Source organism: Amycolatopsis decaplanina DSM 44594 (genome assembly GCF_000342005.1).
In the GTDB taxonomy this organism is placed as follows: Bacteria; Actinomycetota; Actinomycetes; order Mycobacteriales; family Pseudonocardiaceae; genus Amycolatopsis; species Amycolatopsis decaplanina.
In genome coordinates this window covers 1-57,671 of the sequence record NZ_AOHO01000068.1, presented here as the reverse complement: position 1 = coordinate 57,671, position 57,671 = coordinate 1, and the positions used below count along the sequence as shown (strand labels likewise).

Annotated in this window: 37 protein-coding genes and 2 pseudogenes (1 of these 39 running past the window's edge); 14 read left to right on the top strand and 25 right to left on the bottom strand. The window is 66.6% G+C overall.

The window, feature by feature from the left end:
• Positions 1-1,158 carry the 3' portion of a helix-turn-helix domain-containing protein gene (locus tag H074_RS25600; RefSeq protein ID WP_007032970.1) on the top strand. 123 nt of this gene lie to the left of the window's left edge, so 1,158 of the gene's 1,281 nt are visible here — the last part of the coding sequence; its start codon lies beyond the left edge, outside the window; its stop codon occupies positions 1,156-1,158.
• 38 nt (positions 1,159-1,196) lie between these two features.
• Here H074_RS25600 and H074_RS40785 read toward each other — a convergent pair whose 3' ends face one another.
• The 3 genes from H074_RS40785 to H074_RS25590 all read right to left on the bottom strand — a co-directional run bounded on the left by H074_RS40785 (position 1,197) and on the right by H074_RS25590 (position 2,810).
• Positions 1,197-1,394, bottom strand: coding sequence for an Lsr2 dimerization domain-containing protein (locus H074_RS40785; RefSeq protein WP_007032969.1), 198 nt, complete (start codon positions 1,392-1,394; stop codon positions 1,197-1,199).
• 58 nt (positions 1,395-1,452) lie between these two features.
• Complete coding sequence (locus tag H074_RS25595) at positions 1,453-2,073, bottom strand: helix-turn-helix transcriptional regulator (RefSeq protein ID WP_007032968.1); 621 nt, start codon at positions 2,071-2,073, stop codon at positions 1,453-1,455.
• 101 nt (positions 2,074-2,174) lie between these two features.
• The gene (locus tag H074_RS25590; RefSeq protein WP_007032967.1) at positions 2,175-2,810 is read right to left on the bottom strand and encodes a helix-turn-helix transcriptional regulator; all 636 of its coding nucleotides are present in this window, start codon (positions 2,808-2,810) and stop codon (positions 2,175-2,177) included.
• 288 nt (positions 2,811-3,098) lie between these two features.
• Here H074_RS25590 and H074_RS25585 point away from each other — a divergent pair, with 288 nt between their 5' ends.
• Positions 3,099-3,836 (top strand): GntR family transcriptional regulator, encoded by a 738-nt coding sequence (locus tag H074_RS25585; protein ID WP_235096877.1) that lies wholly within the window; start codon positions 3,099-3,101, stop codon positions 3,834-3,836.
• 75 nt (positions 3,837-3,911) lie between these two features.
• On the opposite strand, the gene H074_RS25580 is transcribed toward H074_RS25585, so the two are convergent.
• Positions 3,912-5,354 carry an amino acid permease gene (locus tag H074_RS25580; RefSeq protein ID WP_051072007.1) on the bottom strand — a complete coding sequence of 481 codons (1,443 nt, stop codon included), beginning with the start codon at positions 5,352-5,354 and terminating at the stop codon, positions 3,912-3,914.
• Between the two features lie 543 nt (positions 5,355-5,897).
• On the opposite strand from H074_RS25580, the gene H074_RS25575 reads away from it, so the two are divergent.
• The 7 genes from H074_RS25575 to H074_RS25545 all read left to right on the top strand — a co-directional run bounded on the left by H074_RS25575 (position 5,898) and on the right by H074_RS25545 (position 15,682).
• The gene (locus tag H074_RS25575; RefSeq protein WP_235096876.1) at positions 5,898-8,393 is read left to right on the top strand and encodes a helix-turn-helix transcriptional regulator; all 2,496 of its coding nucleotides are present in this window, start codon (positions 5,898-5,900) and stop codon (positions 8,391-8,393) included.
• A complete protein-coding gene (locus tag H074_RS25570) occupies positions 8,377-8,886 on the top strand; it encodes an SsgA family sporulation/cell division regulator (RefSeq protein ID WP_007032963.1) in 510 nt (169 codons plus the stop codon). Before H074_RS25575 ends, H074_RS25570 begins: the two co-directional genes overlap by 17 nt.
• Positions 8,887-8,958: 72 nt before the next feature.
• Positions 8,959-11,289 carry a hypothetical protein gene (locus H074_RS25565; protein WP_235096875.1) on the top strand — a complete coding sequence of 777 codons (2,331 nt, stop codon included), beginning with the start codon at positions 8,959-8,961 and terminating at the stop codon, positions 11,287-11,289.
• Positions 11,290-11,540: 251 nt separating this feature from the next.
• Positions 11,541-11,978: a hypothetical protein gene (locus H074_RS25560; protein WP_007032961.1), complete on the top strand. Its 438-nt coding sequence runs from the start codon at positions 11,541-11,543 to the stop codon at positions 11,976-11,978.
• A gap of 412 nt (positions 11,979-12,390) precedes the next feature.
• Positions 12,391-13,179: a 2OG-Fe dioxygenase family protein gene (locus tag H074_RS25555; RefSeq protein ID WP_039923399.1), complete on the top strand. Its 789-nt coding sequence runs from the start codon at positions 12,391-12,393 to the stop codon at positions 13,177-13,179.
• On the top strand, positions 13,176-14,054 hold the full coding sequence (locus H074_RS25550; RefSeq protein ID WP_007032959.1) for a DMT family transporter: 879 nt from the start codon (positions 13,176-13,178) through the stop codon (positions 14,052-14,054). Before H074_RS25555 ends, H074_RS25550 begins: the two co-directional genes overlap by 4 nt.
• A gap of 383 nt (positions 14,055-14,437) precedes the next feature.
• On the top strand, positions 14,438-15,682 hold the full coding sequence (locus H074_RS25545; protein ID WP_007032958.1) for an MFS transporter: 1,245 nt from the start codon (positions 14,438-14,440) through the stop codon (positions 15,680-15,682).
• A gap of 19 nt (positions 15,683-15,701) precedes the next feature.
• On the opposite strand, the gene H074_RS25540 is transcribed toward H074_RS25545, so the two are convergent.
• The 18 genes and pseudogenes from H074_RS25540 to H074_RS25450 form a co-directional block, all read right to left on the bottom strand.
• Positions 15,702-17,573 carry a glycoside hydrolase family 9 protein gene (locus H074_RS25540; RefSeq protein WP_007032957.1) on the bottom strand — a complete coding sequence of 624 codons (1,872 nt, stop codon included), beginning with the start codon at positions 17,571-17,573 and terminating at the stop codon, positions 15,702-15,704.
• 920 nt (positions 17,574-18,493) lie between these two features.
• Positions 18,494-20,449 carry a KedN5 family methylcobalamin-dependent radical SAM C-methyltransferase gene (locus H074_RS25535; protein WP_007032956.1) on the bottom strand — a complete coding sequence of 652 codons (1,956 nt, stop codon included), beginning with the start codon at positions 20,447-20,449 and terminating at the stop codon, positions 18,494-18,496.
• 68 nt (positions 20,450-20,517) lie between these two features.
• Positions 20,518-21,255 (bottom strand): class I SAM-dependent methyltransferase, encoded by a 738-nt coding sequence (locus H074_RS25530; protein WP_161630697.1) that lies wholly within the window; start codon positions 21,253-21,255, stop codon positions 20,518-20,520.
• A gap of 40 nt (positions 21,256-21,295) precedes the next feature.
• Positions 21,296-22,273 carry an aldo/keto reductase gene (locus tag H074_RS25525; protein ID WP_007032954.1) on the bottom strand — a complete coding sequence of 326 codons (978 nt, stop codon included), beginning with the start codon at positions 22,271-22,273 and terminating at the stop codon, positions 21,296-21,298.
• 6 nt (positions 22,274-22,279) lie between these two features.
• Positions 22,280-23,524 (bottom strand): cytochrome P450 family protein, encoded by a 1,245-nt coding sequence (locus H074_RS25520; RefSeq protein WP_007032953.1) that lies wholly within the window; start codon positions 23,522-23,524, stop codon positions 22,280-22,282.
• Positions 23,525-23,531: 7 nt separating this feature from the next.
• On the bottom strand, positions 23,532-24,635 hold the full coding sequence (locus H074_RS25515; RefSeq protein ID WP_007032952.1) for a cytochrome P450 family protein: 1,104 nt from the start codon (positions 24,633-24,635) through the stop codon (positions 23,532-23,534).
• Positions 24,636-24,745: 110 nt separating this feature from the next.
• A complete protein-coding gene (locus tag H074_RS25510; protein ID WP_007032951.1) occupies positions 24,746-26,263 on the bottom strand; it encodes an aromatic amino acid ammonia-lyase in 1,518 nt (505 codons plus the stop codon).
• A 288-nt stretch (positions 26,264-26,551) separates the two neighbouring features.
• On the bottom strand, positions 26,552-26,953 hold the full coding sequence (locus H074_RS25505; RefSeq protein ID WP_152521496.1) for a hypothetical protein: 402 nt from the start codon (positions 26,951-26,953) through the stop codon (positions 26,552-26,554).
• A 2-nt stretch (positions 26,954-26,955) separates the two neighbouring features.
• Positions 26,956-27,624, bottom strand: coding sequence for a hypothetical protein (locus tag H074_RS25500; protein ID WP_152521495.1), 669 nt, complete (start codon positions 27,622-27,624; stop codon positions 26,956-26,958).
• A complete protein-coding gene (locus tag H074_RS25495; RefSeq protein WP_039923393.1) occupies positions 27,597-29,696 on the bottom strand; it encodes a KR domain-containing protein in 2,100 nt (699 codons plus the stop codon). Before H074_RS25495 ends, H074_RS25500 begins: the two co-directional genes overlap by 28 nt.
• Positions 29,611-31,203: a KR domain-containing protein gene (locus H074_RS25490; RefSeq protein WP_268744778.1), complete on the bottom strand. Its 1,593-nt coding sequence runs from the start codon at positions 31,201-31,203 to the stop codon at positions 29,611-29,613. The genes H074_RS25495 and H074_RS25490 overlap by 86 nt, the downstream gene beginning before the upstream one ends.
• 367 nt (positions 31,204-31,570) lie before the next feature.
• Positions 31,571-32,899, bottom strand: coding sequence for a LuxR family transcriptional regulator (locus H074_RS25485; protein ID WP_235096874.1), 1,329 nt, complete (start codon positions 32,897-32,899; stop codon positions 31,571-31,573).
• Positions 32,900-33,390: 491 nt separating this feature from the next.
• Positions 33,391-34,761, bottom strand: a complete 1,371-nt coding sequence (locus H074_RS25480) for an IS1380 family transposase (RefSeq protein ID WP_039923389.1) — start codon at positions 34,759-34,761, stop codon at positions 33,391-33,393.
• Between the two features lie 225 nt (positions 34,762-34,986).
• A pseudogene (locus tag H074_RS25470) lies at positions 34,987-36,270 on the bottom strand (ISL3 family transposase).
• 300 nt (positions 36,271-36,570) lie between these two features.
• Positions 36,571-38,580, bottom strand: coding sequence for an acyl-CoA dehydrogenase family protein (locus tag H074_RS25465; RefSeq protein WP_007032944.1), 2,010 nt, complete (start codon positions 38,578-38,580; stop codon positions 36,571-36,573).
• Between the two features lie 12 nt (positions 38,581-38,592).
• The gene (fabF, locus tag H074_RS25460) at positions 38,593-39,813 is read right to left on the bottom strand and encodes a beta-ketoacyl-ACP synthase II (protein ID WP_007032943.1); all 1,221 of its coding nucleotides are present in this window, start codon (positions 39,811-39,813) and stop codon (positions 38,593-38,595) included.
• Positions 39,810-40,046 (bottom strand): acyl carrier protein, encoded by a 237-nt coding sequence (locus tag H074_RS25455; protein ID WP_007032942.1) that lies wholly within the window; start codon positions 40,044-40,046, stop codon positions 39,810-39,812. The genes fabF and H074_RS25455 overlap by 4 nt, the downstream gene beginning before the upstream one ends.
• Positions 40,047-40,101: 55 nt before the next feature.
• Positions 40,102-41,142, bottom strand: a complete 1,041-nt coding sequence (locus H074_RS25450; RefSeq protein WP_051072005.1) for a beta-ketoacyl-ACP synthase III — start codon at positions 41,140-41,142, stop codon at positions 40,102-40,104.
• Positions 41,143-41,770: 628 nt separating this feature from the next.
• On the opposite strand from H074_RS25450, the gene H074_RS25445 reads away from it, so the two are divergent.
• The 4 genes and pseudogenes from H074_RS25445 to H074_RS42480 form a co-directional block, all read left to right on the top strand.
• Positions 41,771-44,173 (top strand): right-handed parallel beta-helix repeat-containing protein, encoded by a 2,403-nt coding sequence (locus H074_RS25445; protein ID WP_007032940.1) that lies wholly within the window; start codon positions 41,771-41,773, stop codon positions 44,171-44,173.
• A gap of 56 nt (positions 44,174-44,229) precedes the next feature.
• Positions 44,230-46,749, top strand: a complete 2,520-nt coding sequence (locus H074_RS25440; protein ID WP_007032939.1) for a hypothetical protein — start codon at positions 44,230-44,232, stop codon at positions 46,747-46,749.
• 58 nt (positions 46,750-46,807) lie between these two features.
• On the top strand, positions 46,808-47,158 hold the full coding sequence (locus H074_RS25435; RefSeq protein ID WP_007032938.1) for a WXG100 family type VII secretion target: 351 nt from the start codon (positions 46,808-46,810) through the stop codon (positions 47,156-47,158).
• A gap of 61 nt (positions 47,159-47,219) precedes the next feature.
• Positions 47,220-47,618 (top strand): annotated as a pseudogene (locus H074_RS42480) (WXG100-like domain-containing protein); the annotation flags it as partial.
• A 788-nt stretch (positions 47,619-48,406) separates the two neighbouring features.
• Here H074_RS42480 and H074_RS40370 read toward each other — a convergent pair.
• From H074_RS40370 to H074_RS40360, 3 genes are all read right to left on the bottom strand, one after another.
• Positions 48,407-48,856: a hypothetical protein gene (locus tag H074_RS40370; protein WP_152521494.1), complete on the bottom strand. Its 450-nt coding sequence runs from the start codon at positions 48,854-48,856 to the stop codon at positions 48,407-48,409.
• 534 nt (positions 48,857-49,390) lie between these two features.
• A complete protein-coding gene (locus H074_RS40365) occupies positions 49,391-49,690 on the bottom strand; it encodes a hypothetical protein (protein WP_152521493.1) in 300 nt (99 codons plus the stop codon).
• 163 nt (positions 49,691-49,853) lie between these two features.
• Positions 49,854-50,204, bottom strand: coding sequence for a hypothetical protein (locus H074_RS40360; protein ID WP_152521492.1), 351 nt, complete (start codon positions 50,202-50,204; stop codon positions 49,854-49,856).
• 69 nt (positions 50,205-50,273) lie between these two features.
• On the opposite strand from H074_RS40360, the gene H074_RS25430 reads away from it, so the two are divergent.
• Positions 50,274-57,671: preprotein translocase subunit SecA (locus H074_RS25430; protein WP_152521491.1), on the top strand; the 7,398-nt coding region annotated here is incomplete at its 3' end.

Sequence of the window (57,671 nt, the reverse complement as noted above, 5' to 3'; positions counted from 1 at the left end):
CACGAAGGATGTCCGGCAACGGCGGCACTGACGAACCTGATTCGGTGCACCGACCGGCTCGGTGCCATCCGGCAGGCGGAAATCGCGCTCGCCGACGATTCCTGTACGAGGTACGCACGCTGCGTTTGGCACGGGGTGACGGTGCTGATCTGTTCCGGTGAGCTCCTGAGCGCGGACGGGCACATCAGTAGGTTCGAGAGCTCCTCCGATGACCGGCTCGACGATGTCGTGGCCCTTTTGCGGGCTCAACACGCCAAACACGCCGGGGACGTGTCGGGCGTGAGAACACTGCTGGAGCGGCTCATCTCCTCGACGCCCCACCGCTTCGTCCGCGATCTCGCCGTGCCCTTCCTTGTCGAGGCGCTCGCTACCGCCGGAGACGTCGCAGCCGCTGAGGCGGTCCTCGACGAATACGATTTCGACGAGCTGCTCGCGGGGCGGCCCGCCGCCCGCCCCCTGCTGCTGGCCATACGCGGGGAACTCCATCTGGCGGCGGGCCGTCCCGCCGCGGCCTTGGCGGACATGCTGGCGTGCCTGCGGGGCCCGGTCTCCGAGGTGGCCGCGCATTCCGCAGTCGTACGCCGCCGGGGGGTGGCGGCACTGGCCGCCGCCGCCGATGGGCGGTCCGAACTGGCCTCCGCGTTGGCGGACGAGGAGGAAGAAGCCGCTCGGGGCTGGGGAGGCCTGGCCTACGTCGGCTGGGCGCAGTACGTACGCGCGATGGTCGATGAACCCGATCGGCCGTCCAGGCTGCTCAACGACGCCATCGACCTGCTGGACGCCGCCCTGTCACCTGCCGGGATCGCCGCGAGCAGTTACGAGCAGGGCGTCCGGCTGATGGAATCCGGCGACGGCACCGCGGCGAGGGAACAGTTCAAGCGAGCCGGTCAGATGGCCCGGCGGATCGGCAACACGAAGGTCGCGGAGCTGGCTGAAAAGATGTTGGGCGAGCTCACGCAGTCCCTGCAGCAGACGCAGTTGACCGCGCAGGAGCTGAAGATCGCGGAAATGGCGCAAGCAGGCTACAGCAACAAACAGATCGCGGAGCGGTTGGTGCTCACCGTGCGCACGATCGAGTTCCACCTTTCCAACGTCTACCGCAAGCTCGGGATCTCCGGCAGACGCGCGTTGCTGAACAAGACGCTGGAGACGCCTTGATCCGGTATCGGCGGGCGCCCGCGCCACCGTTCTGAAAGTCATCGTTCACAAGAGAAGTACGCGCCCGGTTTCCGCCGCCCCGCCCTGATGTACCGCTCCAAGAGTTTCCGCAGGCTTGTCGCGCGATCAACGGTAAGGTCGATCTCGTAGTCGACGTCGTCGAGGGAGAACGGCACCGTCTCGACGGCCACGGTTCTGTCCAGTTCAACCCAGGGCGATGTGCGCGGTTTGTCCACCGCTGCTACCTCCTTCCAGAAACGTGCCGACGACGGAAGCTCTGAAGGCGCGCCGGGATCAGATGATGCCGGCCTGCATGGCGTAGGCGACCGCGTGCGGCCGGTTGCGCAGATTGAGCCTGCTGGTCAACTCGTAGATCACGTTCTTGACCGTGCGCTCGGAGTAGCACAGTTTCTCGGCGATGTCACCGGTGTCCCAGCCGTCGGCCATGAGCCTGAGGACGTCGACTTCGCGTGAGGTCAGGCCGGCCGCGCTCAGCCCGCGCGGCGAGAGCACGTCGTGCTGGAGCCGCCGCACACTGTCGAGCAGCTGACCGAGCAGGTCCGGCGGCAGCTGGCCGCGTCCGGAACCCGCGGCCAGGATGGCCTCGACCAGCCGGTCACCGGACGTGCGGTTCCGCGGGAGCACCGCGACCACGCGGCACTCGACAGCGCTGAGGACGTCGTTCTCCCGGAGTTCGCCGACCAACAGCACCTTGGGGACCATGGCAAGGGCGCCCTGACGGAGGTCCGCGACGATCTGTGGAGTCATCCGGTCCGCTTGGACCATGAGCACGTCCTGCTCGGTCACCATGCCGATATCGGTCACGGCTACTTCGGAACGGGTCCGCAAAAAGCTGGTCAACCCGGTCTTCGTGATCGAATCCGTCGCTTGGACGGCTACCTGTACCGGTTCCATTTCGACCCTCCACCTGGCCGCGATCCCTGTCGGATCGACGGCCGTAACTCGAGCAGATTTGCCACAGTTCTCGTCGACACGCCGGTAGCCCGGAGTGCGGATCAAATCAACCCGGCCCGCATGGCATAAGCGACCGCCTGGGATCGGGTGTTGAGTCGCAGCCGGTTCATCAGCCCGTACAGGACGTTCTTGACCGTGCCTTCGGAATAGGTGAGTTTCTTGGCGATCTCGTCGGTCTGGTAGCCCTCGGCGATGAGCTGAAGCACGTCACGTTCCCGCGTTTCGAAACCGAAGAGCGTCAAGCCCGCCGGCGCCAGCACCTGGAATCTGAGCTGGGTGAGCTGGTCGAGGAGGATGCCTTGCAGCCGGTAGGGCATCAGCGCGGCCCCCCGGCTCACCGCGAGGACCGCGGACGCCAAAGTGCCCTCTTTGATCTCGTTCCGGGAGAGCAAGGCCGTCACCCCACATTCGACGGCGACCAGCAGGTCTTCGGCGCGGAACCGGTCGGCGACGACCACGGCGCGTGGTGCCGAAGTGACGCCCGTCCCCTGGTACTGACGCAGGAACGCGAAGGTACTGCTTCCCACGACCCCGTCCACGACCACCAAGATCACGTCCGGACGTCCGGCGCGGGTGTCCATCAGCAGCTGAAGCTGCTCACTGGCGCCCAGCATGGCCTTGACGCCCGCACCGGTGAACTCGTCACTCGCCTGCACCAGGACTTTCACCGCATCCATGGCAAGAACTCCTCTCCCGCCCGTCTCGGGACATGAAGAAGAGTGACGCCGGCTACTTCATAAGCACTCTATTACCCTTCGCGACCTTGGCCGCCAGAGCGCTGCCGGGCCGGAAAGCGCGGTTCGCACATCCCCGTCCGACCCCTCCATCGCGGATGGAGGCGCTGGTTACAAGCTTAGTCGCCGATCGCCAAGACGCCGGGCATGAGAGCGGACGAGAGAGTTTCGGCGCCGATTCTTGCCTCGAAGACTCTGGTCGCCCCACCGCCGATGGCGGAGAGTAATCGGGTGCCCCCTGATCTCTCGAGACCTGACCGGCGTTTCACCGAGAAACGCGAGCGGGTGCGTCGCCATGTCGTGCGGCTCATCGGCGACACGGCCCCCGGCGTGGTGGTGGCCTCCGAGCGTGACGTCGCGGCCGAGCTCGGCGTATCCCGCCCTACCGTCCGTGCGGCCATCGAAGAATTGGCCGACGAGGGACTGGTGATCCGCCGGCACGGCCGTGGCACGTTCACCGGTCCACTGCAGGACATCGCGGACACGCCGGTCACTCCACCGGCCGTGGTGAAAGGGTTCGACGAGGCCGGGTGGTCGAGCAGGGTCCTCTCGTTCACCCGCCCTCTCACGACCCCGTCGCGGACCGTGCGGCTGGAGGTGAAGAACCGCGCGCCCGTGGTGAACGTCGTCCGGGTCCTGGAACAAGGTGGCGTACCCATCGCGATCGAACACGTCGCTTTGCCAGAGGACTTGCTTCCCGGTCTCGTCCCGGCCGATTTGGCGGTCCCCGATCTTCACCGGCTTCTGCGAGAACGGTTCGGGATGGTCGCGCGGACCGCGCGGGAGACACTGGAGCCAGGTCTAGCCGATCCCGGCCAGGCCGAACTGCTGGGAGTCGACGTCCACACGCCCGTCATGCGGGCGGAGCGGCTGATCCGCGACACCCGCGGCCGCGTCGTCGCATTGAGTGAGGCGGTCTACCGGGGTGATCGTCACCCGGTCACGTCGATACCGGGTTTCGGTGGTTGATCGGGGTTTTCCGGCGGCTGACGATGCGAAGGGGGGAGCTTTCCCCACACGAGATGCGGGGAAAGCTCCCTTCGGTCACTCCGACTCCGTACTCACGTCGGCAAGCTGCTCACGCTTGCGTCGGCTGGCGAACCAGCCCACGACGAGGGCCGCCGCGATGAGCGGAAGGCAAAGCAGGGTGACCCGGCCCGCGCCTTCGTCGAGCCACATCAGTATCAGCACCGACGCCAGGAAGGCGAGGGTGACGTACTGTGTCACCGGCGTCCACGGCAGCCGGTAACCCGGCCGCTCGACGAGGCCCGCCTTCGAGCGTTTCACGAAGACCAAGTGGCAGATGACGATCAATCCCCAGGTGGCGACGATCGCGACCGCGGAGAAGTTGAGAATGATCTCGAAGGCGCTCGCCGGGACCAGATAGTTCAGGCCGACACCGAGCACGCATACGCCACCGGTGAGCAGAATGCCGCCGTAAGGTACCTGGCTCTTGTTCATCACACCGGTGAATCCGGGCGCGGAACCGGTCTTCGCCATCGAACGCAGGATGCGGCCGGTGGCGTAGAGGCCCGAGTTCAGGCTGGACAGCGCGGCCGTGAGCACGACCAGATTCATCACGTCGCCGGCGGCGGGAACACCGATGCTGGACAGGACGGTGACGAAGGGGCTTTCTCCGGCGCGGTACTCGTCCGACGGCAGCAGCATGGACAGCAGCACGACCGAGCCGACGTAGAACACGCCGATCCGCCACATGATCGAGTTGATCGCCTTCGGCATCACCTTCGCCGGTTCGGCGGTCTCACCCGCCGTGACACCGACGAGTTCCACCGCCGCGTAAGCGAAGACGACACCCTGCACGACCAGGATCAGCGGCAGGAGACCGTTCGGCATGATGCCGCCGCCGTCCGCGATCAGCTGTGGCCCTGGTGTATGCCCGTCGACCGGCGTGCCGGTGACCAGCAGGAAGATGGCGATCGCCATGAACACCACGACGGCGCCGACCTTGATGATGGCGAACCAGAACTCCATCTCACCGAAGATCTTCACCGAGACGAGGTTCAGTGTCAGCACGACGGCCAGCATGATCAGCGCCAATATCCACTGGGGAATGTCGGAGAACATCGACCAGTAATGCGCGTAGATCGCGATGGCGGTGATGTCGGCGATCCCAGTGGTCGCCCAGTTCAAGAAATACATCCACCCGGCGACGAAGGCACCCTTCTCGCCCAGGAATTCCCGCGCATAGGAGACGAAGGCGCCCGATGACGGGCGATGCAATACCAATTCGCCCAGCGCGCGAACCACGAAAAAGGCGAATACACCACAAATCGCGTATACGATCGCGAGCGCGGGGCCTGCGGAGTTCAGTCGACCGCCCGCGCCGAGGAACAGACCGGTGCCGATCGCGCCACCGATCGCCATCATGCTGATATGCCTTGGCTTCAGGGACTTGCTGTAGCCCTCATCGCCGGCGTCGTGAGACAGGCCGGCAGTGGCCGCTCCCTCTTTTCCTGAAGTTCGCATCAGGGTTTCAGCCTCTTGTCCTGTGATAACGGACGGCCCGGTTCCCACTGAGCATCTCAGGCGCCAGGCCGGCGAGCTTGTCAGTGGGCTCGCGAGGGGAACTGTGAAGCCATGCGGAGCCGGGGTCAATACCGCGGATACGCAATCTGAACTTCTGGATAATAAGGAGGGTTTCTACGGGAAATGCTTGAGCTGCTTTTGAGTTAGACTTAAGGAAGACTTGAGGTGAGTATTGTGAGCCAGGTCGCATTCCATGCTTGAGACGGTGATCGTCCCTGAGGCCGTGAAGGACTCCTTGAGGGACTCAGAGCCCCTCAAGGAGTCCTTCACGGCTCGGTAGCACCGTGCCAAGCACGGAGGGTGAGCGGACACGCATGCGCCGTCTCCATACCACTCGCGGGTCCCGATGCCTTCGTAGCCGACACGCTTGTCCATCGCCTCTGCCCGAAGATACCCGGGCGCGGCGCGGATAAAGAATTCATTGAGTCGCCCTTGGTGAGATCGGTGATATTCCAGAAAAGCCGAGGTCGGAGGGACTGCGAAATGGCACGACGACGTGGCGGACTGGTGGGACGGAAGACGGAACTCGCGACCATCTGCGACGACCGTCGTGCCGCCGGCCCGACCGTGGTGTCCGGTCTGCCGGGCATCGGCAAGTCGGCGTTGCTGGAAGAGGTACGCCGGACACTGGCCGAGAGCGGGGCCCCCGTCCTCACCGTGTCGTTGCCTGCCGAGCGGCCCGAGTGGGACCTGTTCGGCTTCCGTCCGGTGCTCGCGGCGATCCGTGAGCAGTATGAGCGGTTCGAAACCGACCCTCGGCTGCCGGAGTCCCTGGAACGCGTGAGTGGTGCGTGCACAGAGGAGGCCTACGCCGATCCGTGGTCGCGCTTCTGCCTGCTGCACGCGATGTGCACGCTGTTCACCCGTCTCGAAACGACCGCGCCGGTGACGGTCGTGCTCGACGGGGCCGACCACCTTCCGGATCCCGTGCTCGCGGTGGCGCCGATGCACCGCGCCGGGCACACGGTCATCGCGTCGTGCCGCACGCCGGATCCGTTCCGCGGGACGCAGGGCCGGACGATCGAACTGGGACCGCTCTCGTCGGACGAAGCCGCGACCCTGCTCCGGCGCGCGACGGGTACGCGGGTCGCGCCGGCCGTGGAGCAGGCGGTCCAGTGGGCACTCGGACCGCTGTGGGGTCATCCGGCGGCGATGCTTTCGACGGTGAACGAACTGCGTCGCGGCGAAAGGCTCGAGGTCGTCGACGGTCTCGTCCGCTTGCGTTCGGATGACGCCCCCATTGCGACGCCGGACGGGCACCCCTTCTCCGAGGTGATCGAAAGCTTCGGCGAGATCGGCAAACGCGTGGTGCTGCTCGCGGCAAGCCCTCCCGGGTTCCTCCTCGAGGAGATCCGGTATCTCGAAGACGGCGGCCAGGCGGGCACGACCGCGGGCCGGGCGGTCGACGCGTTGCTCCGGGCCGGGCTGCTGGACCACGATCCGGACGGGCGGATCCGGTGCAGGGTGCCCGGGATCGGAGCCGCGTTGGTCCACAGTGGACAAGATATGCGACGGCTGCATCGCACTGTCGCCGAAGGCATGCTCGACAGTGGCAGGGTGTCCGGTCCGCACGAGGAACCAATCGCCAGGCACATCGCCGCGGCGGGAAGCGAAATGCCGTCCAACGCGGACTACGTCGGCCCGCTGCGGTCCTCCGAGTGCGCGCTCGCCGCCGACTCCGCCGAGCGCACCGCGCACCTCCACGCGATCTGGCGGCACACCGGCCGGACGGCCGACCGGGCCGGACGCCAGACCGAACTCTTCCGTCACCTGGTCCGCACCGCCGACTACACGACGCTGGACGCGTTCACCCACGAGGCGCTGGCCGACGCGCCGGGAGCGGACGAGCGCGCCGAACTCGCGGTGGCCGCGGTCCTGTCCGCCGTGCACCTCGGACGCCCGGTGCCCGAACACGTGCGAGACATGCTGGTGGGGGCCGAAGCGACGGTGGAGTTCGCCGACCGCTGGTTCGCCGGACAGCAGATCGTGCCGGAGGAGGTGGAGTTGTCCCTGCTGCCGATCTGGCGTCAGGTCAGCTTCGCGGCCCCGTCACCGGGCCGTCGCGGCAACCTGCCTGATGACGAACTCGTCGAAGCCTGTGCCGTCCGCGATCTCGTGCCCGTGTTCCGGTCGGTGCTGGGCCGGGACTACCGGACCCCGGTGTCCGGTCCGGTGGCCGCGCACCACCGTGTGCGGGCCGCTCACGCGGAAGGGCTGTGGGCGGAAGTGCTGGACGCGGTGAACGAACTCGAAACACACGTTTCGGTGGACGAGCTGGTCCGTGAGCACGCCCGATTGCTCGCGGCGGAGGCGTGCGGGCGGCTGGGTGAAGCCCGCCGCTCGGCAGGCTGGCTGGCCAAGGTGCCCGGGAACGGCCGCCTTCCCCTGTTGCGGGCGTGGGTGGAAGTCGGCGCCCACCAGGAAGCCGGAGCCGACCACCTGGCGTTCGAGTCCGGTTGGCACGCTCTCCGGACCCACTTCGATTCCGACGACGAGATCGGCGCCGCGCGGCTGTTCCTCCGGCTCGCCCGGTTCGCCCGCCGCGACGGCGCTGCCTCCCGCCACGACGAGGTCGTGACGGCCGCGGAAGAGTGGTTCGCCCGCAAGGGATCGCCGCGTTCCTCCGCACTGCTCACCCTGGTACGCGCCCAGGTGAACGGCGACGATACGAACAACGCGTCCACGGAACGGGTCCTGGTCGAAATCGGCCGGTTCCCCGCAGATCGCCGATCGGAGAACGGCAGTGGTGCGACGGCGGGCAGGGCGGGCGTTCGCGAACCGCTGTCGGAGACCGAGATGGGGATTCTCGACTTGGTGCGCACCGGACGGACCAACCGGCAGATCGCCCGCGCTGTCCGGATCAGCGAGAAAACGGTCGAGAAACACCTGACGAGGCTGTTCGCCAAAGCGGGTTGCCGCACCAGGTATGGCTTGGCGACCTCGGATCTGGGACGGCGATCAGATGCCATCGGAGCCTGAACGGTCCGGTTGCGACCGGAACCGGTTTCCCGCCAAGGGGACCGAAGGCGAGTTGCCGCACGGCCATTCCGTCCACGTCCACCGGCTTGATTTCACCCTGCGGCCGCAGTGGGGCGACACGGTGACGATCGAGGCGAATCTGTGTTACGACACCAAGGATCCGCTTGCCGTGACCCTGTCCTTCCTGCGAGACGGGGTCGAACCGGTCGAGTGGGTGCTCGGGCGTGATCTCCTGGTCGGTGGGATGGCTCTCTTGGTCGGTGACGGAGACGTCCGGATCCACCCTGGCGAGGACGACCCCGGCCTCGTGTGGTTCCACCTGGAAGTGCCTCCAGGTCGCGTGGCACTGACCGGCTGCCGTCGTCAACTGATCTCGTTCCTTGACTGCACGACCCACTTGGTGCCCCTCGGTCAGGAAGCGGAGTTGATGCAGATCGACGCGTCGATCACCCGAATCTTCACCGAAGACCGTGATGACCTCCCCGAGTCTTGACCTCGAAAGGTGAACCCGATGCCGGTCCTCAAAATGCCACGCCTCGGCCGACGCAGGTCGCAAGTGGCCTGCGTGCGCATCGGTGCCTCGCTCGTCGTGCACGGTCCGGGGGGAATCACCGCGCAGGCCCGGGAACTGGCCTCCTCGGTTCCCGCCGATCCGGAGCACGTCCTCGTCGTCGTGGACCAGCCCGACGCCGGTGCTTCCTCGATCGCGGACGGCGTCCGGACGGTTCTCGGCGAGGAAGTCCGTCCCCTTCGGTTGTTCCCTTCCGCCGAAGCCGGGGTCATCACCCTGGTCACCGCACAGAAACTCGCCGATCGGATCGGCCGGACGGTGATCTACCCCGACGGAGTGGTGCTCGCGAGCGCGTCCGGCCTGTGCTTTCTTCCTCCTTTCGAAGCCAACGGCTGGATCGGCTGCGGCCCTGGCAGTCAACCGGTCCGGCTGGGCCGAAGGTACCCGTCACCGGAGTGGGAAGGACCTGCCACCACCGACCCGCAGCGGGCAGGGCAGTCCACCGTGGTCGAGCCGCTGCCCGCCGGCGTCTGGCTGCGGCCGGACGGTCCGCAACGGTGGCTGGAGGCCGACCGTGCGCGGCTGTCCCGATGGCTCAGTGTGCGTCCCCGCGAGCTGACGGCGGTGCTCGGCGGACACGGCATACCGCCGCTCGCGCTGGATGACGTCGTCAAGTGGTGGGCCGTGTTGCCGCCGGAATCCCGGTCAAGGACACGGTTTCTGAGCTTCGGAGACGTTCCGGTCCCCTCACACACCACGCTCGGGCAGGCACTGGCGGACGCCCTCGGCGAGGAGATCGTGCTGTACGGCGGTCTCCCGGTGGGAGCGCCGGCGACGCCCGAATTCTTCACGCTGCGCCTGGACGGCTCACACAGCTTCCGGACCTTTGCCGAGGAGATCACCTTCTCTCCGCGGCGCGGCGCAACCAAGGCCGCCGCTCCGCAGATCCGCCGGGGCCGGTTGCCCTTCAAAGGACTGATCGAGGTCGGGCCGGGGGTTTACCAGTACGAAGCGGATTCGGTCGTCGAGGTCGTGCAGGCGGGCTTGTGGCTCCGCACCGCTCGTGAGCCGGCGCGTGCGGCCGAGGTGAGGACGATGCCGTACGACCCCAAAGCCTTTCTGGTCTTCCATGACCCCGCTGTGGACGGGCACGACGCGCTCGTCGCGAAGTTGCTCGACCGGCTGGACGGCTCGATTCGCGCCGGCGCGAAGCCGTTTCCCGTCCCGTCGGCACCGGAACCGCGGCAGACTGACCTTCCGTTCGCGGCCGACCTCACCGCGCCGTTGACGCCGTTGCCCCGGCTTTCCCGGCTCCTGCGACGGCACCTGGATGAGACCGAGCCCCCAGAAGCCGCAGCGGCCCCGGCTCCGGAGATGCCCTATCTTCCGGTGGAACTTGGTGGCGGCCAGGAAGCGGCATCCGCACCATCGGAAGCAGAGCCCCTTTCGACGCCGCAGCCGGAGCGGCAACCCGAGCCCGAGCCGAAGGCCGGAGCTCAGCCGGCCCCGGAACCCCAGCCACAACCCGCGCCTCAATCGCAAGCAGAGCCGGAGCCCGAGCCCGAGCCGGAACCGCTGGCCGTGCAGTCCACGCCGAGCCCGGAACTGCGCGCCTGGCCTCTGAACCCCGGTTTCGCCGCCGATCGAGGGCACATCCGCGCGGGCAGGGAGGATGCTTTCGATGCGTTGTCGGCGCAGATCGCGGAGACGTGGCGTCGTTTCTCGCCGAATCGTCCGATGTCGGACAACGGGCTGACCGAAGCCGTGGCTGCCGGGCTTTACCTGGCCGGTGACGATCCCGACGTCGACGCGGGCCTGCGGGCGGGCACGCGGGGACCGCACGTGGAGTTCGGCCGGTGCGTGGCAGCGGGTCTGCAGAAGCTGCCGGTGCACCGCAACGTCGCGGCGACGGTGGTGACCCCGGCGCCGGAGTTGTGGGCGTTGCTCCACGGCCACGCCACGCTGCGGGAATGGGGCTTCCTCAACCTCTTGACCGTACCGGGCGAGGCGGAGCAAGGCTCCACTGATCTGGTCGTCTGGTCGGTGACCGGGCGGCTCACGGCGTTGATCGAGCCGAAGGACGAAGGCCTGCTGAATCGGGTGGTCTTCCTGCCAGGGACGGGCTTCAAGGTGCTCGATGTCGTCGAACCCCGGGACAAGGAGCGAGGTCGCATCCTGATGCGTGAACTGGTGGCATCGGAAGTCGGTGCGGACGGCGGCAGCGCCGGCTCCACGGCCCGGGACGACCTCATCCGGTCTTCGTTGAGGCGGTTCGCGGGCCGTTCAGCCGGTGCGAAGTCGCGGCGGCCGTCCGGCGCCAGGAGCGCGCGGCCGGGCCGGATCCCCGGAATCGCGGACCCGCCGAGCCGGAAGAACGAATTATGACCGGTGAAGGCCTCCGGGCGATGAAAGCCCGCAGCTCACCATTGGTGAAGGAAAGTCCTCGGTCTTACCGGGCGAGTGGCAGCTCTGCCGATGGGGCACGCACACCGCGTTACCGTCGACGGCAACCACGACCGCGGGTGCCGACCGGAAGGGGCAGCTTGCTCATGACCACCCGGCGAGGTTCTCGTGTGCCGCACCTGGCCGGAAGATCCACCAGGCTTTCACAGCGATTCAGCAGTTAAGGAGTTCCTGTGGCGACGAAAATCGACGCCGACGCCATCCGAGGGGTGGCCGACAACATCAGCAAGATCATGACCGAGCACAAGGCGGCCTTCGAGGCGCTGAAACACCATTGGCCGAATGCGGGGAAATTTTCTCTCGCTGAATGGATCGAGAGGGTCGTCGACGACCGGCGAAACGCCGTCGTCGCGCATGCTGACCACCTCACGCTCACCTTCGAGGCCATGAGCGCGAAGCTGAAAGCCATCGCGGACAAGTTCGAGAAGACCGACGGCGACAACGCCGCGGCGATCAAGAGTCTCCTCGCCGGGCTCGAGGCGGAGATTTCCGGCAAGATCACGACCTTCGATCAGAAGACCGAAAATGAGCAGAGGAACTACTCCGGAAACGGTACGCCGGATGACGGCGACGGATGGAACGACAACCTCACCAAGGAGTTTCGGAAATAGCAGGACGATTCGCGGAATCGCCATGACTCCGACATGAACGGCAGTCCCGAGTGGAGCGAGTGCGGCCCGGTGGGGCAAGTGGCCGGAGGGCGGTCGCGGTGCCGGAAACGGTCCGTGATCGCCCTCGGACTCTGTTGGGCCCGTGGAATACTCGGCTCTATCATTGCTGCTCAACCAAGAAGAAGTCGCGGACGTGTGTCATTTATTCCCGAGATTCGGGATAGGACCGCGCGGGATATTGGGGCACTTGCCCAAATCGTATGGGCAGGTTTTGTTGCCAAGAATGCGACATGCTTGTAAAGATGGCTGCCGTGTTTGCGTAGTCGAAGGGCCTGCCACTATAGGTGATCTTCTTGCCTGCCGACGCGCATTCTGTCCTGTCGGTTGCGAAATGACATGAAATGGACGAAAAGTGACAACTGTTTTGACCACTTCGAAGCTTCAGCGGCTTGGTTATGAGCGATATGAGCTGGCGTCGACACTGGGCGTATCACCAGCGGACGAGCGGCTCCGAAGCTTGACTCTGGAATTCGAACGGCTGCCACTGGATCCATACTCGCGAAACGACGGCCGTTATCGCCGGTTCGGCCGAGGGGTTTTTTTGCCCTGGAACGATGAGTTTCACTGGATGCCCGATGTCGTCGCGAACATGCCGGACGGTACGACGGTCAGCTTCAACGACTATCGGCAGGGAAGGCACAATCCGGAGTTCTCTGGCCTGGTGCGGCAAATGCCGGGGCTCACGGAGGGGATCAGATCGAATTCTCTCCTGGCGGAACTGATCAAATTCGACTTCGCGCAGACGGCCTGGAACGAGGCCGAACTCTGCTGGCCGGTCCATGTGGGCGTTCATTTGCTCAAGTTGTCGGTGGACAGACCCGGCGGCCGTGCGGTCGCCTCTCCCGACATGCTGCACCAGGACGGGGAACCCTATACGTTCGCGCACCTGATCTATCGGCGTGACGCGGAGGGTGGGGAGAACGTGATCGCCACGCCGGAGTATGCCGGCAACCTCCCGGAGGCCGTCGCGGACGAAGGGATCCTGGACCGGTTTGTGCTTCACCAGCCACTGGCCTCCTACGGGGTCAAAGACGACCTGGTCAGCCACTACGTCGCGCCGGTCACCGTCGCCGACGGGGCGGAGACGGCCGAGCGCGCGGTGCTGTTGATCGATTTCACGCCGATGGCACAACGAGCATGACAAGGTTGCTCGCACTGCCTTCGCTGGTCGTGGTCACGGCTGTCTGGGGAGCGACATTCGTCGTCGTCAAAGACGTGACAGAGCAGGCGCCGCCGATGGATTTCCTGGCGGTGCGGTTTCTTCTCGCGGCCGGCGTACTGGCGTTGTGGCGTCCCGGCCGGTTGCTGACCTTGAGCCGGCGGCAGTGGGCGAACGGCGTCGTCATGGGGCTCCTGCTTGGCATCGCCTACATGGGGCAGACTTTCGGGCAGCAGTACACCTCGGCGTCCATGTCGGGATTCATCACGGGAATGGCAGTGGTGTTCACGCCCATAATCGCGGGATTGCTGCTTCGGCGCCGGATCGGTCTGTCGACCTGGGCGGCGGTGACGATCGCGACGGCCGGACTGGGAATCATGACTGTGCGCGGCTTCACGATCGGCCTCGGCGAGGGGCTCATTCTGCTTGGCGCGCTTTTCTTCGCACTGCACGTCGTCGCGCTCAGTGAATGGTCCACGGCCGGCGACGCCTATGCCTTGACCATCGTGCAGTTGGGCGTGGTCGGTGTGCTTTGTCTCATACTGGGCGCCCCGAACGGATTGGACGTTCCCGGCGATAGGAGTTTCTGGATTCCCGTCGCGGGACTGGCGGTGATCGCGACCGCCGGAGCCTATCTCGTCCAGACCTGGGCGCAGGCCCGTTTGTCCGCGGTCGTCGCCGCACTGGCCCTCACCATGGAGCCGGTCTTCGCCGGCGTGTTCGGTGTCCTGGTCGACGGAGACGAAATAACGGTTCGTATCGTCCTCGGCGGGGCGCTGGTGGTCATCGCCATGGCCATTACCGAAATTCGTACCACCACGCCGGCGCGGATCCCGGAAACACAAGCCGAGTATTGAGCCGAAGGAGTAACGCGCGTGCTCAGACACGGGACTCGCGTGCTTGGATCCCGCACTCGGGTGTCCCGGCTCTGAGCACGCGAGATCCGGCTCTGAGCACGCGAAAGCGATGCCACATCACCCGGGCCACCCGTCACCGGCAGCCCCAAGCCCGACACGCCACCTTTGGGTGCGGATGCTCCCGCCGCGCCACGTTTGACTACCCGCCAGTAGGCCAGGGTTTTCGAGAGGCGTGGCACCGCCGGGCAGAGTAGTGTGCTGCGTCCCACGGATCGTCGGGCAGCGAGCCGAGTGGTTGCCTGGTTCTACTTCGCCATGGACTTCGGGAGGTTCGGGATGCAGCGGAGTTCGTTGTGGACGGCGTCCACAGTCACGTTGGTGCCATGAGCGGCGACGCGTTCCGGCAGGATTCGAGTGACACGGCGCCCCAGGGCGAGGGAGTCGTTCGATGGCGTGTGGTGATACTCGGATTCCTGGTCGTCGTCCTCGACGGGTTCGACGGCGTCACACTCGGTCTGGTGATTCCCACCCTCGTGACCGAGTGGAGGATCGACGCGGCCGCATTCACCCTTCCGCTGGTCCTCGGGAGTATCGGACTGGTCATCGGGTATTCGAGTTCAGGGTCGGCCAGTGCTCGAGTCGGACGTCGTCGGGTGATTCTCTCCGGCACGGCGCTGTTCGCCGCCGGTTCGGCATGGACGGCCGTCAGCACAACGTTGCCGCCACTGTCGATGGCGCGGCTGTTGACCGGGGTGGGGCTCGGGATCATCGTGCCTCCGGTGACCTCGTTGGCGGCCGACAATGGTCCCTCCCATCGTCGGGAGACGATCACGGTGCTGGTGACCCTCGGTCTTGCCGTCGGACCGACCATCGCGGGGCTCACGGCAGGCAAGCTGATAGGCGCCTATGGCTGGGAGTCGGTCCTGTGGGCCGGAGCGGTGCTTCCGGTGCTGCTGATGCCGTTCCTGTGGCGGGGGATGCACGAGTCCATCGACAGCGCGCGACAGCGGCCCGAGAAGGGGCAAGCGGCGGTTCGTCAGCTGTTCTTCGTGGGCCGTCGTTCGGTGACTCTGCTGCTGTGGGCAATCTCCCTGCTGGTCGTCACCACGATCAGCGTCGTCACCACCTGGGCGCCGGTGCTCGTGACCGACTACGGGTTGAGTCCTACCGAAGCTCCGCTGGCCATCGCCGCGTTCGGTCTCGGCGGTATGATCGGTGGCTCGGTCCTGGTCCTGCTGACGACCCGGTTCCCGGCGGCCACCGTGGTCGTCGCGACCGCCGGGCTGGGCGCAGGTCTCCTGCTCGTCGCCGCGCGGGCGCCCTTGAGCCACCTCGGTCTGCTGATCGCCTTGGCCGGTATCGGGATGTGTTTGATCGCCACGGTTAACGGCCTCGTGGCAGTGGCCATGTCGAGGTACCCTGGCCCGCTCCGGACCACCGGAGTCGGATGGGTCATCGCGCTCGGCCGTATCGGCGGCATCATCGGCCCGGTCTACGGCGGTGTGCTCGCGACGCTGCGGCTTTCCTCGCGGGACATAGTTCTCGCCACCTGCGCGCTCATGATCCTCGCCACGCTGCTGAACATCATGCTGGCTCGCCATCTCCGGGGACGCGCGCTGAGCTGCTGAACAGTCGGGGCTGCGGCCCTCAACAGCGGCACGCGAGGGCGAAGGTGAGCAGGGCGGTGGCGGTGAAGTCGATGGCCGGTTCGACGCTCTGCCAGGCTCCGACGTCGTCGACGAACCGCGCTCCTCGGCCGTCGAAGCGCTCGAAACCGCCGACGAGACAGGGGCGCATGGTCGGGAACCGGTTGAGCTCCGCGAACGCTTCGGCCTTGTTCGGGCCGTTGACCACGGCGCCGGTGAGTTCCTTGCCGGTGAGGTTCGCGGCCTGGTGCTCCGGGCACCGCGGGGACACGGCGCCGGATCCGATCACGAACGACATGCCCCAGGCGTTGGCGCCGAGCGCCCAGTTCCGTTGGTGGGTGCCGAAGGCGGTGTAGGTGTCCTGGCCGGTCGTCCGGCGGTGCAGCAGCGCGGTCGTCGCGAGGCCGAAAGTATGCGGCACGGAATCGAATTCGAGCTGGTCGGCGCCCGCGCCGAACGGATCCTTGGCCGCCCGCGCCAGTCCGTCTTCGAGCTGGCGCGCGAGGTCGCCGGTCAGCCGATCGCGGGTGACGTCGCCCACGAGGCTCCCGGCGTCGATGAGCCCGACCAGGTCCGCGTGCGCGAGCGCGCTGACGTCGCCGACACCCAGGGTGCCGAGGGCGTCGGAGGTCAGGTAGGCCGCAGCCCACCTGCCGGCGTCCCGCGCCCACCGCCCGGCCCGCGGATCACCGAGCGCCTTGCCCGCCATGGCGAGCTCGGTCGCGGCGAACTCCATGTCGTCCTGCCAGGACGCTTCCGGATAGAAGGACGGCGGGTACGCGGTGGTCAGCGTGTCGGGTTCCCGGTCCGCGAGCTCGTAGACGCGAGCGGCCTCGTCCAAGGCGTGACGGGCATCCGCGCCGGTGCTCGTCTGTGCGGCGAGGGCGAAGGCGGCCGCGACCTTTCCGGCGAGGTTGGGGCTGATCGAGGCGCCCGGTCCGGCGGCACGGAACACCGGACGCCGCGCCAGCGCCGGATCCGCTCCCGGTGCTTCGTCGGCTTCGGGCAGTCGCCACACGTCGTGGTCACTGCGCACGTTCTCGTTGCCGGCGCCGATCCCGACCTGCGCGAGCAGGGTGCCCGCCTCCGCGTTCCACATCTTGTCCAGCCAGGCCAGCCCATGCCTGGTCTCGGCCGCCAGTTCGGCTCCGGCCGCACGCGAATCCCGTTGGGCCATGAGGAGGGAGCCGAGGCTGTAGGCGGTCGTGTGGGTGAACTTGAGGAAGTCGCCCGCGTCGAACCAGCCGCCGGCGACGTCGACCGGTCCGCCTGCCCGGACGAGCCGCTCGTCCTGCAACTCGGTGCCTTCTTCGTCGTAGCGGGGGACTTCGTACACCGTCGCCCGCGCGTCGTTCAAATGCGCGGGCTTGCGGTCCACGGTGGATGCCAGAACCCCGGAACCGTCGCGCTGGGCTTGGAAGAAGCGGACGTTCGCCGCGACCTGCGGCGCGAAAAGGGTGGCCGACGAGTCGATTCGGAACAGCGGGGACGGTTCCGCGCCCTCGGCCAGGATCCGGTAGCCGCCCGGCGTGCGTACCGCTGAGATGTCCAGTACGCGCACGCTGGGGAAGCCGCTGTTCCAGGCACCGGTCGACGCGCCGGCGGTGCCGTCGAGGACGGTGCGTCCGGACTCATCGACCACCCGGAACGGCGAGGCGCCGCCCGCGTTCATCAGGTAGGCGTGTTTCGTCTCGGTGGTGCCGTAGCCGACCTGGTCGACCCGCACGAATCCGTTCGCTGCCGGGGCGGTGGTACCTGCGGTGCAGGCGGAGACGAGCAGAAGAGCGGCCAACGGTGCCACGCGTTCGAACAGGCTCCACGCGCGGCCTCGGCCGAGCCCGCGCCGTCGCGAAATCGACCGGTTGTCATGCATGATTTCGACGTTTCCTTTGCTTCGGTGAACTGTGCAGGTCATCTAGGAGCCGACGCGTTCGATGATATGTAACCCGAACTCGTCGTAGGCGGCGTCGGGAACGGCGTGGATTGGTCATAATGGTCAGCAGTCCTGCACCTTCGGCGAGGTTTTTCCCGATCCCTGGGATATCCGGAGCGGTATTTCACGCGAAGACGCGTAGCTGAACAGTGCCCGAATATCCGCCGGATTGCCCTGATGTCGTTGGATCGGTGTCCGGTGCCCGAAGGAGGAACATTCCTATGACGGAAGCGTCCCGTGCCGGTCCGCGTCCTATCGGGACCACTCCGGCACCGCCATCGACCCGCTCAGGCTCTTTTGAGGGGTGTGGCATGACCGAGTCGGCGGGGGGTGGGTCGCTGGTGAGCCTGGTGCGGTTTTGACCGTCCACAAGGGACATCAGTCAGGCAACGGTGTCCATTTTGGGTACTTTCGCGGGGGCCGTGAGTGGCAATGATCGTTCTAATCGTCATTACCACTCACGTCCCCACTCGAAACCGTTCATATGGGTATCAAACCGGACATTTTACCGCTCGAATTGTCCCCTGTGGACACTCAAGACGCGGTCGGCTCCCGTGGTCAGTCCAGAGCTACGCAACGGAAGCCTTCTGCCTGCCTTGAAGCGATCGAAGAAGCCCTTCATCGGGGCAGGGGGCGGTAGCGAAGAGGGTGCTTCGCTGAGCCGGCGCTGTCGCTGAAACCCTTGGTCGAGATGCGTCGCGAAAGCCACTTTCGCGACGCCTGAGGTCCCGAAAGTGGCTTTCGCGACACGGCCTCCCCGCGGCCGCGAGCGAATCCCCGCGACCAGACACCTTTGCCTCGTTCCTCAATAACAGAGGGCTCGCTAGAACACGAATCGCCACTCGCGACCCCCCGTGGTATTACGCGACCTCCTCTGCGTTCAGGGTGAAGTCGGAGGAAGTGACGCCCGCGTTCGCCATCACTTCCTCGGTCGTCTGCCCCATGAAGTGGATGATCGTTTCGTGATTCGTGGAGCGGACGACATCGTCCGCCCCCACGCGGTAGTACAGGTCCACGACGGTCGGGTCGGGCGAGAGGCTGGGTGTCTCACCTCTGCGCAAAGTGCCGAGTATCCCCGGAATGTCATACCGCAGCTTGACATCTTTGAGGACGTAGTACTCACCGCAGCGCACCGACACCCGTTGCGGCCGCGGATCGTCTGAGTCCGCCGTCACCGGCTGAGTCAGCAGATCGAAATCGAAGATCGCCTGAAGCAGGGATCGATGGCCATCCGGCACCCGGGGAAGGATGCTCTCCGTCCACCAAGCACGCAGCAGCTGCTTGGTCGCCTTGTCCGTGTAGAACAGCGTGATCGCCGTTTCCAGATCGCCGGCACCGCCGATCGTGGGCCGCGCCGCGACACGGAGGGGCTCGGCGGCGGGATTGTCGGTGGTGAGCAGCCATTCGTCGAAGTCGAGGAGCGCCTCGGATTGGGTTATCGAGGTCAGCCCGCGGAGCCCGACCCAAGTGTGGCGCAGCACGCACATCTCCGCCACGACCCGCGCCCAGTACAGGAAGCGTGCCATCTTCTGATTCTGCGCGAAGGACACCGATCGGTTGGCGAGAACGTATTCGAAGTCGTCGTTGTCCCCGCGCACCGTCACCAGCCCGTGCAGCTCCTTCTTTTCGGTGTAATCGGTGTTGGGGAGCAGTAGCATCGGGTAGCAGGCGATGCGCGACACTTTCGCCGAAAGCCGGTCGTAGCCTGCCATGAAGGATTCGATCGTTTCGCCGGGAGCTCCCCAGATCAGCTCGGCGTAGCAGTCCAGCCCTTCGGCCGCCAGCCAGGCGACCAGTTCCTCCCAGTCGTTGACCTTCATGTTCCGCCGGTTCATCAGGTCGAGCGCGTCGTCGTCCAGAGTCTGCAGCGCCAGGGTGAACGAACTGCGCATACCCGTCTCCTTCATGCGACGGACTATCCGGAAGAACGTCTTGGACTTGTTCTTCGCCCAAGAGGCCTCTATCGCGCGAGGGAAACCATAACGCTCTCGGAGCTCGATGACGTCTTCGACGAACTGTTCGTCGCCGGGCAACATCCCGAAGTTGGCATCGCAGAGGACGATTGTGTGCACCTCGAGTTTGGCGAACACTTCCAGTTCGGCACGGAGGCGTTCCCGTGAGAACGCGCGCACCTTCTGGCCGGTCGCTCCTCCCCAGTAGCAGAACGCACATTTGTAGGGGCAGCCGCGGTTCGTCTCCATGAGGGCGACGTCGTAACGGAAACGGCCGTTCCCATCGGTGAGCTCGATCGCGCCGGTGAGGAAGGGTGACGGCACATCGTCGAGGTTCGTGATGCGCGGCCGGGCGTCGGTGCTGATGACGCTGCCTTGCCTGTCACGGTAGGTCAGCCCGGCGAGATCGTCCAGGTCGTCGGGCCGCCGTCGGTCCAGGACCGCGTGCAGGAGTTCGGGAAAGACGAATTCTCCCTCGCCGTCGACGACCACGTCGACCGCGGGGAACATGCGGAAGGTCCGCTCGCCCTGGTGCGCGACGTGCGTTCCGCCGAAAATCACCCAACCCTGGGGATTGAGCTGCTTGAAGGTCTCGGCCAAGGCGCCGAACTGGCGGAAGTTCCAGCCGCATACCGAGAAGGCCAGGACATCCGGAACGGCGTCGCCGAAGAGGTCGTTCGCCATACCGGACGTCGTCACCCTCCCGCGATAGTTGCGGATGGAGACCGCGGTTTCCCGGTTGAGCCTCTCGTCCGCGAGAGCGGACGCCTTGAGGTATCCGCTCGCCAGGGGCATCGATTCCAGTTCCGAGTCCCAGACGCCTTGCTGCACGAGAACGACGGACAGCTTTCCGGACGCGTCCATGTCTTTCCCTTCTGACGAGCACATTTCGTTGGCGTCCGTCGCTGCGGGAGACGGCCGTCAGCCGACCTTCACGGATGGTTCCTGCCCAAAACGTATTCCAGTGGAATTTCCAGTGCGGTTCCGTCGCTCAGGCGATCGGTGGACGGCATCAGTGTCGTGCCGTGCTCCACTGTTTCGATCCCGGCCTTGTCGAGGATCTCGGCTATTTCGCCGTCGGCCAGATTGGCTCCGATCACATCGTAACTGATGTTCCGGCGCACCTTGGGAAGTGAATCCTCGCTTTGGTTCAGTCCTGCCTCGAACACCGGGCCCGCGGAGTGCGGCATTTCGAGGATTAGGATGTGGCCGGTGTTTCCGAGAAGTCGGGCCAGGTTGGCCGCCGCGGCGAGTTGTTCGTCCTTGGGGAAGACATGCAGTAGCGTTCGGACGTAGATGTTGCAGTCGCCGAGTTCGTCGTGCAGTGTCGCCGTTGCCGGATCGCTCAGAATGTCGAACTGGCGGAATTCCAGGCCAGGGTGCCGGTGTGCTTCACTGGCGGCCTCGACCGCGGATTCGGAGATCTCGAGGCCTAGGACCCGTTCGTATTTCCCGGTCAGGTGGGCCGTCTGCGTGCCGTTCCCGCACCCGATGTCGAGGACGGGCAGGGACTTTTCGAAATACGGTTCCATCCATGACATATGGGTGCCGACGTTGCTCGCCGCGGGGGTGTCCCAGACGGCGACGCCCTCTCCAGGTGGAAGTTCTCGCCAGTACCGGTCCCATTTCTTGAGACGTTCCGCTTCCCGGGTCTCGAAAACCGATGACATCATTGCCTCCTGCTGGTGTTGCTCTGGCTGTCGGTTGTGCTCAGACTCCGTTTTCCGGATAGCCGCGCTGGGGCCTGGACACCAGGCTGAGACTGGAGAGTGTGTCCTCGGGGAGGGTGAAGTTCTTGGTGGCGGCCGCGAGGGAATCTTGGAGCTGAGCCGAGTTCCTCGCACCCACGAGTGCGACGGTCACCCACGGTTGTCGCCATAGCCAGGAAAGGGCGATGTCCACCATGCCGACACCCAGTGTGTCCGCCGCCTCGGCGACCGCCGCGACGATTCGCGTCGAGTGTTCGTCAAGGCGCTGACCGACATAGGCCTGGAAGGGTTTGCTCTTCAACCGTCGCTCCGGGACGCCGTTGCGGTACTTGCCCGTCAGTACCCCGCGGCCTAAGGACGCCCAGCAGAGAATCCCGAGGTTCTGATCCTGGACGGCGGGAACGACCTCGCGCTCGATACCCCGTTCCAGCAGGGAATACTCGACCTGCGTCGAAGCCAGCGGAGGCCGGCCCTGTGCCTTCTGGATTCCGGTCGCCTTCATCGTCTGCCAACCCGAGTAGTTGCAGATCCCCGCGTGGCGGACACGGCCGCTCGACACGGCGACGTCGATCGCCTCCATGGTCTCTTCCAGCGGGACCGTGGAGTCCCAAGCGTGCATTTGCCACAGGTCGAGATGGTCGGTGCCGAGCCTGCGCAGTGAGGCGTCGAGTGCTTCGAGGAGATGCCGCTTCGAAGCGTCCGACCTCGGCCGAGGTTCTCCGTCCAGCACACCGACAGCTTTGCTCGCGAGCACGATGTCCTCCCGGGCGACGACACCGCCGAGCAACTTGCCGATCGTCTCTTCGGCCCGGCCGCCGGCGTAGACGTCGGCGGTGTCCAGGAAGTTCCCGCCCGCCTCGATGAAAGCCTTCAGCTGTTCGGCCGCGGCCTCCTCGTCGGTCACTCCGCCCCAGGTCATCGTGCCAAGGCCGAGCCTCGATACGACGAGGTCGGTCGCGCCCAGTTCAAGTCGTTCCACAACGGATCACCTTTCGGAGCAAGCGAGTTCGGTGAGTACCACGGGCAAGGCCTGCAGGCGTCGCATGAACATGCCGGGACGCCAGACCACCTCGTCGGCCGGGACGGCGAGCCTGATTGAGAATCGGCTCAGCAATCGGGTCAACGCGGTTTCCATCTCCAGCCACCCCAGTTGGGCGCCGAGACAACGATGAGTACCTCGGCCGAATCCGAGATGCCCTCGTGCGTCGCGGGTTATGTCGAACTCGTCGGGGTTTTCGAACCAACGTGGGTCGCGGTTCGCCGCCGCGACGGACACGAGGATGAGCTCGTTGGCCGGGATCGTCGTGTCGCCTAGCTTCATCGGGCATTCGGAGTACCGAGGCGTGAGCATCCTGAACGGGCTCTCGTAGCGCAGGATCTCGTTGATGCAGCCGGTCAGCAAACCGGGATCTTCGGCGAGAGCGCTCAGTTGCGCGGGGTGCCGGAGCAGCGTGAAGAGGCCGTTCGAGAGCGCGCTTCCCGGTTCCATTCCCGCGATGAGCATCAACGTGACCATCGAGATCAGCTCGACGTCGTCGAGTGCACCGTTGCGGTGGTCTTCGACGAGCCCGCTGATCAGATCCGGCCCTGGGTCGAGTTTCTTCGCCGCGAGGAGGCTTTCCGAGAATCCGACGAGAGCCGCCCCCGCTTCTTCGATCTGCGGGATGTCCGGGGCGGTCAGGATGTCGTTCTCCCAAGTGGGGAAGTCCTCACGGCTTTCGGCCGGGACGCCGAGCAGATCGGCGATGATCGTCACGGCCAGCGGCCGGGTGAACTCCTCGATGAGGTCGATTGGCCTGCCCAGTGGAATGGCGTCCAGCAGGTCGGTCACCAAGCGCTCGACCTTGGGCTTCATCTGCTCGACTTTGGCCGAGGTGAAGGATTTCGCGAGCAGGCTTCGCAGACGGGTGTGGTCCGGCTCGTCGCGATCGAGCATGTTCCGCCTGATGGCGTGGGGCAGCCGCGGACGGCGCTCCGGGCGTACGAGGGACTGTTCCAGGATCTCCTTGCGTTTGACCACCAGGTCTTTCTTGAGACTGGAGTCGGCAAGGAGTGCGCGCGCGTCGTCGTAGCGGCCGACCACCCACATGCGCATGCCGTTGTTCTCGATGGGTGTCGCGGCCTCTGTTTCCCGTACTTTCGCGAGATCGTCGTAGGGATCCTGCATGAAGCGTCGGTTGATCAGCTTCACCAGGGCGGGAAAGACATCCGTGTGCTGCGTGTCCGGCATACGGACCTCACTTCGTTCGGACGCGCAGCGAGACGAGCCCACGCGTGATCACACTGGGATTCCATCGAGCCTCTTCACCCGGCTCGGCCGGCCGTAGCTCCGGGAATTTCCGTACCAGGGAACCGATCGCCGTCTGGACTTCCAACCGGCCGAGCGGCGCACCCAGGCAGTAGTGTCTGCCCCAGCCGAAGCCGAGGTGCTGCTTGGCGGTACGGCCGACGTCGAGATCGTCGGCGTCCTCGAAGCGTTCCGGATCACGGCCGGTGGACAGCAGCGAGAACAGGATCGGCTCGCCCGCGGGTATCGTGACACCGGAGAGGGTGATCGGTTCGTCCGCACTCCGGTAGATGGCCAGCCCCAAAGGCGCCTCGAAGCGAAGAAATTCCTCGACGGCTGTCTCGATCAACTCCGGCCGGGCACGCAGGCGAGCGAGTTCTCGTGGGTGGGTCAGCAGGAGATGGATGCCGGTGCCGATCATGTTCGCGGGGCCCTCACGGCCCGCGATGAGCAGAAGGTTGATCATCGACGCGAGCTCTTCCCAGCTCAGTTCGTCGCTGTCGTGCGCCAGCACGAGCCTGCTGAGCAGATCGTCCTGGGGTTCCCGGCGTTTGTGGTCGATCAGCCGACGTCCGAAATCGTGCATGTCGGCCGCCGGCCGCAAAAGTTCGTCGTCGTTGTTCTTCTTGAGGATCGTCGAAGCGATTTCGTTGCCCCACTGGTGGAACGGCTGGCTGTACTCCGCGGGAATGCCCAGCAGCGCAGCGGTGGCGCGGGTGGCGAACGCTCCTGCGTAGTCCGAGACGACGTCGACGATCTCTCGTGCCGCCAGCTCTTCCAGCAGTTGGTCGCAGATGCGTTGGAGTGTCCCCCGCATGGCGTTGGCCTTCTGCTGTGTGAATGCTTCGGCGATGACGGAGCGGAGACGGGTATGCACCGGCGGATCGACGTTCAGCATGTCGGTGGTGAGCGCCGATTCGACCTTCGACGGGAGCGCGGCGAACGGCCGCTGGATCTTCAGCCGCGTCTGATCGTTCGACAACCGTGGGTCCGCGAGTCCTTGCCGGACGTCGTCGTACCGGGTGACCAGCCAAACCTGTTCACCACTCGGCATCACCACCTGCTGTACCGGTGCTTCCCGGCGGAGATGGTCGTAGGTGGGGTGGGGGTCGGACAGAAAAGCCGGACTGAACGGCTGGACGGGACATCCGGAAGCCGCCCGAGTCATCTGTCCACACCAGACATCGCGACGTCGTCGAGTACGTCGGCGGCCCGCCGCACATCCTCGTGGAGAGGGCGGTCCGGATCGATCGGGGCGATCTCGTCGACCAGCCTGTCCATCACGTCGGCGCAGGCAGGGGCGGTCGGCCTGCGCGCACCGACATGGACCGCCTGGCGCAGGGCGAGGGCCAAGGAACCATGCAACAGCCGCAGCGACCGTACTTGATCGAAGGCGTTCAACGCGGCCTGTGTCCCGAACGGAACGATGTCCTGGTTGTGCAGGTTGGTGGGCAGACTCTGCAGCGAGGCAGGCATGGCCGAACGGCGCATGTCGGCGACGATCGCCGTCGCGGCGATCTGAACCCCCTGTACCCCGTGCTGTCGCCCGGGTTCGGTGGCCAATACCGGGGGAAGGCCACCGTTGCGGTGAGGGTCGACGAGGAGGTCGAGCTGGCGTTCGGCGAGGTTACCGGTCTGCACGACGGCCATGGTCATCGTGTCGGCGGCGAAAGCGACAGGCTGGCCGAAGAAGTTACCGCCGTGGAGAACGAGATCGTGCTCCGGGAAGAACAACGGGTTGTCGCTGATGCCGTTCAGGTCCTGCAGGATCACTTCCCGCGCTTGGCGCATGCTCGTTCTCACCGCGCCGAGGAGCTGAGGAACGCAACGGATGGTGTAGGGCTCTTGCAGCGGCCGGTCTCCGGTCGGCCGGGTGCCTGCCAGGTGTGCCCGCAGGTCAGCGGCCTCCTCGACGACTTCGGGATGCCCGAAGGCATCGAGGAGGTGGTGATGGCTGAAGTCGGTGCCGCACCCGAGTTGGTCGGCGAGCAGTGCGGTCAAGAGTCCGGCGATCCGGTGCGAGCGGGTGAACTGGGCCATGGCCAGTCCGGCCGCCGCGGCGGTCAGGGAGACGCCGTTCACCAGGCCCAGCGCGTCCCGGCCGTCGAGTTCGAGAGGCCGCAGACCGCAGGATGCGAGCGCGTCACCCGCCTCCATCCGAACGCCACCGGCATAGGCGTGCCCCCGGCCTTTCAAGGCCTGTGTCATGTGTGCGAGCGGAACCAGATCGCCACTGGCACCGACCGAACCGAGCCGGGGCACGGCTGGAGCGAAGCTCGTCCCCAGCATTTCCGCCAGAGCCTCGAGCACGGTCGCCGAAACGCCCGACCGTCCCCGCGCGAGCGATGACAGCCGGGCGAGCACGGCCGCGCGGACGATGGACTCCGGCAGATCGGGACCTTGCCCCGCGGTGAGGTGGGAGAGCAGGTTCTCGCACTGGTCGGCGTCCGCGTCCCGTCCGGAAAAGCCGACCAACGGTCCGAAACCTGTTGTCGCACCGTAGACAGGACGCCCTTCGGCGAGGCACCGCATGACGAACTGCCGTCCCTCGTCCACCCGGTTCCTGGTGTCCGGGTCGAGCGTCACCTCGATGGCGCCGCCGGCGGCCTCGAGATCGGCCAGCGTGCGTGATTCGGCGACGGAAATGACGGGAACGTAAGGCGGCGTCTGGATCAAGGTCACGGTAGGCACATCCTCTCGGCACGGTCCTGTGCGGCTCGCGGATCTACCTGGTGCCGTGGCTCGATACACACCACGACCTTGTCGGCATCACCGAAATGAAGTGCTCGTTGGCTTTCGTCGGACCGGTGTGACGAACCGACCATCATGCTATGTAGATCACTCGGTGGCGACAACGACGGTTCCGTCGGGCGGAACGACAAAGGGAGGGCTTGTGGCATAAGGACGAACGTCCCGCGCGTGTCCACTTGGGACGAGTCGCCGAGCTACCCCTTGGTTCTCCCGGGGCCGTTACGAGACGCTCACCGTTTCGTAACGGGTGCGGGGGATCTCGTCCTTGCGTCGGTGGTCGTTCACGTGCTCGACGCCGTTGAGACGGAGTACCACCCATCCGTCCACCATCGCGAGTCCTCCGCCCGGCTCGATGTGCACGGCTGTGGCGTCCCTGGCCCCTGGAAGGGCTTCGAGCCGCCTGATCTTCAACCGTCCCACGGAGGGCTCGGCCGACGCGAGGATCGCGGCGAGCGCCGGATGCGGGAGGCATGCCGTCGGCGTCGGCGTACCGCACCACAGATCCTCGTCCGCGTGGGCGCGCACCCCGATGAGTCCTCCCGTCGGGGCGGCGGGCGCTTCGGGCGGGTGCTCGCCGTAGTTCAGCACCGCCGTCGCCGTCGTGCCGGTGTCGTCGTTCACCGTCACTCGCACCTGCCAGACCGAACCGTTCCAACCGCGTCGAACTCCAAGGCCAGGGAGCGTCCGCCGGGCCGGAGCCCGGCGAGACGGATGTCCACATCGGACACCGAAGCCAGGTGCTGACGTGGATGTCCTTCCGGGCGTACCCAGTCACCGGCGGCGAGGACGTGTTCGAGCAGCATCGGAACAGAGAGCGCGCCACCCGATTCGCACAGGTGGGAGTCCTCGGTGAGGGTCCATCGGCGCCGGGTGCGGAACTGCTCGTGTTCGACGAACCGGCTGACTGCGCCGAGGAACCAGCGACCGGTGTCCACCCGTTTCCGATCCGGGCTTCCGGCCGGCCACGGCGTGCCGCTCAGGTGGTGCGGCCGGGCCATCACACCGAGCCTGCCGAAGTAGCCGGCCTCCCCGCTGTGGTCCGGGTTTCCGCTCAGCGCGGCCATTTCCGCGAGCCAGTTCGCGATGCCGTCCTCGGGTGACATCGTTGAGCCGTACCGGGCGGCGCCGACGTAGTGCACGATGTTGCCGGTGCGTTCCCAGGTCGGCCAGTTGATCGTGTGCACAGGCACGCCACTGCGCCGCGCTGTCCACAGTCCGAGCCTGCTCAGCGCGCCGCTGCCCGCCGCGTAGGCGGTATGCCCGACTATCCCGCCGACATGGACCCCGCGCACGAGACGAAGCGTAGGGGCCGGTCCGCGGGCGACTGGGCGGTGAGCACGTCGAAGAGTGTCGCGAAGCCGGTGACCTTCACGTCGACCGCCCGTACCACTTCCTCGGGCGTGAGCCGGGAAAACCGGACACCGCGGTAAGTGGCGGCGTTGTGCACCAGCACGGTCGGACTTCGATCCAAGCCGGCTACCAGCCGTTCGACCTGATCGCGGTCGGTGACATCACAGGGCTCGTAACGGATCCGCAGACCGCGGTCGGCCGCGGCGGTGAGATTGGCCGGCGCGGTCCGCACGAATTCGGCGTCTTCGACGACGTGACGGCCCTCGGCGACCCCACCGGGTGTGCCGACCGCTTCGAGCAGACGCCGCTTGCGCCAGGCGGCGAAGGCGTCGTCGTCCGTCTCCGCACCAGGCCCGGTCAAGGGACGTCTCCCGGTGACCACCACCTCCGCGCCGAGCGCGGCGAGTTCCCGGGCGAGGGCGAAACCGACTCCTCGGCCGCCACCGGAGATGAGCACGCAGTCGCCGGAACCCACCGGTAGCTCCGCGGTCGGGTCCGAGGGTGAGGACGTGATCCGGACGCGCTGAACGTGGCGCACGCCGTCGCGGTAGCCGACCTCCTGATCGCCCATCGGGCGGGCTTCGGTGTCGAGCACCCTGGCGATCGTGGGGGGATCGACGTGATCGAGGTCGATGCTCTTGGTGACGACACGTGGCAGTTCGACCATCAGGTTCTTCGCCAGAGCAGCCCAGGCCCCGCCCAGTGGTTGGGGGACAGTGGCGCCGGAATGGCCGAACAGCCCATCGCCGTGGCTGATCGTCAGATACTGAAAACGGTCCGCCTCCGCTGTTTCCAGCCAGTGGTCGTATACCGCCTGGAGTGCCGCGGTCGTGGTCAGCAGCGCCTCACGCCAGGCCGGGTCACCCAACTCGTGGTCGTCGAGGCCGGTGAGCGTGAGATCGGCGATTACATCCCACTCCGCCGCCGGTTCCGCGCCACACGCCGTGCCGACGATGGCGCCTCGTGCCGTGAGCTGCTCCGCTACCGCCTCGGTGGCGGGGCCGTGCGCGCCCCGCAGCAGCACCCGCCGGTCCCGGAGTCCGCCCGGAACGGGTTCCATCGGGCGCGGCACCGGCTCGGCCACCCAGCGCTGCACCGGCCGTGAGAAGGACGAGCTGTCATAGGCGAGAAGCTGTGGGCGCACGGCCGGTTCGTTTTCCGCGCCGTCTCGAGGCAGCCGCACCTCCGGCGGGGGAGCTTGAGCGGGATGGGCCGCGCGCTGCTCGTCGACCGTCCGCACGTGTCCGCTGTCCTGATGCACGTAACCCAGCGGTTCACCGGTCGCGCCCGCCATCCGCACCACGAGTCGTCCGTCCGAGGCGAACACCCCGCCCCAGAGGCCACCGTCCGGTCCGGAGGTGGCCCTCAGCGTCAATTCCTCCGCGGCCAGCGCGACGTCGTTGAGCCCGCCGTAGAAGTCGATGCGGCGCATCGTCCGCGGTACCGCCAACGGGCTCCATCCGTCTTCGGCGGTCACCGCCATCACTTGCGCCAGCGCGTCACAAACCACAGCGGGAAGTACCGAGTGCTCGAACCAGCGGGCCACCTCGACGCCGTCGAGCGTCATCGTGGCCAGTTTGCCTTCGGGACCGGAGAGAACCCGCTTGGTCGCCGCGAAGGTCCCGGGCAGCGAGATGAACGAATTCGGCAGTTGGTAGGGGTTGGCCAGATCCACCGCGCCGGCGGTGCGGGGAAGCTGATCCGGTCCGGGCCGCGGGCACTCGGCCGGTCGGTCACGCAGCACCACCGACATCCTGCCGTGTTCGCGGTCGGTGGCCAGCACCGTCCCGTCCGGCGCCACCACATCGGTCAAGATCCGCACCCGCACCACGGTCTCGCCGTACTCGCCGGGCGCGTCTTCGACGACCTCTGCCACGATCTTCTTCCGCTGCGGCTGGGCAGAGGCCCGGAAAACGCGGACGAAGCGGTCAAGGGCAAGATCTCGCACCCCGACGGGTACGAGGCCGGGTACCAGTGCCTTCGCCGCCTGCGCGGCGATCTCCACGACGAGCATTCCGGGGTACGGTCGGGTGCCCGCCGGCCAGATGGTGTTCCAGATAGGCATCGCGGTCGACGCTGAATTCCCGCTGGGCGACCAGCCTGCCGTCACCGAGCTCGGTGATCTCGCCGAGCAGCGGTCCCGCGTCCGGAGCAGCCGTTTCCGGCTCCGGAGCCCAGACCGCGGTCCGCCACGGGCGCTGCTCGCGCATGATGCGCTGTTCCACCGCACCGAAATAGCCGAGAGTGGGCACCGCATCCGGCCTGCCCAGCTCGGCGAGGAAATGGGCGACGCCCTCCGCGGCGGGCATCCGCGACATGTGCCGGTCCAGCACTTCGCCCACCAGCGGGTCGGTGGAGCGGGTCGTGCCGTCCCACAGTTCCCAGCCGAAGGCGGTTTCCGCCGGGGCCGAGGACTCGGCGGCGGCCGTGTAGAGGAAGTCGTTGGCCGCGCCGTAGTCGGTCTCGCCCTGGATGCCGAAGAGCCCTCCCAGCGAACCCGCGTTGACCCAGCGCAGGGGCCGGTTCCCAGCGAAAGCGTGCTTGAGCGCGTGATAGGTGTCCACCTTGATGTCGCGCACCGCACGGAAGTTCCTCAGGGACTTCGCGGGCAATTTCGCGGAGCGGGTCTGCCCGGAGAAGTTCAGCAGCAGATCGACAGGCCTGCCGCCGTGGGCCGCTATCACTTCCGCGCAAACACGCCGCACCTGATCCGGATCACAGGTGTCGCACACGTGGTAGTGCATCTTGCCCTCGCCGCAGAGCGCGGTGAGCCGGGCCAGATCGGCGTGCACTTCCCGTGCCTGTGCGAGCCTTCGCAACCTGGCGTTGGCCACCGGTACGTCGCCCTCTTCGCGAGCGGCCGCCACCAGCGCCGCCCGGCGACGGAGCCGATGGGCTGCTTCGTCCTCTGCCAGTTCTTCGTACTGGTAGGCGGAAAGGTCGTTGGTGCCGAGGATATGGATGACGGGACGGCAGTTCTCGGCCAGGCCGCGGAGGGTGAGCATTCCGATACCGCGGCTCGTTCCCGCGCCGAGCAAGACGGCGTCCTCGGCGAGGACCGGTCCCCACGCAGGCGGTACGTGGGCGGACCGCGCGCGCCTTACCCAGCGGTCGCCGCCTCCGAGGACCACTCCCGGCAGGGCGTGCCGGATCCGCATCTCCTTGGCGAGTTCCAACAGTTCGCTCCTGGCCCGGCCGCACCGTAGCGCCAGCAGGCCGCCTTCGGGAGCGTGAGAACGAAGGATTTCGTTGCGGTCGCAGACGAGAGAGGCGCCGTCGGCGACCGAGTGCGCCCCGCCGGCCACCAGGGCTGCGATCTCACCGAAACTGTTTCCTACCAACAGGTCCAGGCCCGTACCGCGATCGGCGAGTAGGCGGTGCGCGGTGACGGATGCGCCGTAGATCGCCAGTTGGAGCTCGTCAGGACGACGAGCGAGCATCTCCTCGAGCGAGGGCACTTCCGCCGCGAACACCACCGAACTGACGGTGCGGCCGGTCCGGGCGCGATACACCTCGTCGATGGTTCGAACACTTCGCGTACCGCTTCATCACCCTGTTCCCATGGAACGGCGAGTGTGCCGGGTCGGTATGCTCCTTGGCCGGGAACCAGCCCGACTTCAGTCTGTCCGAGGTCCATGGTTCGGCTCACCTTCTGTCCGGCTTCGTTCCATAGCGCCAGGAAACGTGAAGTGACTTCCTGTTTTCGGACGTTATAGGCCGATGTGCCGGAGCACCGCGAAGAGTGCCCGAACAGTGCGCCGAGACGCCCCTTCGTCACAGAAACGGGGCGAATGAGTGCCCCGTCCGGACGACGCGCTTTGCCCCGGCAAGGACGTTCGGGAAGAATTGCCGGTCGAACGGGCACTCCGGCCGTCGACGCCTGGTGTCCTACAAAATGGGAACTACGATGGAACGTAGTTCGCTTCGGCCGGAGATCGCGAGCTTGCGATACGTATTCGAGAGATGAAACTCCACGGTCGAGGTGGTCAAGCGTAAACGCTTGGCGATCTCCCCGTTGCTCAACCCGGCTTGAGCGAGGTTCGCGACCTTTCGTTCCCTCGAAGACACTCTCTGGGTGGCGTCGGCTGCCGTCCAGCGTCGCATCGCGTCGTCAGCGCGGATTTCCCAGGCCTTGTTGCCTAGCGAAATCGCTGTTTCCCGGGAGTCTCGGAGGGCGGACTGGACCTCCTCGTGTCGTCCCTCGAGCTTCAGCTTCACGGCGAGTTCGTACTGGGCTTCCATCAAGGTGTTCCGCGCATTACTGCGGGCCAGCAGTTCGACCGCCTTCTTCAAGAGCTCGATGTCCCGGCCCCCGGTGGACACCAGGCCGACCGCGCGCAAGGCCGTACCGACCGCGCGGGCGGTACCCCATCGTCTCGCGTGGCTGAGCTCCTCCTCGGCAAGGGGGAGTGCGAGGGTCTCGCGTCCCGCCGCGGCGGCGCAGAGCGCCGCGCGTGACCGCCAAGGGATGACGGCGGGATTGGTGACCCCCCATTCGGCGAGCTCCCGGCCGCAGGCGATGAAGTCCTCGTAGGCCGACTCCGGCTGCCCGATCGCCCGTTTCAGGAGACCGCGCGCCGCCAGGACTTCGGCGCGATCGACGACGGCGTCCAGGTTGCCGCTGAAAGTGTGGGCGCGCATCAAATCGTCCGCGCGATCGAAATCGCCGAGATCGACCAGGGCTTCGATGGCCCAGGCCACCGCGACCTCGGTGAATTGATCCCCGACGCCGTCGGCGATGACAGGAAGGAGCAGTCGGACGGCGGTGACCGAGTCTCCGCTGAGAGCCGCGACACGAGCTCGGAGCACTGTCAACGTGGACGAGGTCGCCCAACCCGCGCGTGCCATGGCACGCGCGCAATAGTACTGGGTGCTGTCGCCGTCGTCGAGGTAGGCGAACGACAGAACAGAGTACCAGAAGCTGCCGACATCCCGCCAGTTGAACGACTTCAGGGCCCGGTGGGCCAGTTCGGCCGCTTCCAGCGGTTGGTGCCCGTGGTTCACCAGCAACATCGCTTGCGTCGCGCTCAGGCGCTCCGGCGGAACAGGATGCCCGTGCCGACCACTGGTCTGAGGCCCAGGCCTTGGACTGCCCGCCACGTAGACCAGGCCACCCAAGTCGGGTCCGACGATGTCGGGTGAGCCGACCGAGAGGACTTGGCGCAAGGTGCTCAATGCGGCTTCGTCGGCCTCGGACCACCGGCCCAGCTTGCTCAACCGCGCCCGCTCCTTACGCGCGGCCTCGAGCGCTTCGAGCGCGGCCGCGGTGTCGTCCGGCTTGCCCCGTTCAGTCATGCCTTTCCCTGTCCCGCCTACCTGTTCGGTCGCCGATCGGCCCGGCCACGCCGGATCGAGTCGCGAAAATCGCCTTCGCGGGTCGTTTTTCCCACCTGGGTGGGGGCCATCTTCGCTTATCGTACTTCGGCCGGCGCAGTTGGCCATCCTCCCCGGTGGGGCCTTGCCGCTTCCTGGGTCGGTCGTGAGTGGTGTTTCAGGCTGATGACGGTACGGTGAACGTGGTGTGAGCGGGGATCGGGAGCCTGGCATCTCCCCAATGTCGCAAGGGAGACGCTCAGCCTGGATCCACCGGTGCGTTTGTTAGGTGGTTTTGGTGGGGTTTGTTGATCTTGTGGTGGATTGTTGGGCAGGGTGGGGTGCCGGACGTCGCATCCGGTGTGTCCACTGTGGTCCGGTTGGTGGGGTGGGGGTCAGGTTGTTCGGTGATGCGTGGCGGTGAAGAGTGCCTGGTAGGCGGCTTGCCAGGGCCAGTTCGCTGGTAGGTGGAGGGTGATGCGGCGGGCGGTGCGGGTGATGCGGGCGGGGATGGTGATCAGGTGCCGGCGCAGCGTGCCGGTGCGGGCTTTGGCGTGGAAGATGCTGGTCAGGCAGCCTGCGGCGCGCAGCAGGTTGTGGGTGAGGCAGGCCAGGATGAGCCAGGCGTGGTTGGCGGGGAACCGGCCGGAGGGGAAGTGGGCGAGGGCTGCGTCGTTGAGGTCGGCGAAGACCTGCTCGATGATCGCGTGTTTGCGGTGGTATTTGTCGGCGGTGTGCAGGTCGAAGCCGGTGTCGGTGAAGATCGCGTGGTAGTTCCAGACGTGGAACAACTCGCCCTGGTCGTTCCGCTTGAATCTCGGGGTGCGGCGGACGAGTAGCCGTGCGGTGACCTGACGGCCGGGGTTCTCGGCGGCGTGGACGAACGCGGTCAGGGTGGTTTCGGCGATCTCGGCATGGGTGATCAACTCGCCGGTCAGCGGGTCGGGGATCGGGTGCCGGTATTCGACCTCGCTCCAGTCGTCCGCGCCGATAGCGCTGATCGCGGCCTGGGTGGCCACGTTTTTCTGGGCGGTGACCGAGAACAACGCTCCCGCCGCGCGGATCGCGGCGATGATCGGGCCGGTGAAGAACGCCGAATCGGCGCGGACCACGATCACGCCGGTCGCGCCGGCCCGGAGCGCGAGACCGATCGCCTCGGTGATCATCGACGCCGCCCCGCGGCGGGAATCGGCGTTCCCGCCGCGCAGCCGCGCAGCCAGGACCACCGGCGCGCAGACCGGGGACGACAGGGTGGCGACCAGGTGATTCAGGCCCCGGACCCCGGTATAGGCGAACCCGCTGCCCTGCTTGGCATGACCGTAGGTTTCCTTGATCTTGGCGTCGATATCGATAAACGCCAGCTGCTCGACCCCAGGCAGCAACGGGGTCCGTTCGGCCAGCCGGACCAGCACCTCAGAAGCCACCGACGCGAGCTGACGGGCATGACCGTGGGTGAACCCCCGCAACCACGACCCACAGGTCGAGGGCGCCCGCACGCCAGTGAACAACCGCGGCATGGCCCCGTGCCGGATCACGTCCAGGTCCTCGATCGAATCCGCCCCGGCCACCATCCCCGCAATGATCGACAACGCTTTCGCGTCCGGGTTCGCCCCGACCGGAATCCCCAGTTCAACCCGCTGATTGATCAGGCCACCGATGCCGATGTCCTCGGCCAGCCGCAGCACCGGCACCAGCCCCGCGCACGACACGAGACCCGCATCATCGAACCTCACCGACACCGCACCGGCGCTATGAGATGATCGCATCCAGCAGATGCCCTCTCGCTAGGTGATTTTTGTTTCGTCGCAAGAACAATCATCCCAAGCCAGAGGGCATTTGCGCACCCAGACACACCCCAAACACCCACATCACACCGGTGGATCCAGGCTCAGCGTCCCCAATGCCTCATTGGGGACATCAGGCCGCGGCGCGAGCCGACGGCGCGAGCGACACGCCACGTTGCCTTACCCCTAAAAAGGGGCTCTGTTGATCTATGTGTGGGTCCGGTGGGGTAGTTCGGGGCGGTAGCCGCCGAGCGCGAGGAGGGCGAGGGAGATCAGGGCGTCTGCGTGTGTGAATCCGAAGGCCAGCCGGGTCAGTAACCGGATCTTGGTGTTGGTCGATTCGATCAGCGCGTTGGACAGGCCGTGATCGAGACTCGCATGGATTGCTGCGCGCTCGGCTCTGATGGTCTTGGCCAGCTTGACAAACTCGGGTATCCGGCAGTGTGCCGCCCAGGCCAGCCAGCGTTGCAACGCTTCTTTTCCGGCCTGGCCGCCGACGGCGAAGACGTGCCGGAGTCCTTCTTTGAGCAGGTAGGCGCGGTAAAGCCGCGGGTCGGTCTTGGCTATCCAGGCCAATTTGTGACGCTGATGGTCGGTGAGGTTTTCCGGGTTCTTCCACAACGCCTATCGGGCGCGTTTCATGCCTTGCGCGGCGCCGGCTGATGCGGTGCGTCCACGCCGGTCTTTGTGGCTGCCGCCGGGTTGACGGCGTGCGGTGTTCCATACCTGGCGCCGGACCTGGTCCAGGGCGTCGGTGGCCCACTTGACCACGTGAAAGGGATCCGCGCAGCGGATCGCGTTCGGGCAGTACTGTTCGACGGTCCGCGCGATCCAGGCGGCCGCGTCCGCCGAGACATGCGTGATCCGCGCACATCGGCCGGGTCCGAGCAACTCGAAGAACGCGGCCAAGGTCGGTTTGTCATTACCTGCCGCGGCCCACATCAGCCGGCCGGTGTCGTGATCGACAACAACGGTGAGATATCGATGGTTCTTCTTGTAACTGATCTCATCGATTCCGATCCTGCGCAGCCCGGCCAGCCGATCCACTCTCGCGTCGATATCGGCCCGGACCCGGGTGATGATCGAGCCGACCGTCGGCCAGGCGATCCGCATCAGCTGCCGGACCGTGGACCTCGACGTCGCGGTCGCCAGCCAGGCTACGGTGTCATCGAAGGCGCGAGTATGCCCAGCGCCGTGCCGCGCCCAGGGCACCGCACTGACCACGACCCCGTGCTCACGACATCGCACCCGGGACGCGGCAGCTTCGACGAACGTCCGCACTGTTCCCAGGTCCAGTGCACGCCATCGACGCCGGCCCCGACCGGCGTCATAACGAGGGCAACGCCGCGAGCACACCCCGCACCGGTCACGATCCCGGCGCCGGACCCGCACTGCGGCCACCAGCACCTGCTCGGTCTCATCGAACTCGACCGACTCCACGACCGCCGTGTTCACACCCAGCAGCCGACCCCATACCCTGACAACGGGCACGTCGTTCTCCGTCTATCCAGTTTCTGTTCCTCGACAGCTCAGAAACCTAGACCCAGCAACGACGTGCCCTTCTACTACCTGCACAAACCCACCCACACATCAGTGCAAAGAGCCTCAAAAGGTGGGCCTTCGCGACGCGGGTCTGGATTGGCCGACGGGAGCCGACCGTGCTCTGAATGTCCACAAGAGACACTTCCTGGTGGCTGAGTCACCCCTCTCGAAGTACATTATGGCCCCCTTCCTTGCGCCAGGCGCAAGGAAGGGGGCCATAATGTACTGGGGAAGGTGTGAAGGGCGGGCTCAGACCCGGCCCGGAACGTGGTCTTCCACGTTTTCGGTGTCGTCACTGTTGGCCGTGTCGTCAGAGGCGGCGGGGGCCGCGTCCTGTGGAGAACGAGGCCCGATCACGGGGACGTTGTTCTTTCGCCGTCGAATGTCGTCCATCTTCGCCTGGTCATCCGGCGACACGCGGGACCAGATGTACCGATCCACCGCCGTGAGGTAGTCGTCGTCGGCGATCGGCGCGCGCAACAGCTCGGGTGAGAGGTTGAATCCACCGACCAACAGGGCCGCGAAGGGAACTAGGGCCGCAGCGGTCTCGTCGATGAGTTCGGGGATCTGCTTGAACTGCGCGGGAGACAGTGCGCCTTCCGCGAGGTGCCAACCGGCTTCCCGGTTGATCTCGATCAAGCCGTACAGCGAACACAGCAGGCTCAGAGCATCGCCGACACGCTCGTCCCGCGCGTTCATCGCGGCGGCGATGAACTGTTCCATCGCGATGCGCACGCCACGGCTACGGGCCATCGCCACCGCGGTGGTGATGTTGTCGTTCCACAGCGACGTGAAGGGATCTTCTCCCTGATACGTGGTCAATCCCCGCATGTTCTTGCGGAAGGTTTCCCGCAGGTGTGTCTCGCGGTATCGCATCAATTCCAGCTGCAGCGAGCAGTCCGCCATGTCGCCTTCGGTGGTCACCGGCGGCTGTGGCAGAGGGCTCCTGGGCGTCTGCCACAGCAGCTCCAACGCGGTGGTGGCGATCCTGGGCAGTGCGTCGCCTTCCGCCGTCACGACCCCCTGTGCCATACCGACGTAGTCGGCGATCCGGTTCACCGAGAACACGCCTTGGGCGCCGATTCGTTCACGGCAGGTATGGATGACCTCGGACATCTCCCAGCTCGTCAGTGCTTTGACGATGTTGACAAGGGAGGTCACTTCTCCGGCGTCCGCACCACGGGTTTCGGCGAAGCGCCGTTTGGTGTGGTTCACCAGGAAGGTCATCGCGTAGACCTTCGCCAGCGCGCCGAGCACCGCGACCTGATGCGTGCGGTATCCCATGATCGGCATCTCGCGACCGTGTCCCGGTGCGGCCGTCTGACGGTTGAGCGAATACGTGACGCTGATGTAGGTACTCGCCCGTCCGGCCGCGACGATGGACGCGGCGAGGCTGACGCGACCGGGATTGACCCTGTCCAGCGCCTCAGTCAAGCGCTTGCGGCGGCTGCGGATGGCACTGTGGAAGGTGCCGTCGAGGTCCAAGCGTCCCATCTTCCCGGACAACAGGTTCCGGTGCGGCAGCCGGACGTGATCGAACCAGGTCGTCCCGTTGTCGAGGGAGAGACCGGGATTCTCCGGGCAGGGTGCGGCGTGCACCCCAGGCAGCAGTCCTTTGTGGTCACTGAGGGGAACGATGAAGGGAAGGATGCCGTGGTCCGTCCCACCGACCTTCAGCCGAGCCATGACGATGGCGATCTTGGGGATGTCGCGGATCCCCGTATACGGCATGAACTTCTGTGCTCCGGCATGAGGGGTGTTGAGGACGAACTCTTCGGCTACGGGGTCGTATACCGCCTCCGTGGCGAGGTTCGCGACGTTGTTGCCGTAACCGAGCTCCGTGACCATCAGCATGCCTACCGAGGACATGGTGCCGAGTTCTTCGATGTAGTCATCGAGATCCGTGCGACCTTCACCGTGTTGCAGGATCGCGCCGAGGCACAGGTTGTAATGACTGTTCAGAAGAGCGGTCGTCGTGGTGTCCAACAGGCTGGACCACTCGGTCACCGCGAACATCCGCATCGGATCGGCGACCAGATCGACCGCGGAACCCAGACCGCGTTGCATGCGGAACGTCCTGTCGTAGGACAAGCGCCCGGCTTCGTGCTTGTTCAGGTTCTCCCTGGGATCGAAAACCGGGTCCTTCAGCACATCACGCAGGTCGCTGTGAATTCTTTCGAACTCGCCGTCGTAGACGATCCGGGCCAGGTCTTCCAGGCAAGGGTCGGAGGGCGTGGCCTTCGGCGTCAGTGCAGGCATACGGATTCCTTATCAAGAGGCCAGGACGAGTACGGCGTTCGCCCCGCCGAACCCGAATGAATTGCTCACGGCGACCTGGTACGCGCCATCGCGGGGCGAGCCGACCAGGTCGAGATCGATCTTCGGGTCCGGTGTGACCAGATTGGCGGTGGGGGGCACCACGCCGTGTTCGAGCGCCAGGACCGAGTAAATGGCCTCGATCGCTCCGGCCGCGCCCAAGGTGTGACCGATGGCCCCTTTTGTCGAGCTCACCGCCGGCCTGGTTCCGAAGACCCGCTTGATCGTCGACGCCTCCACCAAGTCGTTGAGTCGTGTCGACGTGCCGTGGGCGTTGATGTACTGCACGTCCGCGGTGGCCATGTCGGCGTCCGCGAGCGCCGCGCGGATCGCCCGCTCGGCGCCTCCCCCCTGGGGATCCGGCGCGGTGACGTGATGTGCGTCCGCCGACGCCCCGTATCCGACGACCCTTCCCCGTACACGCGCTCCGCGAGCGCGGGCATGGTCTTCGGTCTCGAGCACGACCATGCCCGCGCCCTCCGCGATGACGAACCCGTCACGATCGGCGTCGAAAGGACGGGAGGCGGTGCGAGGATCCGATCGCCTCGTCGACAGAGCGTTCATCTTCGCGAACGCCGCCACCGTCATGGGCGTGACACCCGCGTCGACACCTCCCGCGACGACCACGTCGACCGCGCCGGACCGCAGGAGGTCCCTCGCCACGCCGATCGCCGTCGCACCGGAAGCGCAGGCGGTCGACACGGTCAGGTTGGGACCGCGGGCACCGAGCTCGATCGCGAGCTGGCCCGCTGCCATGTTGATCAGGAACATCGGCAGTGCCAACGCGGATATCTTGCCCGCACCTTTTTCCTGCATGACCGAATGCTGCGATTCGAGTGTCGCCATCCCGCCCAAACCCGTTCCGACAACGACGCCCACGCGAGCGTCGTCCCAGCCATCGGCCGACAGTCCTGCGTCTTCGATCGCTTGTCGAGCAGCCGCGATGGACAGCATCTGTACGCGGTCCATGCGCCATGATTGTTTCGGTCCGACCACGGCGACAGGGTCGAAACCAGGCACCCGGCACGAGAAATCGACAGGCAGGTCCGCCAATTCCGGGTCGATCGCCGCGACCGACTCACCCTTCAGTACGTAGTTCCAGCTTTCGCTCACGCCGATACCGGCAGGGGTCACGAGGCCGATGCCGGTCACCGCCGCCGCGAAAGGTGGAGTCATACACTCGCCACCCGCGCCTCGATCAGGTCGATCAGCTCGCCGAGGTTCTCAAGCGTGATGAATTTTTCGGCATCGAGTTCGAAGCCGAACCTCTCGGAAAGAACCTCGCTGAACTCGACCTGTGCCAGTGAGTCCAGATCCATCTCGTCAAAGGTCGCCTCCCGAGAAACAGCCTTGGGTTCGACACCGAAAGCCTTGGTCAGCATTGCTTCGACGCGCTCGTAAACCGTCATGGCGATCTCCTTGGTGATTTCTCTTGCGTTACTTGATTCTCTTTTCAGAACCGGTTCACAGAGGAGCTTCGACCCGAAGGTCCGGCCACACCACCGTGGTCCCTCCCCAGGAAAGACCCGCGCCGAAGGCGCTCAGCAGGACACGGTCCCCGGAATGGAGTTCACCCTGCGAAGCGGCAGCGGTGAGGGCGAGCGGGATGGAGGCGGCCAGGGTGTTTCCCACTCGATCGATATTGACGAAGAGCCGTTCTTCCGGAACCGCGAGGCGCTTGGCGACCGCGGTCAGGATGCGCAGGTTGGCTTGGTGGCCCACGAAGAGATCCACCGTGCTCACGGGCCAACCGGCAAGCTCCAGGGCCGAACGTGAAGCCTCCGTCATACGTGCGACAGCGTGCTGAAAGAGACTCCTGCCCGCCATCTGCAGATACCAGGAGGAGGTGTCCAACTCGCGCCCGAGGCCGCTCGCCGACCTCTGGCGAGATCCCCCTGAAGGGATGTAGAGCAGGTCCGCGAGAGACCCATCGGTGCCGAGGGACACCGGTCCGATCGCACCCGGCTCATCCGCGGTTCCCGCGCGCAAAACCACAGCGCCGGCACCGTCACCGAAAATCACAGCCGTACCACGGTCCTCCGGATCAACGAGCGTGGAGAACGCTTCAGCGCCGATCAACAGGACGGATTCCGCGATCCCCGAGGCGATGAGCCCCTGACACGTGCCGAGACCGAACAGGAACCCACTGCACGCGGACGTCAGGTCGAAAGCCGGCACAACCCCCAGATCAAGGCGATGAGCCACTTCGGGAGCACCTGCGGGGCAGATCCGATCCGGTGACGTGGTCGCGAGGACCACTGCGTCGACCGCGGCCACACCGGCGGACTTCAAGGCCCTTTGCCCTGCCTCCACCGCGAGGTCGACAGTGGACTCACCAGCGCTGACCACGCGCCGCTCCTCGATTCCGGTGCGTGAGGTGATCCACTCAGGGGAGGTGTCCAGGCGCGTCGAGAAATCAGCGTTCGTGACCGTTTTCGACGGCACGCACGCGCCAGCGCCGGCAAGTACGGCCGCAGGAACGCCGTTCCGGATCCGAACTGTCATCGAACGTCCTCGGTTCTTGTGTCGCATCCGCGCGCAAGCAAGACGAGCGTCGTGGGAAAGGGATCCCGGAGAACATCGCGCAGCCCCAGTTCGTGGATCAAGTAATCACCGGCTGTGACTTTGTTCACTCCGTCAGGTTAGGCACCTCGACGGCCGCCGGAGCCCATCATTGTCCTTTGAGGGCAGTCAACGTGGCAGTAATTCCCTGGTTCCGGCTCGGTGGGGTGCCGGAGTCCTACCGTTGACAAACTTGTGCCCGCAGGAGCGGTGACCGGGCTCTTGACCAGGGAGAGGAGCGCTCACGGGACGACGCGGCAGCGATGCGATCTTCGCGGCGTGTCCCGTCCATGACCTTGGACTCGTGTTCAGGGAGGCCTCGGGCGGGGACCACCGGCCCTCCAGAGCCGAAAGGGAGGGCTTTCCCTCACGGGGGTGGCGGCGGGGCATGGCGCAAGAGGCGATTCTGTCCGACATGTTGCCCGAAGTTCCCCTGCGCGGCCTTTATCCCGTGTTTCTGCTCGAAGATCAGCCCATCTTTGAATGAAGATTTCGTTGAGGCCTTTTTGGTGTGCTCAAGTCCCGGACTTGGGTGCCGGGACGGGTGATGGACGAGAAAGGGAGTCGGAACGTGGGCCAAAACGTCATCATGGTCACGCAGACGCCTGGGCACGGTTACCGGCGCATCGGTGACGCGGTGGCCGGTGCGCCCGAAGGCGCTCTGATCGTGGTGGCTCCCGGCCGGTACAGCGAGAACCTCGTGTTGTCCAGGCCGGTGACCATCACCGCCGAGGACGGGATCGGGACGGTGACGGTCCTGACCGGTTCGGGGGTCGCGGTCTCGGTGGCCACGTCGTCCGCCGCCTTGTCCGGTATCTCGGTCGTGTCCACCGACAAGGACAATCCCGCCGTTTTCGTGGCGCAGGGACAGTTGAGCCTCACGGAGTGTTCCTTGGAGGGGACAGGGTGGTCTTCGGTCTTCGCGTCCGGCGACGGCAAGGTCCTGATGCGTGATTGCGAGGTCCGCAACGGTGTCGGGGCCGGCGTCGTGGTCACCGCCACCGACGGGGGAGTGCTCGAGTCCTGCCGGTTCACCGACTTGGGGACCTCCGCGGTGGTCGTGGCCGACGAAGGCGCGCTGATGATGCGTTCCTGCACGGTCGACAAGGCCGCGGGCAACGGCATCTGCCTCAACGGCCGCGGTGCGCTGACCGTCGAGGACACGACCATCACCGGCACGGGCAAGCCCGCGGTCGCCGTCGAGCAGCAAGCGGCGATGAAGGCCAGGCGCTTGTCCGTGTCCGCCGGAGACGGGATCGGGTTCTATCTGGCCAGTACCGGCAACGTCGTCCTCGACGACTGCTCTGTCGAGCGCGTCGGCGCCGAGGGCATCTTCGTGGGCGAGGGTTGCAAGCCGGAACTGCGAGGCTGCCGGGTCCGGGCCACCGGCTTCCGGGGTGTGCATTTCGCCGCCCGCTCGGGCGGCAAGTTCACCAACTGCGAGGTCGCGGAGGTGGACGGGATCGGAGTCCACGTGACCGAGCGGTCCACGCCGGAGTTCGAACAGCTCTCGGTCGCCGGGAGCAAACGCTCCGGCGTTCGGGTGTCCGAAGCAGCCGATCCGTTCTTCCGCCGATTGCGTGTGTTCGGCTCGGACGGCGCCGGCATCGAGGTCGACGAGGGCGGCCGGGGAACGATGGAGAATGTCGAGATCGAGGGCGGTGAAGTGGGGCTGCGCGTCCTCGGCGGCTCTCGGATGACGGCGAGCGGACTGAGCGTGCGGAACACCAGGGCCGCCGGGGTCGAGGTTGTCGACGCCGCGCTGGCGCTGGCGGACAGCGCCATCACCGGGTCGGGTGGGGACGGCATCCACGCCGGCGCCGGCGCCAACCTGTCGGTCGCCCGTAGCCGCGTACACAGCAGCGGTGGTATGGGCTGCGAGTTCGCCGAAGGCGCGTCGGGCAGCGTCTCCGATTCCGAGTTCTCCGGCGGCAGGGCCGATGGCATCCGGCTCGAGACGAGGGAGGCCGTGCGGGTCTCGTCGTGCACAGTGCGGGACAACCACGGCAGCGGGGTGCGGCAGACCCGGCCCGGCACTTCGATTGAAGTGATCGACCTGATCACCAGTGGAAACCTTCGGCCTGACGCTTTCGGGACGTCCGCCTCGGCTGGGGCGGCGAGCCCCGCTCCCGCCGCCGCGGCGCCCGCCCGTCCCGCGGCCGCCAAAGATCCCTTGGTGGAATTGCAGGCACTCGTCGGGTTGGACGGGGTCAAGCGCGAAGTCACGTCCCTGATCAACCTCAACAAGATGGCCAAGCGGCGGCAGGACGCTGGGCTGTCGGCTCCGCCGATGGCCCGCCACCTGGTGTTCGCGGGTGCGCCGGGTACCGGCAAGACCACGGTCGCGCGCCTCTACGGGCAGGTACTCGCTCAGCTCGGTGTACTGCGCGAGGGGCATCTGGTCGAGGTGGCCAGGGCCGACCTGGTCGCGCAGATCATCGGCGGCACGGCGATCAAGACCACGGAAGCCTTCACCACCGCACTCGGGGGTGTCCTGTTCATCGACGAGGCGTACACCCTGAGCTCAGGTTCGGGAGGCAACGGGCCGGACTTCGGTCGTGAGGCCATCGACACGCTGGTCAAACTGATGGAAGACCACCGCGACGACGTCGTCGTGATCGCCGCCGGCTACTCGAACGAGATGGCGAAATTCCTCGAATCCAACCCCGGTATGGAGTCGAGGTTCAGCCGCACGATCGAGTTCGCCAACTACACGGCGGACGAACTCGTCACCATCGTCCGGACCCAGTGCGCCAAACACGACTACCGCCTCGACGAAAAGGCGGCTGACGACCTGCTCGACTACTTCGAAGCGATTCCGAAGGACGGCACCTTCGGCAACGGCCGCACGGCGCGGCGGGTGTTCGAGCGAATGACCGACAGGCAGGCATCCCGTCTCGCGGAGACCCAAGAGGTGACCGCGGCCGACCTCACGCTGCTGACGGCGGACGACCTGGAAATCGGTGTGCGATGACAAGCACGCTCGAGGGATCGGTTTCGTCCATTCGCACTGCCCGAGCAGGAGGCAAGATGAACCGCGACACCGTGGATCAAGGCGCCGGTGACTTCCTCGTCGAACGGCGCGGTGCCCACGTGCTGATCCGCCGGATCGGTGAAGCCGACGCTCAAGCCGGCCCCATCGGCTGGCCGGAACCCGTCGACGGTCACGTTTTCGTCCTGGTTTCGCCAGGCGCGGCGAAAGACGGCTCGCTCATCACCGCGTTGCCCGCCCTGTTGCACCGATCCGTGGTGGCGAAAGACGTCGAAGCCGTGCGGATCGCCTTGCCGGGACTCGGCCGGGATCCCTTCGTCCCGCAGGCCTTGGCCGACGCGCTCGACATCGAGATCTTCGCCCCGGACGGCGCCTTCATCGCCGAACCGGGGGCACTCCTTTACGCGGGCCACGGGACCGGCGGCACCGGATGGCTGCGGTTCCGGCCGGGAGCGCCCGCTTGCCCCGGTGGACGCCGGTATCCGGTACCCGCTTGGGAAACGGCGATTCCGGCCACTCCGTTCGGCGTGCCGGGCGCGATCGTCGAACCGGTGCCGGCCGGTCTGCTCGTACGGCGTCCGGACGCAAGTTCGCCGGCTCTCGGCGACGTGGCCTTTTCGGTGCCCGCCGATTCGTCCGTCGCCAAGATCGTCGTCGGAGGGGAAGGTGCCGCACCGGCCGCCGGGCTCGTGTCCATAGTGGTCGGCCGCCTCTCGCTCGTACCGACGAGGTTGGTCCCGCTGTCCACGACGACCAGTACCCACGCCTGGCTGAGCGAGTTCGCGAAGTCGCTCAGCCGGGACGTCGTCGTCGAAATCCCACCTACGGATGTGAAGAAGCGCTATCGGCCGTTCGTGGCGAAACTGCTGCAGCGCGCGGACGGAGGCCAGAAGGTACTCGAAGCCGTTGTCCCGCCCCGGGGATGGCAGCGGCGCGACGCCTTCGGATATCGGCGTGGGCAGGTCATGGCCGACGTCGTCCCGTCAGGGCTCGTGCTGCGGACCGGAGCCGGTGCTTCCGTGGCCTCGGCGGCGCCGTTCGACCCCGAGGGGTGGACGCTGTACCTCGGAACGGCCGGTGACCCGATCGGGCCGGAGCTGCTTTCCGGCGCGGAGGCGCTGCTCGGCGAACTCGCCCCGGAAACCCGCAAGGTCGCCCGTCTCGAGTTGCTGGGCTTGCTCGACGACAAGACACGGAACCTGATTGATCGCACGCCGGCCATCGCCACCCGGGCGGGTCCCCCTGCCGGAACCAAACGGGCCGAACCGGTTCAGCGCCAGGAGGAGCAAGTCAGGCCCTCCGCTCCGGTGGCGGCGCCCCAGGCAGCCGAGGGTGAAGCGGTTCGCCCGGTCGCCGAGGCGCCGAGTCCGCAGGGCGCGCCCGTCATGCCGGCCGCGCTGATGGTGTCTTCGGCGCCGGTGCCGACGATGTCCGGCTCGACGCCGACCGCCACCGCGCACGAGGCGGTCGCGGGAGTTCCGCAGGTGCCACCGGCTCCTGCAGTCCCGATGTCCGTTACGCGGCAAGAAATACCGGCCGAGACGGAGCAGAAAGAACTCCCCGAAGCCGCGAGCGTCGCCGCCGCGCGCTCGGAGGACTCCGCTCCGGCTCCCATGCCGGTGGTGGAGGAGACCCGCACGGAGGTCTTGGCTCACGCCGCCGTCGGCGCGCGAGAGCCGGTCGCACCGTCCGAGTCCCGGGTGGTGCCGGGGACCGCGCTCGTCGTCGCCGACCGCGCCAGTACGGCGGCCGAGCAAACTCGTTTCACTGCCGCGGCAGGGGACGAGTACGGCGAAGCGCTCGCCACGGTGAACGCCGCTCTGGCGACCTGGCCGTCCATGCGTGGCCAGACTGATTCCGGAGTCAAGGCCGACTACGTCGCGGTCTGCCTCTACCTGGGCCGTGGCCGCGGCGGTTTCGGAGACCTGAACACCGCCGTGCGCGGCGGAGTCGCGGGGGAGATCGACGGACAGGTCAGCTGTCTCGCCTCGGGGCTGCGGCGGCTGCCCACCCACCGGCGTGCGGTGCTCCGCCAGAGCAAGGACGCACAGGGGCTCGAAGGCACGATCGCACCGGGATCGATCTTGACCGAGCCGGGATTCCTCGTCGGCAGCATGGATCTCGACGTGACCGTTCCGGACGCGGATCTCGATGTCCTCATCTGGCCCGCGTCCGCGCGCCGGACGTCGGAGCTGCTGATCGGTCAGCCGGTGAACGAGGTCGTTTTCTTCGCGGGAGCGCGGTTCAAGGCTTTGGCCCTCCGGGCGACCGAGCCGGTCGACGGCGAGCCGGGCGACGAGCCGACCGCGCCCCGGGTGGCGGCACTGTTCCGGGAACTCGCGCCGGACGAAACCGTTGCGGCTTCCGGTGAACTGGACGAACACGATCTGGCCGTGCTGGCGAAGCTCGACCGGGCGCTCGAGCGGAGGCGTCGCGGTGCGTTGCGGTTGATCGAGGAACCCGGCCTGAGGGGCCGTATGACGAGTTCCCTCTACGAGTGGCACGAGGATGTGTCGTCATCGCCCGCCAAGGGGCAGACAGTCACGCTGGCTTCATAACAGGTCCGGCTAAAATTTGTTCGCGACGCGACGTTGCTTTTTCGAAAGGATGAGGACGATGGCGGAAGAGTTTCGTCTGGACACCACGGGAATGCGGGAGATGGTGGCCAGGCTTCGTTCCGGTAACGCCGATTTCGCGGCCGCGGTGTCGGCGTTGAACCAGACTTTGAACAGGTATGATGGGTGCTGGGGTGATGACAAGGCCGGAAGGAAGTTCGCCGAGGGGTATGTGAAGAACGCGAATGATGTCCGGGAAGGACTGGGTGAGCTGTCCAACGGAGTGGTCGACCTGTCCGACGGGGTGACCACGACGGTGACTGATTTCGGCGATCTGGATGAGGCGAACGCGAAGACCTTCGATCACCGGTTGGCCGAGGCTTTGCAGCAGCAGAAGGATTCCAAGGATTAGTAGTGCGGTAGGTGTGGGTTTGTGTTCTGTGGTGCCGTGACTTTTCTGCGAAAGGGGGTGGGTGGTGTTCGAGTCTGGTGATGGTCCTACGAAGCCGCCTAAGGCCCTGCAGAATTTTTTGAAGGTCATGGTGGGGATGGAGTGGCCTGAGGGCAATGTCCGGAGTATGCGGGCGATGTCGCAGGCGTGGGCGGATTTTGTTCCGGTGGCGGAGGATTTCGCGGCGGATGTGCGGGCGCGGGCGGCTGAGCTGGATCGGTCGATGGATGGTGAGTACGCGGAGGCGATGGCGGAGTATTTGCGGGGGACTGTCGCGAAGGCTTTGGGGCAGTTGGCGTCGTATTCGAGGGATTTGTCGAAAACGACGAGGACGGCCGCGGCGAATGTGGAGAAGGCTCAGATTCTGTTGATCGCGGCCGCGGTGTTCGCGGTGGCGCAGATCGCGTTTCTGGCTGCTTCGTTGATCTTTTCGTGGATGATCCCGGCGGTGAAGGCCGCGACGCAGTTGACGATGCGGATGATCGTTCAGCAGTTGCTGGCGAAGTTGTCGACGTTGGGGTTGGAGAAGTTGTCGTGGGAGGGGTTGAAGCAGGCTCTGGTGCGGATCGCGCCGTTCGCGCAGCAGGCGGCGATCGATGTGGGGGTGTCCGCGGCGGTGGGTGCGGGGTTGATGACGTCGATCGATTACTTCACCCAGCTGGGGCAAATGAACAACCATCAGCGGGATGAGATCGATGGCAAGGCGGTGTGGCAGGCGACGGTGGGCGGCGCGATCGGTGGTGCGGCGTCGGGGGTGATGACGGGTGGAGCGCGGGTTTTCGTGTATTCGGCCCAGTCGGCGGCGCGGGATCTGGGGAAGAAGATCCCGCGGGGGATGGTGATCTGGGGGCAGCTGGGGTATGCGGGTGGTCAGGTGGCGTCGGTGTTGTGGAGTACGCCGATCATCAACGCGGTGCTGAACAATCCGGAGGCGTTCTGGGGTGGGGCGTTGGGGGCGTTGTCGGGGTTCGGCCGGCCGCGAATGCCGGATGGGGCGGGTGGCGAGGGTGGGATGCGGGTCGATGTCGACAATCTCGATCTGGATTTGCCGGACGCGCCGGAGAAGCCTGCCCCCAGTGGGTTGGACAAGCCGGGGGAGGGGAGTCCGGCGACGTCGCGGCCGCCGTCCTATGTGGAGGTTGACGAGTCGGCGCCGCCGCCGTATCCGGAGGAGAGCGGGGTTGCGGGTGCGGGTGAGAAGAGAGGTGATCAGCCGAAGCTGGTGATCCCGCACGGGGCGGGTGAGGTGGCGGTCCCGGTCGTTCCGGTCACCGAGTCGCTGGGTGGGCCGAGTGAGAGCACGGGAACCGTTGGCGCGCCAGGACCGGTCACCGGGACCGGCAACACGCAGACTTCGGGAACCCAGACCGGGAACACGCAGATTTCGGAAACCCAGGCGATGACCGATGGGCGGGCCGGTGTCGTGCAACAGCCGGTCACCGGCAGCGGCGGCAGCCCGGTCGGCCAGCTGTTCACCACCAGCCCCACCACTACCGCCCCGCTTGCCGGTGACACGGCCGGTGGGGTGGTTTCGTCGGGGCAGCCGGTGACTGGCACGGTGGGCAGTCCGGCTTCCTCGACCACCGGTGGCCCGATGTCTTCCAGTTCGGCGCAGCCGGCGACGGGGACGACCGGTGGCCAGGTGTCGGGAACCGGCACGGCGCAACCGGCCGCGGGTACGGGCAACGGTCAGGTGTCGGCGGGTGGCGATGCTCGCCCGGCCACCACCGGCGGCCAGCAGGTGTCCACAGCGGCGCAGCCCGCGCCGGAGGCGGCAGGCAAACCGACGTCGAACACGAACGGACAATCGGTCACCGCCGGTGCCCAGGCCCCGGCCACTACCGCGACGCCCTCCCAGCCTTCGTCGGTTCAGCCGCCCGCTACTACTGCAGGCGGTCCGGCGCAGCCGGGCACAGGAACGTCGGGTCAGCCGAGTGCGGGCACGTCCGGTGGACCCGTGCAGCAGGGCACCGGGACATCGGCGCAGCCGACTACGGGTACGCAGGGTCCGGTGGGTGCGGGCGAGAAGGCCACCGTGGGCCAGCCTGCGACGAGCCAGCCATCCGCCACCACCGCCGGCGGTCCGGCACAGCCGGTTACCGGGGCACAGAACCAGGCGGGCCAGCCTGCGGCGAGCCAGCCGCCCGCGACCACGGCCGGTGGGCAGGCACAACCGGGAACGGGAACCGCCGGTCAGCCTGGCGCGGGCGAGAACGGACGCCCCGCCGCGGCCGGGCAGTCCGCGCCGAACCAGGCGCCCGCGACTACGGCCGGTGGCCCGGCGCAGCCGGGCACTGCGAAGGCCGGGGAGACCGGTTCTTCCGAGGGACAACCGCAGGTGGGGCGCCCGGCCGAGGGCACGAACCAGCCGTCCGCGCCGAAGGCCGATGCCCAGGCCCAGCCGGGTGCACCGAAGGCCGAGGGTTCGCCGCAACCGACGGCACCGAAGGCCGATGCCCAGGCCCAGCCGGGCACACCGAAGGCCGAGGACACCGACGCTCTCAAGGGCCAGCCCACAGCGGACCGCCCGGCTTCCGACAAGGTGGACGATCGCGTGCGGCCCGATCCCGGTCAGCCCGTCGTGGTCGACCACGGCCGGCCGTCGGCTGCCTCCGGTCAGCCGGCGTCGGGTCAGCCCGCGTCGGGTCAGCCGGGGTCAGGTCAGGCCGGTCGTGCGGATGCCGCCCAGGTGGCCCGTCCGGACGTGCCTGGAGCGGACCGGACGGCGGGGCGTGATGCCGACGGCCGGAGCGGGTCGGCGGCACAGCAGTTCCTGCGTGGCGAGCCTTCTGCAGGTGGGAGTCAGCCCGCCCGGACAGAGGCCGGTCCCGCGGCGCAGCCGCCGAAGGGTGGCGGCGATGGGCCGCAGCCCACCCGGACGGAGACGGCGCCCCCGGCGAAGGGTGATGGGCCGCAGCCGGGGAGGTCGTCGGGTGAGAATGTCCGGTCCGGTGCGGAATCGGTCGCGGATCGGCGCGGGTTGCGGGCGCCGGGTGAGCTGCCGCATGTGGTGAGCGCGCCGGAGAGCAGGCCCGGTGGTAAGTCCGGTGACGACCGGCCGCGTCCGGAGTCAAGCGTGGACCTCGGGGACGCGCAAGCGGCGCTTGTGGCGGCACAGCTGGGATCGGCGCGGCCGGAGCAGTTGAGCAGGTCCACTCAGGACGGACGTCCGGACGGTCCGGTGACGGAGTTCGTGACAGCCGCGGACTGGGGCGCGGTGCGGGAGTCGGTTCCGCCGACGCGGCATCGTGGCGAGCAGCGGGACCTCTCGACGTCGTCGGACAAAGAGGCCGGGATTTCGCAGCTGCGGTTCGATATGCGGCGGGGCGAGGTGGCGCCGGGCCAATGGGTGCGGGAGCTGTCGGTGCCGGTGGAGCTGGTGTCGAAGCCGGGTGGGGTGGACGCGGGTGTGCGCCGGGCCTTGGCACGCGACATGCAGCGGGTGCTGGACGAGCGGGTCAACGGCCGGTATCGGTTGCCTGGCGGGGATCAGCTGCATGTGGTGCTCGACGCGCGGACGTCGGAGGCGCCACCTCGTGCGGGATGGGAGCGGGACGGGTCGCGGCCGGTACCGGTCGAGGTGGGCACCAGGGCGGAGCGTGGGCAGCTGTCGTGGCGGGCCGGGGACACCGACGCGGCGGTGGGGAAACTGTTGCGGTTCGTCGGGGTGGAGGAGCGGACGTCGGAGCCTGCGAGGCTCGGCGGTGCGGCAGAGGGGCGGAGCACTCGCCTGGACGCGACGGATCTCGCGAGGATCGAGGACGCGCTCCGGGACACCGCGGGCGACGCACGGGAGATGCCGCCGCAGCCGGACCCGACCCGGCCGACCGTGGTGGCAGGTCCGGCGGGAACGGTGGTGTGGTCGGAGCGGTTGTCGGGGTTGGGGACGTCTTGGGTGCGGGGTGAGGACGGCTGGTACGGGGCAGAGGGTGCGGGGGTGGTCCAGAGCGGTGATGGACCGGTGGTGGTGCCGAAGGGTGCGCGGGCGGTGTTCGACGCGGGTGGTGAGGCTCGGTTTGTGGAGCTGGGGGAAGGGATCAGTGTCGACCGGGGTCTTGACGGCCAGTGGTCGCCGCCGCGTTCGCGGGCCGGGGAGGTCCGGGCGCAGAAGATGACCGAGGCCGAAGTTCTCGAGGCCGGTGTGATGACCCTCGCCGACGGGTCGAGGGTGATGTTGCCGCCGGAGAGCGAGCGCGTGATCGATCACCATGGCGGCGCGGAGAAGGTGGTGGCGTACCGGCAATTGAAGGACGCCGAGGGTAACTGGCTGAGCAAGCCGCGGGTGTTCGTTCCGGATGGTGACGGTGGATGGGTGCAGCACACGACGGACGCGGTGGCGTACGAGGGCTGGCTGGCGAGCGCGAACAAGGCGTCGGAGGCGGCGCGGACATTGTGGGACATCGCGGCTCGGTCTGGGCCGGAGGTTCCACGGCACCGCCGGCTGACCGAATTGTCGGAGGCGGAGCTGAAGGAGCTGTATGGGCGGGGGCCGGAGGCGGACGCGTTCGCGGCGGTGTTCGAGCTGATCCGGCGGAACAAGGGGATCGCGTTGCGGTGGACGCAGGTGTCGGCGGTGCACACTTTCGGTGAGGGCCGGGTGGTGAACATGGCCGCGGGGGAGGGGAAGTCCTGGCTGTTCTTCGCCCATGCGGCGGTGAACGCGATGCGGCCGGGGGTGGACGGGGTGCAGGTGACCACGACCCGGGGAATTCTGGCGGACCGGGAGTTGCCGGTTTACGTGGACTTGCTGCAGCGGCTGGGGGTGGATGTGCACCGGCTGAACCAGGACGATCCGCCGCCGGGGCCGCGGGAGGGCCGGCCCACGGTGTATCTGGGTACCGCGGAGGATGTCGGGTTCACCTATCTGCGGCACGACACGTTGCCGGGGCAGCAGGCGAAGGACGATCCGGTGCTGTTGACGGTGAGTATCGACGAAATCGACGAGGCGCTGGTGTATTCGAACGCGCAATACATTCTGAGCGAGGGGGTGCAGGGCGTGGCGTCGCCGGAGGTGCTGGAACAGGTGCGGACGGCGCATGATCTGGTGCGGGACGCGATGGGCAGTGGCTGGTTGACCGAGGCCGATTTCGGGCGCCGGGACGGGCAGGCGGGTGGCCAGGCCCGGCTGACGGGCCCTGGCCAGGAGAAGGTGGAACTGCTGCTGGGGCGGACGTTGTCGGATGACGAAGTGACCCGGGTGAACATGGCCGCCGCCGCTCGCTGGGAATACAAGGAGAACGTGCACTACGTAGTGCACGACGGCAAGATCTTCATCATCGACCAGACGACACACAACGTGATGTTCAACCCGGCGACGAGTTCGGAGAGCCGGTGGAACGGTGGACTGGCTCAGGCCGTGGAGTTCAAGCACGGTCTGGAGATCCGCAGTGATTCCGCGGGGAACAAGGTCGTGACGGCGCACGAGTTGCTGGGGAAGAAGGAGTACGGGCAGAAGACGGGGGCGTCGGGGACGGCGAACGGGCACGGGGCGAAGTTCGCCGAGCAGGGGATGTCGTCGCAGGTGCAGGATGTTTCGCGGTATTACGAGCCGCGGTTGAAGATCGCCGATGACGTGGTCGCTGCCGACGAGGCCACGAAGCTGCGGCAGCTGGCTGAGGACGTCCACGCGATGCAGGGCCCCGAGGGCACCCGCCAACCGCAGCTGATCCTCGCGACCCGTAACGATCAAGTGGCGATGGTGTCGGACATGCTGACCGAGCTCGGTGTGACCCACGAGGCGATCGACGCGAAATGGCAGCTGGAGAAGGACGTCGATTTCGACGACGAGTTCAAGCGGGTCATCGACGCCGCCGGCGCGCAGGGCAAGGTCCTGGTGATCAACATGCAGGGCGCCCGCGGGGTCGACATCACCACCACGAAAGAAGCCAAAGACGCCGGGGATCTGGTGGTGCGGATCACCGCGCACTCGGAGATCTCCCGCGACATCGACATCCAGGCCCAGAACCGGGCCGGTCGCTCCGGCGGCGGCGGTGAAGTTGTGTACTACTCCTCACCCAAGGACGAGTTGTTCCAGCTGTCACAGAACCCCGACGTGCAGCTGGCGATCACCCACTACACCGACGCTGTCACCTCTGGGGACGCGCTTGCCATCACCGCCGCCCAGCAGGGTCTGCGCGATCTGGTCGGAGGAATCCAGGCCAATTCCGGGCATCCCACCATCGACCAGCACACCGCCCAGCCCAATGCCCCGCCCACCAGCCCGGGAAACCGCCCCACGACATTGGGCGACGAACCCGAAACCCCGCCGCCTGACGAACACCAGACCGACCCGGGCTTGGTCGAGGCGCTCACCGCCGCGCAGCGGACCTTCAACGACCAAATCGGCACGTGGCGCGCCGCCCACCCCGATCTGGTCATACCCGCCTCGGTCACCGCCCGGCTCAACGAGGACTTCCTCACCGATTTCTACGCCGACTACACGATCCCGACAGGTAGCGCAGGGCACGACTGGCGAACCTTGCTCGACCACACCGCCGCGGGCCTGCACGACACCTTCGACCAGGAAGCCACCACTCGCACCGACCCGACACCAACCCAGACGAAGCCGACCCAGACGAAGCCGACCCAGACGAAGCTGTCGTGGTCGATTCCGACGGACCGCGAGGAAGCGCTGGAGTGGGTGGCCAAAGGCGGTGACCTGCCCCAGCGGGTGTTCGGGAAGAGGCCTGCGCGGGATGTTGAGCCTTATATCGAGCAGGCCACGAGGATTGTGTCCCGCTATCACCGGGTGCCCGTCTGGATCGAAAACCCGGCCCCCGAACAAGCGGACGCTGTCAGGGAGAACATCGAGGTCAAATACCTCGTCGCGGGATACCTCGCCAACGGACTGTCCGAACAGGACGCCGAGAAGCTGTCCGAGGAACTCTCCCTCGCACTCGGCACGTCGCGGACCTCCCCGCACAACACACCCGCCACGCGGGGCGGGGCGCAGGACGATCAGGCCGCCCTGCCGGTGACAGGTGAGTCCTCCTCGGGTGACGGTGCGGCGCGTGTCAGCGGTCCGGACTCCGCTTCTGGTGTTCCGCGGGAGGTGGTGGGGTGGCGACCTGCGATGGATGAGTCGGAGCCGCAGACGTTGAGGGAATTTCTGGTGCGGCGTGCGATCGAGCAGTGGTGGAGGACCGAGACGCCTTTGCGCGATCTTCCGGCGGAGTTGCTGGACATGGTCTGGCAGCAGCTGAAGCTGGACCCAGCACCTGTGGAGTGGGTTCAGGCGTGGTTCGACGACATCGCGGATGAGAGGACTCCGCAGGGGGATTACCGCTACAGCGACGGTGACGTGGCGGCGATGTCGGATGGGTTGGTCGATGAGGGGTTCGTGGAGGCATCGAGGGGGGTTGCCAGGGCGGAGTGGAAAGGGTTGCTGGACGAGTACGGCAGGTTGACGGACTCCGACAATACCGTCGTCCGCCTGATGGCATTCGGTTTTGTCGATGCTGTGGTGCGGGCCCGGCCGGAGTCGTTGCCGCGGATGCGGGCAGAGTTTTTTGTAGCGGAGGGGGACCCCGGTGTTGGTGCGGAGGCGCTGAGGTCGCGGGTGGCGCGGTTGGTGCGGGACCGGTTAGGGGAGTACCCGGACGATGCGCCGGAGGTGTCGGTCGAGGATTTGCTGGCACGGGTGGCTATCGGGTCGCTTGTGGTGCCGGCGGGAGACTCACGGTTCGCGACGGCGCGAGTGTCGGTGGAGGGGCAGCGCCCCCCGGGTGGGTTGTACGGCCCGATCGCCTACGACTACCCCAAGAATCCGGAGTGGCTGACGGATCTCGATCTGCAGGAAGCGCGTGACGGGTTGGAAGGGCTGGACCGCGCGGACAGGGACTGGGTCTTCACGCGGGCTCGCGAGCTGGTGAACCAGTACAACTACGAGCCGCGGCGGTTCGACGGGCCCGCGCCGCTGATCCACCAGTTGTACCGGGGCCGGTACGAGGCAGCGGTCGAATTGGTCGCCGGGGAACTACACACCTTTCTCAATGACACCGGGGACGTCGAGGACGCTGAGGACTCCGCCGATTACCTGGCAAAATTTATGGCCCCCGAGGTGGGGTGGCTTCGCTGGAGTGGTGTCCTGAGCGGCGAATGGGAGCCGTTGTGGCCGTCGATTCCGTCGGATCGTGAGGGTGCGCTGGCGTGGGTCCACAACAACGATGGTGGCCTCTCCCCGCAGGCGTTCGAGAAGAGGCCCGAGCAGGAGGCTCAGCGCTCTATCGAGCAGGCCACAAGAATTGTGTCTCTGCATCACCAGGTGCCCGGCAGGAGCGAAGAACCATCTCGCGAACAAGCGGAAGCTGCCAGGGTGTACGACGCGGTCAAGGACGTTGTCGCCAGATATCTGGCCCACGGACTGTCCGAAAAGGACGCCGAGAAGCTGTCCGAAGAACTCGCCACCAAGCTCGGCACGTTGCCGGCCTCTCCGGGACCCGCGTCCGCTCCAGGGCAGCCGCTGAGGTCGCCGGGTCGTGGGGGTATGCCCGCTTTGCCGGGTCGGGCGCAGGACGATGTTGCGCCGCCGAAGGCAGGTGAGTCCTCTGGTAGTGCGGCGCGTGCCGGCGGTCCGGACTCCGCATCTGGTGTTCCGCAGGACGTGGTGGGGTGGCGACCTGCGGTGGATGAGTCGGAGCCGCAGACGTTGAGGGAATTTCTGGTGCGGCGTGCGATCGCGCAGTGGTGGAGGACCGGCACGCCTTTGCGGAACCTTCCGGCGGAGTTGCTGGACATGGTCTGGCAGCAGCTGGAGCTGGACCCAGCACCTGTGGAGTGGGTTCAGGCGTGGTTCGACGACATCGCGGATGAGAGGACTCCGCAGGGGGATTACCGCTACAGCGACGGTGACGTGGCGGCGATGTCGGATGGGTTGATCGATCGCTGGGTCGTGGAGGCATTGAGGGGGGTCGCCCGGGCGGAGTGGGAGGGGCAGCTGATCGAGTCCGCCATGTTGACGGACCCCGACAATACCGTCGTCCGCCTGATGGCATTCGGTTTTGTCGATGCCGCGGCGGTGGCTCCGCCAGAGTCGTTGCCGCGGATGCGGGCAGAGCTGTTGGTCGCGGAGGGGCATCTCGGTACTGGTGCGGAGGCACTGAGGTCGCAGGTGGAGAGGGCGGTGCGGGATCGGTTGGAGCAGTACCCGGAGGACGTGCTGGCGGTGTTGGTCAGAGATTTGCTGGCACGGGTAGATATCGAGTCGTTGGTGGTGCCGACGGGAGACCCGCGGATGGCGACGGTGCGGGTGTGGGTGGAGGGGCAGCGCACTGCGGGTGGGTTGTATGGCCCGGCCGTCCACGACGAAGCCGATTCGGGGTGGTTGTGGTCTTCCCAACTGTCGACAGCGCGCGACGGGTTGGAAGGGCTGGACCGCGCGGACAGGGACAGGGTCGTCACGCGGGCTCGCGAGCTGATGAACAGGTACCACCACGAGCCACTGCGGTTCGACGGGACCGCCCCGTGGATCCATGATTTGCACCGGGGCCGGTACGAGGCAGCGGTCGACATGGTCGCCTGGCGACTACAAGATTCTCTCGATACCGGGGCGGCCGAGAACAATGAGGCCGCTGACCGCCTCGCTGATACGAAGGCGTTCAGTCTGATCGGCCCGGTGGGGTGGCGTCGCCGGCATGGTGTCCTGGGTGGCGAGGAACAGGTGGAACGGGCACCGTTGTGGCCGTCGATTCCGTCGGATGCTGTGGGTGCGCGTGCGTGGGTGGCCAATGGTGGTGGCCTGTCCGGGAAGAGGCCGGCACACGATGTTCAGCGTTATGTCCAGCAGGCGACCAAGATTGTGTCTCGGTATTACAAGGCGCCCTTATGGATCGAAAAACCGGCGCCGGGGCAGGTAGAGGATGCTGTCAGGCTGAACGGCGCGGTCAAGGACCTGGTCGCCGAGTATCTGGCCAACGGATTGTCCGAACAGGACGCCGAGAGACTGTCCGAGGAACTCGCCACCAAGCTCGGCACCCTGCGGACCTCCCCGCGGAACACAACCGTTTTGCCCGGTAGCGCACGCAACAACGACGATGCCCCACCGAAGGCCGGTGAGTCTTCTCGTAGTGGTGCGTGGGACGTCTCCGAGCTCGATGAGGGGTGGTTGCGGGAAGGGGCCGGCGACGTTGGTGTGGACGGGGCGCTTGATGAGCCGGTCGTGGCCCCGAAGGCCCGAGCCGGAGATCCGGCCTTGCCGGAAGCTGTTGGCAAGTTGCGGGCGGGAAAGGTGTATCCGGCCGCGGTGAAGGAGACTTGGTTTGCCGTGCTGCCGTTGTCCGAAGACAGCAAGAACGAGCTGGTGGAGCTGAAGGAAAAGTTCGCGGCGCAGGTCAAGGAGGCGGTCGAACAGAAGCGGGAGATGCCGGATGTCCGGCTGCATATCTACCGGAAGGCAAACCGCCCGGCGTCCAAAAATGATGCCGATTTCTTGAGGCTGGAGAACGCATTACGCGAGGCGGCCGGAGCCGCCAGTCCG

What these genes read in the sequence shown, in the direction of transcription:
- H074_RS25530 (WP_161630697.1), bottom strand. Translation starts at nt 21,255, where the DNA reads ATGTCATCGGTTTTCGAGACCCGGGAAGCGGAACGTCTCAAGAAATGG.
- H074_RS25440 (WP_007032939.1), top strand. Translation starts at nt 44,230, where the DNA reads ATGAACCGCGACACCGTGGATCAAGGCGCCGGTGACTTCCTCGTCGAA.
- H074_RS25520 (WP_007032953.1), bottom strand. Translation starts at nt 23,524, where the DNA reads ATGCCGGACACGCAGCACACGGATGTCTTTCCCGCCCTGGTGAAGCTG.
- H074_RS25545 (WP_007032958.1), top strand. Translation starts at nt 14,438, where the DNA reads ATGAGCGGCGACGCGTTCCGGCAGGATTCGAGTGACACGGCGCCCCAG.
- H074_RS40360 (WP_152521492.1), bottom strand. Translation starts at nt 50,204, where the DNA reads ATGCGGCAGCTCACCCGGCGCCCGCAACCCGCGCCGATCCGCGACCGA.
- H074_RS25535 (WP_007032956.1), bottom strand. Translation starts at nt 20,449, where the DNA reads ATGGACGCGTCCGGAAAGCTGTCCGTCGTTCTCGTGCAGCAAGGCGTC.
- H074_RS25580 (WP_051072007.1), bottom strand. Translation starts at nt 5,354, where the DNA reads ATGCGAACTTCAGGAAAAGAGGGAGCGGCCACTGCCGGCCTGTCTCAC.
- H074_RS25570 (WP_007032963.1), top strand. Translation starts at nt 8,377, where the DNA reads ATGCCATCGGAGCCTGAACGGTCCGGTTGCGACCGGAACCGGTTTCCC.
- H074_RS25450 (WP_051072005.1), bottom strand. Translation starts at nt 41,142, where the DNA reads ATGACAGTTCGGATCCGGAACGGCGTTCCTGCGGCCGTACTTGCCGGC.
- H074_RS25480 (WP_039923389.1), bottom strand. Translation starts at nt 34,761, where the DNA reads ATGCGATCATCTCATAGCGCCGGTGCGGTGTCGGTGAGGTTCGATGAT.
- H074_RS25550 (WP_007032959.1), top strand. Translation starts at nt 13,176, where the DNA reads ATGACAAGGTTGCTCGCACTGCCTTCGCTGGTCGTGGTCACGGCTGTC.
- H074_RS25515 (WP_007032952.1), bottom strand. Translation starts at nt 24,635, where the DNA reads ATGCCGAGTGGTGAACAGGTTTGGCTGGTCACCCGGTACGACGACGTC.
- H074_RS25595 (WP_007032968.1), bottom strand. Translation starts at nt 2,073, where the DNA reads ATGGAACCGGTACAGGTAGCCGTCCAAGCGACGGATTCGATCACGAAG.
- H074_RS25540 (WP_007032957.1), bottom strand. Translation starts at nt 17,573, where the DNA reads ATGCATGACAACCGGTCGATTTCGCGACGGCGCGGGCTCGGCCGAGGC.
- H074_RS25495 (WP_039923393.1), bottom strand. Translation starts at nt 29,696, where the DNA reads ATGCTCGTCGTGGAGATCGCCGCGCAGGCGGCGAAGGCACTGGTACCC.
- fabF (WP_007032943.1), bottom strand. Translation starts at nt 39,813, where the DNA reads ATGACTCCACCTTTCGCGGCGGCGGTGACCGGCATCGGCCTCGTGACC.
- H074_RS25465 (WP_007032944.1), bottom strand. Translation starts at nt 38,580, where the DNA reads ATGCCTGCACTGACGCCGAAGGCCACGCCCTCCGACCCTTGCCTGGAA.
- H074_RS25575 (WP_235096876.1), top strand. Translation starts at nt 5,898, where the DNA reads ATGGCACGACGACGTGGCGGACTGGTGGGACGGAAGACGGAACTCGCG.
- H074_RS25455 (WP_007032942.1), bottom strand. Translation starts at nt 40,046, where the DNA reads ATGACGGTTTACGAGCGCGTCGAAGCAATGCTGACCAAGGCTTTCGGT.
- H074_RS25590 (WP_007032967.1), bottom strand. Translation starts at nt 2,810, where the DNA reads ATGGATGCGGTGAAAGTCCTGGTGCAGGCGAGTGACGAGTTCACCGGT.
- H074_RS25435 (WP_007032938.1), top strand. Translation starts at nt 46,808, where the DNA reads ATGGCGGAAGAGTTTCGTCTGGACACCACGGGAATGCGGGAGATGGTG.